The sequence below is a fragment of the Intestinimonas sp. UBA1698 genome, assembly GCF_002320075.1.
Classification (GTDB): domain Bacteria; phylum Bacillota; class Clostridia; order Oscillospirales; family Oscillospiraceae; genus Intestinimonas; species Intestinimonas massiliensis.
The window spans coordinates 11,795-56,391 of sequence record NZ_DCJO01000036.1; the positions used below are offsets into that span (position 1 = coordinate 11,795).

Annotated in this window: 43 protein-coding genes, 2 riboswitches and 1 other annotated feature; of the genes, 17 read left to right on the forward strand and 26 right to left on the reverse strand. The window is 63.8% G+C overall.

The window, feature by feature from the left end; all coding sequences use genetic code 11:
- Positions 1 to 59: 59 nt before the first annotated feature.
- Positions 60 to 1,394 (reverse strand): B12-binding domain-containing radical SAM protein, encoded by a 1,335-nt coding sequence (locus B3H64_RS09625; protein WP_050618749.1) that lies wholly within the window; start codon positions 1,392 to 1,394, stop codon positions 60 to 62.
- A 162-nt stretch (positions 1,395 to 1,556) separates the two neighbouring features.
- On the opposite strand from B3H64_RS09625, the gene B3H64_RS09630 reads away from it, so the two are divergent.
- From B3H64_RS09630 to B3H64_RS09645, 4 genes are all read left to right on the forward strand, one after another.
- Positions 1,557 to 1,850 (forward strand): hypothetical protein, encoded by a 294-nt coding sequence (locus tag B3H64_RS09630; RefSeq protein WP_050618750.1) that lies wholly within the window; start codon positions 1,557 to 1,559, stop codon positions 1,848 to 1,850.
- Between the two features lie 41 nt (positions 1,851 to 1,891).
- Positions 1,892 to 2,782 (forward strand): SH3 domain-containing C40 family peptidase, encoded by an 891-nt coding sequence (locus B3H64_RS09635; RefSeq protein ID WP_050618751.1) that lies wholly within the window; start codon positions 1,892 to 1,894, stop codon positions 2,780 to 2,782.
- Positions 2,783 to 2,873: 91 nt separating this feature from the next.
- Positions 2,874 to 3,263, forward strand: coding sequence for a metal-dependent transcriptional regulator (locus tag B3H64_RS09640; RefSeq protein ID WP_050618752.1), 390 nt, complete (start codon positions 2,874 to 2,876; stop codon positions 3,261 to 3,263).
- 19 nt (positions 3,264 to 3,282) lie between these two features.
- The gene (locus B3H64_RS09645; RefSeq protein ID WP_050618753.1) at positions 3,283 to 4,206 is read left to right on the forward strand and encodes a DMT family transporter; all 924 of its coding nucleotides are present in this window, start codon (positions 3,283 to 3,285) and stop codon (positions 4,204 to 4,206) included.
- A gap of 41 nt (positions 4,207 to 4,247) precedes the next feature.
- On the opposite strand, the gene B3H64_RS09650 is transcribed toward B3H64_RS09645, so the two are convergent.
- The 3 genes from B3H64_RS09650 to B3H64_RS09660 all read right to left on the reverse strand — a co-directional run bounded on the left by B3H64_RS09650 (position 4,248) and on the right by B3H64_RS09660 (position 7,463).
- Positions 4,248 to 4,640, reverse strand: coding sequence for a hypothetical protein (locus B3H64_RS09650; RefSeq protein ID WP_050618754.1), 393 nt, complete (start codon positions 4,638 to 4,640; stop codon positions 4,248 to 4,250).
- Between the two features lie 136 nt (positions 4,641 to 4,776).
- Positions 4,777 to 6,558 (reverse strand): ABC-F family ATP-binding cassette domain-containing protein, encoded by a 1,782-nt coding sequence (locus tag B3H64_RS09655; protein WP_286734727.1) that lies wholly within the window; start codon positions 6,556 to 6,558, stop codon positions 4,777 to 4,779.
- Positions 6,559 to 6,572: 14 nt separating this feature from the next.
- A complete protein-coding gene (locus tag B3H64_RS09660) occupies positions 6,573 to 7,463 on the reverse strand; it encodes an SPL family radical SAM protein (RefSeq protein ID WP_050618756.1) in 891 nt (296 codons plus the stop codon).
- Between the two features lie 113 nt (positions 7,464 to 7,576).
- On the opposite strand from B3H64_RS09660, the gene B3H64_RS09665 reads away from it, so the two are divergent.
- Complete coding sequence (locus B3H64_RS09665) at positions 7,577 to 8,794, forward strand: dicarboxylate/amino acid:cation symporter (RefSeq protein ID WP_050618757.1); 1,218 nt, start codon at positions 7,577 to 7,579, stop codon at positions 8,792 to 8,794.
- Positions 8,795 to 8,841: 47 nt separating this feature from the next.
- On the opposite strand, the gene B3H64_RS09670 is transcribed toward B3H64_RS09665, so the two are convergent.
- The 14 genes from B3H64_RS09670 to B3H64_RS09735 form a co-directional block, all read right to left on the reverse strand.
- Positions 8,842 to 9,246 carry a GtrA family protein gene (locus tag B3H64_RS09670; protein WP_050618758.1) on the reverse strand — a complete coding sequence of 135 codons (405 nt, stop codon included), beginning with the start codon at positions 9,244 to 9,246 and terminating at the stop codon, positions 8,842 to 8,844.
- Complete coding sequence (locus B3H64_RS09675; RefSeq protein WP_050618759.1) at positions 9,230 to 10,201, reverse strand: glycosyltransferase family 2 protein; 972 nt, start codon at positions 10,199 to 10,201, stop codon at positions 9,230 to 9,232. The genes B3H64_RS09670 and B3H64_RS09675 overlap by 17 nt, the downstream gene beginning before the upstream one ends.
- A gap of 81 nt (positions 10,202 to 10,282) precedes the next feature.
- The gene (locus B3H64_RS09680; RefSeq protein ID WP_050618760.1) at positions 10,283 to 10,996 is read right to left on the reverse strand and encodes a sigma-70 family RNA polymerase sigma factor; all 714 of its coding nucleotides are present in this window, start codon (positions 10,994 to 10,996) and stop codon (positions 10,283 to 10,285) included.
- A 4-nt stretch (positions 10,997 to 11,000) separates the two neighbouring features.
- On the reverse strand, positions 11,001 to 11,450 hold the full coding sequence (spoIIAB, locus tag B3H64_RS09685) for an anti-sigma F factor (protein ID WP_050618761.1): 450 nt from the start codon (positions 11,448 to 11,450) through the stop codon (positions 11,001 to 11,003).
- 48 nt (positions 11,451 to 11,498) lie between these two features.
- Positions 11,499 to 11,804 (reverse strand): STAS domain-containing protein, encoded by a 306-nt coding sequence (locus B3H64_RS09690; protein ID WP_050618762.1) that lies wholly within the window; start codon positions 11,802 to 11,804, stop codon positions 11,499 to 11,501.
- Positions 11,805 to 12,237: 433 nt separating this feature from the next.
- Positions 12,238 to 14,886 (reverse strand): valine--tRNA ligase, encoded by a 2,649-nt coding sequence (locus B3H64_RS09695; RefSeq protein WP_286734732.1) that lies wholly within the window; start codon positions 14,884 to 14,886, stop codon positions 12,238 to 12,240.
- A gap of 47 nt (positions 14,887 to 14,933) precedes the next feature.
- Positions 14,934 to 15,153, reverse strand: a binding site (T-box leader).
- A 93-nt stretch (positions 15,154 to 15,246) separates the two neighbouring features.
- Positions 15,247 to 16,893, reverse strand: a complete 1,647-nt coding sequence (locus B3H64_RS09700) for a Na+/H+ antiporter NhaC family protein (RefSeq protein WP_050619616.1) — start codon at positions 16,891 to 16,893, stop codon at positions 15,247 to 15,249.
- A gap of 181 nt (positions 16,894 to 17,074) precedes the next feature.
- On the reverse strand, positions 17,075 to 18,010 hold the full coding sequence (gluQRS, locus tag B3H64_RS09705) for a tRNA glutamyl-Q(34) synthetase GluQRS (RefSeq protein WP_050618765.1): 936 nt from the start codon (positions 18,008 to 18,010) through the stop codon (positions 17,075 to 17,077).
- A 119-nt stretch (positions 18,011 to 18,129) separates the two neighbouring features.
- Positions 18,130 to 19,518: a dihydrolipoyl dehydrogenase gene (gene lpdA / locus B3H64_RS09710; protein ID WP_349676175.1), complete on the reverse strand. Its 1,389-nt coding sequence runs from the start codon at positions 19,516 to 19,518 to the stop codon at positions 18,130 to 18,132.
- A 124-nt stretch (positions 19,519 to 19,642) separates the two neighbouring features.
- On the reverse strand, positions 19,643 to 21,085 hold the full coding sequence (gene gcvPB / locus B3H64_RS09715; protein ID WP_286734735.1) for an aminomethyl-transferring glycine dehydrogenase subunit GcvPB: 1,443 nt from the start codon (positions 21,083 to 21,085) through the stop codon (positions 19,643 to 19,645).
- 1 nt (position 21,086) lies between these two features.
- Complete coding sequence (gene gcvPA, locus B3H64_RS09720; RefSeq protein WP_050618768.1) at positions 21,087 to 22,397, reverse strand: aminomethyl-transferring glycine dehydrogenase subunit GcvPA; 1,311 nt, start codon at positions 22,395 to 22,397, stop codon at positions 21,087 to 21,089.
- A 5-nt stretch (positions 22,398 to 22,402) separates the two neighbouring features.
- On the reverse strand, positions 22,403 to 22,783 hold the full coding sequence (gene gcvH, locus B3H64_RS09725; protein WP_050618769.1) for a glycine cleavage system protein GcvH: 381 nt from the start codon (positions 22,781 to 22,783) through the stop codon (positions 22,403 to 22,405).
- Positions 22,784 to 22,823: 40 nt separating this feature from the next.
- Positions 22,824 to 23,906 (reverse strand): glycine cleavage system aminomethyltransferase GcvT, encoded by a 1,083-nt coding sequence (gene gcvT / locus B3H64_RS09730; protein ID WP_286734737.1) that lies wholly within the window; start codon positions 23,904 to 23,906, stop codon positions 22,824 to 22,826.
- 70 nt (positions 23,907 to 23,976) lie between these two features.
- Positions 23,977 to 24,058: riboswitch (glycine riboswitch) on the reverse strand.
- A gap of 3 nt (positions 24,059 to 24,061) precedes the next feature.
- Positions 24,062 to 24,151: riboswitch (glycine riboswitch) on the reverse strand.
- A 79-nt stretch (positions 24,152 to 24,230) separates the two neighbouring features.
- On the reverse strand, positions 24,231 to 25,187 hold the full coding sequence (locus B3H64_RS09735) for a tRNA dihydrouridine synthase (protein ID WP_286734740.1): 957 nt from the start codon (positions 25,185 to 25,187) through the stop codon (positions 24,231 to 24,233).
- Between the two features lie 140 nt (positions 25,188 to 25,327).
- Between B3H64_RS09735 and B3H64_RS09740 the strand changes: the two genes are divergently transcribed.
- From B3H64_RS09740 to B3H64_RS09785, 10 genes are all read left to right on the forward strand, one after another.
- Entirely contained in the window at positions 25,328 to 26,086 is a 759-nt protein-coding gene (locus tag B3H64_RS09740; protein WP_050618772.1) for an alpha/beta hydrolase family protein, read from the forward strand.
- 401 nt (positions 26,087 to 26,487) lie between these two features.
- The gene (locus B3H64_RS09745; protein WP_414653497.1) at positions 26,488 to 29,655 is read left to right on the forward strand and encodes a response regulator; all 3,168 of its coding nucleotides are present in this window, start codon (positions 26,488 to 26,490) and stop codon (positions 29,653 to 29,655) included.
- 3 nt (positions 29,656 to 29,658) lie between these two features.
- Entirely contained in the window at positions 29,659 to 30,030 is a 372-nt protein-coding gene (locus B3H64_RS09750) for an Hpt domain-containing protein (protein WP_278894338.1), read from the forward strand.
- 80 nt (positions 30,031 to 30,110) lie between these two features.
- Entirely contained in the window at positions 30,111 to 30,440 is a 330-nt protein-coding gene (locus B3H64_RS09755; RefSeq protein ID WP_050618775.1) for a cupin domain-containing protein, read from the forward strand.
- A gap of 16 nt (positions 30,441 to 30,456) precedes the next feature.
- Positions 30,457 to 30,795: a cupin domain-containing protein gene (locus tag B3H64_RS09760; RefSeq protein WP_286734750.1), complete on the forward strand. Its 339-nt coding sequence runs from the start codon at positions 30,457 to 30,459 to the stop codon at positions 30,793 to 30,795.
- A 379-nt stretch (positions 30,796 to 31,174) separates the two neighbouring features.
- The gene (gene safA / locus B3H64_RS09765; protein ID WP_050618777.1) at positions 31,175 to 31,783 is read left to right on the forward strand and encodes a SafA/ExsA family spore coat assembly protein; all 609 of its coding nucleotides are present in this window, start codon (positions 31,175 to 31,177) and stop codon (positions 31,781 to 31,783) included.
- Between the two features lie 61 nt (positions 31,784 to 31,844).
- Complete coding sequence (locus B3H64_RS09770; RefSeq protein ID WP_256304746.1) at positions 31,845 to 31,979, forward strand: hypothetical protein; 135 nt, start codon at positions 31,845 to 31,847, stop codon at positions 31,977 to 31,979.
- 9 nt (positions 31,980 to 31,988) lie between these two features.
- Positions 31,989 to 32,120: a hypothetical protein gene (locus B3H64_RS09775; protein WP_286734751.1), complete on the forward strand. Its 132-nt coding sequence runs from the start codon at positions 31,989 to 31,991 to the stop codon at positions 32,118 to 32,120.
- Between the two features lie 380 nt (positions 32,121 to 32,500).
- Positions 32,501 to 32,845, forward strand: a complete 345-nt coding sequence (locus B3H64_RS09780) for a hypothetical protein (protein ID WP_256319351.1) — start codon at positions 32,501 to 32,503, stop codon at positions 32,843 to 32,845.
- Positions 32,846 to 32,862: 17 nt separating this feature from the next.
- A complete protein-coding gene (locus B3H64_RS09785; protein ID WP_154666680.1) occupies positions 32,863 to 33,420 on the forward strand; it encodes a hypothetical protein in 558 nt (185 codons plus the stop codon).
- Positions 33,421 to 33,459: 39 nt separating this feature from the next.
- On the opposite strand, the gene B3H64_RS09790 is transcribed toward B3H64_RS09785, so the two are convergent.
- The 8 genes from B3H64_RS09790 to trpE form a co-directional block, all read right to left on the reverse strand.
- On the reverse strand, positions 33,460 to 34,386 hold the full coding sequence (locus B3H64_RS09790) for a tocopherol cyclase family protein (protein WP_050618780.1): 927 nt from the start codon (positions 34,384 to 34,386) through the stop codon (positions 33,460 to 33,462).
- A 118-nt stretch (positions 34,387 to 34,504) separates the two neighbouring features.
- Complete coding sequence (trpA, locus tag B3H64_RS09795; RefSeq protein WP_050618781.1) at positions 34,505 to 35,284, reverse strand: tryptophan synthase subunit alpha; 780 nt, start codon at positions 35,282 to 35,284, stop codon at positions 34,505 to 34,507.
- Complete coding sequence (trpB, locus tag B3H64_RS09800) at positions 35,281 to 36,465, reverse strand: tryptophan synthase subunit beta (RefSeq protein WP_050618782.1); 1,185 nt, start codon at positions 36,463 to 36,465, stop codon at positions 35,281 to 35,283. The genes trpA and trpB overlap by 4 nt, the downstream gene beginning before the upstream one ends.
- Before the next feature lie 5 nt (positions 36,466 to 36,470).
- Positions 36,471 to 37,076 carry a phosphoribosylanthranilate isomerase gene (locus tag B3H64_RS09805; protein WP_278894346.1) on the reverse strand — a complete coding sequence of 202 codons (606 nt, stop codon included), beginning with the start codon at positions 37,074 to 37,076 and terminating at the stop codon, positions 36,471 to 36,473.
- Positions 37,073 to 37,867, reverse strand: coding sequence for an indole-3-glycerol phosphate synthase TrpC (trpC, locus tag B3H64_RS09810; protein ID WP_286734758.1), 795 nt, complete (start codon positions 37,865 to 37,867; stop codon positions 37,073 to 37,075). The genes B3H64_RS09805 and trpC overlap by 4 nt, the downstream gene beginning before the upstream one ends.
- A gap of 5 nt (positions 37,868 to 37,872) precedes the next feature.
- Positions 37,873 to 38,883 carry an anthranilate phosphoribosyltransferase gene (trpD, locus tag B3H64_RS09815; RefSeq protein WP_286734760.1) on the reverse strand — a complete coding sequence of 337 codons (1,011 nt, stop codon included), beginning with the start codon at positions 38,881 to 38,883 and terminating at the stop codon, positions 37,873 to 37,875.
- Positions 38,884 to 38,886: 3 nt separating this feature from the next.
- Positions 38,887 to 39,453 carry an anthranilate synthase component II gene (locus B3H64_RS09820; RefSeq protein ID WP_286734763.1) on the reverse strand — a complete coding sequence of 189 codons (567 nt, stop codon included), beginning with the start codon at positions 39,451 to 39,453 and terminating at the stop codon, positions 38,887 to 38,889.
- Positions 39,450 to 40,925 carry an anthranilate synthase component I gene (gene trpE, locus B3H64_RS09825; protein ID WP_286734765.1) on the reverse strand — a complete coding sequence of 492 codons (1,476 nt, stop codon included), beginning with the start codon at positions 40,923 to 40,925 and terminating at the stop codon, positions 39,450 to 39,452. Before trpE ends, B3H64_RS09820 begins: the two co-directional genes overlap by 4 nt.
- Positions 40,926 to 41,638: 713 nt before the next feature.
- Between trpE and B3H64_RS09830 the strand changes: the two genes are divergently transcribed.
- A complete protein-coding gene (locus B3H64_RS09830; protein WP_050618788.1) occupies positions 41,639 to 42,922 on the forward strand; it encodes an O-acetylhomoserine aminocarboxypropyltransferase/cysteine synthase family protein in 1,284 nt (427 codons plus the stop codon).
- 224 nt (positions 42,923 to 43,146) lie between these two features.
- Positions 43,147 to 44,079, forward strand: a complete 933-nt coding sequence (cysK, locus tag B3H64_RS09835; RefSeq protein WP_278894353.1) for a cysteine synthase A — start codon at positions 43,147 to 43,149, stop codon at positions 44,077 to 44,079.
- Positions 44,080 to 44,597 lie beyond the last annotated feature (518 nt).

Sequence of the window (44,597 nt, forward strand, 5' to 3'; positions counted from 1 at the left end):
CTTTCCGAGGCCCTCTGGCTTGTCTGTTAACCTTTTTCAACCCCGCGGAGGGGTATGAGTTACCGCAGAGCGCCCCGTCTCCGCCACCAGCGGACCAGCACCCGACCCAAATACGCAGGGGTGACGAACCGGAACGCCCCCCGCCGCCAGGTACACAGAGTCAGACGCGCCAGCAGCAGCCGGTACCGGGCCAAAAAGGCCCTCCGGCTCATGTGTTCCGGAGGCAGCACCAGGTGGGTCAGGTCCCACTGCCGCAGGTCCCGGCTGGTGAGTTCCCCTTCCTTTCGCCGGTAAAAGGGGGTGGGCGGAATCGGGGTGAGGATCTGAACGGAGGCATACCGAACCGGATGCTCCGCCACCCAGCGGGCCAGGGCCTGAAAGTCCGCCTTCTCAAACGCAGGGTCGGCCAGCAGCAGAGCGGCGCAGTCGGCCCCGTTGGCGTGGAGGATGGTCACGCAGGCTTCGTTTACCGCCCGGCTGGTCCCCTTGTTCCAGCCCTCCAGCCGGTCGTCCCGCACCCCTTCGATGCCCACCAGGAAACATCGGAAGCCCGCCCGGCACAGCCGGGCCGTCAGCTCTGGGTGGGCGGCGATGAAGTCCGCCCGGGCGTAACAGATGAACTGTTTGCGGATGCCCCGCTCCTCCAGGCCCCGCAGGAAGGCCTCCGTCCGCACCTCCTCCAGCAGGAAGTCCGAATCCACGATAAAGACAGGCTCTCCCGGTATCGCCTCCAGTTCATCCAGCACCAGATCCAGCCGCCGGGCTTGATACCGTCCGCCGTGGAGGTTTCGGCCATAGCAGAAGTCGCAGGTATAGGGACAGGCTACGGCGGTCTTTAAGGTGGACACCCGCGGATAGTCCAGATAGCGGAACCACTTCGCCCCCGCCGCCCAGCCGCTCCGGTCGGGCAGGGGCAGCTCGTCAATGTCGCAGGGGATATAGGGCGTCTCGCTCCACCCCTCGCCCGTTCTCCAGCACAGGCCGGGTATCCCCGCCGGGTCGGCCCCGGACAGCAGCGCCTGAAAGGCCGCAGTGGACTCACCCCGCAGGATGAAATCCACCCCCTCCCAGCGCAGTCTGTCCCAGTTGAGCTGGGCATGCACTCCGCCCACCACCACCCGGCAGCCCGGGGCCGCCATCCTGGCCAGTCGGACATATTCCGCCATCTCCCGCTCCTGCGTCAGATAGCCAGTCAACCCCACCCAGTCCGGCCGCACCTCTCTTACCACCCGGGAGAACGGGCGGTGCTCCAGGATTCCGTCATAGAGAACCGGCTGCGCCCCCATGGCCTTGCAGGCCGCCGACAGATATTCCAGCTCCAGCGGCTCACAGTCCACCGCGCCAAATACCGTCATGGCGTTGAGCCTTCTGGGCCGCACCAGCAGCACCCGCATGAAACCGCCCCCTTCCCCTGTATTTTACCGATTTCCGCTCCGTTCTGCAAGCCTCCGGCCCCATCCCAGAAATATCCGGAAATCCGCCGAAAAGAATTTGACATGCCGGGAACAATGTGTTACAATTTGGTTACAGTTTTATCTTGGATATTGGAGGTCAATATGGCTGATCAGAAATTTCCCCTGGTTTACAAGGGACACCCCCTGCGCCGCAAGGACAACCTGATCTATTACGGCAGCATGGCGGATAAATATATCATCATGCTCCAAGTGATGGACAACAAAAAGGTGGACGACGACCTGTCCCTGGCCACCAAGGTCTCGGTCCAGCTCCAGCTCACCGACCCCGACCTGAAGAGCCGCGACCGGGTGGTCAAGAAGACCGAGAAGGACAACCTTTACGCCGCCATGGACGTGGCCGCCGTGTGGCTGGCCCGGGCTCTGGCCAACAAATAATTTTCTCCGCCTACAAACGATAAAATGGGAGGTCCTCACCGATGATAATGCCCGGCAAGCTGCTGCGCACCTGCCTGCTCACCGTCGCCCTTACCGCTCTATGTACCATCGGCGCGTCCGCCGCCTGTCTGGGCGCCGGCACCGTCACTGCCGACGCCCTCCGCCTGCGGGACACCCCCGCCACCGACGGCGCCATCCTGGCCACCGCCCCCAGCAACGCCAAGCTGGTAGTGCTGGAAGAGGCCGGCGATGGCTGGTACAAGGTCAGCTACAACGCCGTGGAGGGCTATATGGCCGGTGAATATCTGACCGTCTCCACCTCCATGGATGCCGCGCTGGGCTATGGCAAGGTCAACAGCGATGTATCCTCCCTCAACATCCGCTCCGGCGCCGGCACCGGCTGCAGCGTACTGAACAGCGTCTCCGGCGGCACGGTGCTGGAGCTCACCGGCGTACAGGACGGCTGGTATAAGGTAGTCCACGGCGGCACCAGCGGCTACGTCAGCAGCGATTACATAACCCTCACCTCCGAGACTCCCGCCGCCACCGTAGCCGCCTCCTCGGTGGGCGAGGAAATTGCCGCCTACGCCCAGAACTTCCTGGGAACTCCTTACGTGTACGGCGGCAGCAGCACCAGCGGCTTTGACTGTTCCGGCTTCACCAAGTATGTCTATGGCCAGTTCGGCTATACCCTTAACCGCACCGCCACCGACCAGCTCTCCAACGGCGTGTCCGTCAGCAAGGATGAGCTGCAGCCCGGCGATCTGGTGTTCTTCAAATACCGCACCAGCAAGCCGGTCTCCCATGTGGGCATCTACATCGGCAGCGGCCAGTTCGTCCATGCCTCTACCAACAGCTACGCCGTTCAGATCGACGACCTGTCCTCCGGCCACTACGCCAACGTCTACGTCTACGGCCGTCGGGTGGTCTGAGCCTCTTGCAAATCCGAGGCAGAGGAAATATAATAGCAAGTGCGCAGCGCCTCTGCCGCTGCGCACTTTTCTTATTGCAAGGAGGCCCGCCATGGAACATCTGACCATCGCCATGGAGCACTATCTGGAGACTGTTTATGATCTGTGCGGCGAGGGCGGCTGCCGGCTCAGCGATGTGGCCGCCCGGCTGGAGGTCTCCAAGGCCAGCGCCAACAACGCCATGAATGTGCTGGCCTCCCGGGGGCTGGTGGAAAGTGAAAAATACCGGGAAATCCGGCTGACGGAGCAGGGGCTCCGTCTGGCTGAGCTGCTCTCCCACAAGCACACCATTCTGCAGCGCCTACTGACCCAGGTGATGGGGGTGGACCCGGAGCAGGCCTATGAAGACGCCTGCGCCATCGAGCACGTCATCAGCGCCGACTCGGTCGCCCACATCCAGGACTTTCTGCGCCGCTACCCCCCGCGCTCCGACCAAACCTGAGGAAAGGACTTCGAACGCCATGCACAGCCGCTCCCGCCTCCTGGGACATACCTTCGCCCTGCTGGTCACCATCGTGTGGGGCACCACCTTTATCTCCACCAAGCTGCTTCTGCGGGCGTATGACCCGCTGGCCATCATGACCTACCGCTTCGTCATCGCCTGGGTGATCCTGTTCTTCCTTCACCCGAAACCGCTGCTGCCCAAAAGCCTGCGGGAGGAGCTCCCTTTTATGGCGGCCGGGCTCACCGGCCTCACCCTCTATTTCATTCTGGAGAACACCGCCCTGGCCTATACCCTGGCCTCCACTGTGGGCATCATTATCTCGGCGGCCCCCATGTTCTCGGCGCTGATGCTGTGGCTCTGCCGCCGGGCGCCCCGGCCCCGCTGGTCCTTCTTCGCCGGCTTTGTCCTGGCCCTCACCGGCATCACCCTGATCTCCCTGGCCCGGGGCGAGACCCTGGACTTCAACCCGCTGGGCAGCCTGCTCACCCTGGGCGCCGCCTTCTGCTGGGGCTGTTACGGCGTCTGTGTGGAGCTGACTCGCAGCTCCGGCTGCACCAACCTCCAGGTCACCCGCAAGGTCTTTTTTTGGGGCCTGGTCTTTACGGCCCCGCTGCTGGCCCTTCTCCGGCCCGACCTGTCCCCCGCCCATTTGGCCGCACCCGACCTGCTCTTCAACGTCCTCTACCTGGGCGTGGGGGCCTCTGCCATCTGCTTCGTCCTGTGGAATAAGGCTCTGTCCCTTTTGGGCTCGGTGTCCACCAACGTATACATCTATCTGACTCCGGTGGTCACGCTCTTCGCCTCCGCCCTTATCCTCCACGAGCCGGTCACCCTTCAGGCTCTGGCCGCCATCGCCCTGATCCTGGCCGGACTGTGGCTGTCCCAGAGAAAAACTGGTGCGCTGTCTGAAGAGGTTTCCGCCTCCCCCTCCTCTACCTGACCAAAACGCCCGGTCCGCTTAAGCGGACCGGGCGTTTTTTCTTACTGCCGGGGCTCTTCCGGCTTGGGGTCCTCCACGGGGGCCGCGGGTTCCTCGGGCGCCACCTCAGTCTCCGCAGAGCAGCAGCCGCAGCCGCACACATCGTCGGAGACATCGTTGGCCGCCTTGATCTCGCTGATCTTGGCGCGGTTCTCCTCGATCTTCTGCTTGGACGCGGTAATTCTCTCACACAGCGCCGCGTAAGCGCCCTCGGGCGCCATGCCCCGCTCGGCGTAGTAGAGCTTGCCCAGCTCAATATAGGCCTTGCGGATGTTATCCTCCTCGGTGGAGTTTGCAATGTTCAGCTTGGCCACGTCGGTGAGCTCCTTGGCCTTGGCCACGCCGCTCTGGGTCAGGTCCAGTGCCCGGCTCTTCAGTTCGTCAAAAGAAATCATATCAAAAACCTCCTGTTGCATTCTTCTAATGTTTTTGGAATCTGGCCCTATTGTATACGTATTTTCAGCGGGGCGCAAGTTGTCCCCGTGGAAATTCATGCTTTTTTAATCTTTTTTCAATCCGGATTTAGAAAAATCATGGATGGGCGATGCGCTCGGCCAAATCGGTGAGGTAGAGCCACCGCTCCATCTTCTCCTCCAGCCGGGCCTCCAGCTCCTCCTGCCTCGCCTGAAGGTCCTGCAGGGCCACGTAATCGCTGGCCTTCTCCTCCTGCTCCGCCCGAACGGCGGCCAGTTCTCCCTCCAGAGCGGCGATGTCGGCTTCGATGGTCCCATATTCCCGCTGCTCCTTGTAGCTGAACTTCAGCTTTTGGGGGCCGGTGGGCTTCTCCTGGGGCCGCTTCTCTCCGCTGGACCGGGGCGTCTTTTCCCGCTGCGCCTCTGCACGGGCGGCCAGATAGTCTGAATATCCCCCGGTATAGCCCTGCACCGCCCCGCCCTCTCCCACGGCAAAGATCCGCCGGGCCATTTTATCGAGGAAATAGCGGTCGTGAGACACGGCGATGACCGCCCCGGGGAAGGTCTCCAGATAGTCCTCCAGGATGGTGAGGGTCTGGATGTCCAGGTCGTTGGTAGGCTCATCCAGCAGCAGCACGTTGGGGGCGGCGCACAGGATGGACAGCAGGAACAGCCGCCGTTTCTCCCCGCCAGAAAGCCTGTCGATGGGGGCCCACTGGGCGTCCTTTGGAAAGAGGAACTTTTCCAGGAGCTGGGAGGCGGTGAGGGAACCCTCCGGGGTCTCAATGCGGTTGCCGATGTCCTTCACATAGTCAATGACCCGCCGGTCCGCCGCCATGGGAGGGGTCTCCTGGGCAAAATAGCCGATGCGCACCGTCTCTCCGGTTACCACCTCTCCCGCGTCGGGGGCCAGCCGCCCGGCGATGAGGTTCAGCAGGGTGCTCTTGCCGCTGCCGTTGGGGCCCACGACCCCGATGCGGTCGTCCCGCAGCAGCATCAGGTCGAAATCCCGCAGCACGGTCCTTCCCCCAAATTCCTTGGATACCCCGCGGAGCTCAATGGTCTTTTTCCCCAGGCGGCTGGACAGGGCGGACAGCTCCAGCTCGGCCCGCTTCTCCGGCCTCGTCTGGTCCCGCAGGGCCTCATACCGCTCCAACCGCTCCCGGCTCTTGGTCCCTCGGGCGGTGGGGCCCTGCATCACCCACTGGTACTCCCGCCGGAGGATGGACTGACGCTTGCGCTCGCTGGCCGCCTCCATCTCCTCCCGCTGGGCCTTGGCCTCCAGGTACCTGGCGTAGCTCCCCTCGTAAAAGGCGAGTTTGCCTCGCTCTACCTCCACAATACGCTCCACCACCCGCTCCAGGAAATAGCGGTCGTGGGTGACCATCACCAGCGCCCCCTTGAACTGGCGCAGCCGCTCCTCCAGCCAGGCCACCATCTCGGCATCCAGGTGGTTGGTGGGCTCGTCCAGAATGAGCACGTCGCAGTCGTGGACCAGCGCGGCGGCCAGGGCCGTCCGCTTGCGCTGCCCGCCGGAGAGTTCCCCCATCCGCTGTTCAAAATTGGTGACGCCCAGGCGGGTGAGGATACTTTTGGCCTCGTACTCCTGAAGCTCCCGGGCCTCGGGGGACAGGCGGTCAAAGACCTGCTCCAGCACGGTGCGCGCCGGGTCGAAGGCCGGGTTCTGGGGCAGATATTCCAGCCGCACATTGGGGTCCCGAGCCACCGTTCCCCCATCGGGTTCCTCCGCCCCCGCCAGAATGCGCAGCAGGGTGGACTTGCCGTTGCCGTTCACCCCGATGACCCCCAGCTTCTGTCCCCGCTCCAGATAGAGGGACGCCCCGTCCAGCACGGCCCGGGTCCCGTATATTTTTGTGATGTGTTCCGCGGAAAGCAGCATGGCTGCCGCTCCTTTCAATCCAAAAAACTGAGCTGCCGGTCCTCATAGCCCCGCTGGTAGTTGGCCGTGATGTGCCTCATCTCGTACAAAAGCCCCAGCTCGCCGCACCGCCGGGAGAACACCTCCCACAGCCGCCTGGCCCGGGGGCTGGTGCAGACATACCGGTCCCCATAGCGCTTTTCGTGCTTCTCACGCAGGCCCCGGCCGGGGAAAGCGGCCTCCAGCCGGTCCAGATACCAGCTCCGCTGGCCCTGCCGCTGGGTCATGCCGAAGGCGGGGTAGATGTACCGGGCCCCGGCCTCCGCCGCCGCCTCGGTCACCGCCAGGACGTTCTCCTCGGTGTCCTCGACGAAGGGGAGCACCGGCATCAGCAGGATACACACCGGGATGCCCGCCCTGGACAGCGCCCGCACGGCCTCCAGCCGCCGGGTCGGGCTGGGCGCCCGGGGCTCCAGCTTGGCGGCCAGAGCGTCGTCCGCCGTGGTGAGGGTCAGCTTGCACAGCACCGGAGCGCGGCTCTGGATAAACCGGAGCAGGTCGATGTCCCGGACCACCAGATCGCTCTTGGTGGCCAGGGTGACCCCGAAGCCATAGGCGTCCAGCAGGGACAGCGCGTTCCGGGTGAGCTCGAGCTCCCGCTCAAACGGGTTGTAGGGGTCGCTCATGGCCCCCATGCCTACAATACCGGGGCGGAGCTTGCGCCGGAGGTCGTCCCGCAGGACGGCCAGGGCGTTCTCCTTGACCCGCACGGTATCAAAGTCCTCCACCCGATAGCAGTCGCTCCTGCTGTCGCAGTAGATACAGCCGTGGCAACAGCCCCGGTACAGATTCATGGTGTAGTCCGTGCCGAACCAGGAGCCATCCCTGGTCCGGTGCAGCAGATGCTTGGCCGGGACAGATTCCAAACCGCTCGCCTCCGTTTCCTCCAGTGTATCACAATCCGGAGAAAATTCGTATCTTTTCTTTTGTTTTGAAGTATGATATCCTATTGGCTGTTGTTAATTCAGGAGGGATATCCATGAAACATAAGCCGCCCCTTTCCGTGCAGATTCTGATCGGCCTGCTCCTGGGCGTCCTGGCCGGGCTGGCCCTGCAGGCCGCGCCGGACGTCGCCCGAACCTATATCAAGCCCTTCGGCGTTCTGTTCCTCAACCTCATCAAAATGGTGGTGGTGCCTCTGGTGTTCGCCTCCATCACCGTGGGCACCTGCGGCCTGGGAGACGCCAAAAAGGTGGGCCGCATCGGCGGAAAAACCATTTTGTTCTACCTGTGCACCACCGCGCTGGCCGTCACGCTGGGTCTGCTGGCGGCCAACCTCTTTCCGGTGGGGCGGGGGCTGGGCCAGGTGGCGCAAGAATCCGCCGGAGCCGCCGGGACGACGGTCAGCGTCGCCGACACCCTGCTGAATATCGTCCCCACCAATCCTGTGGCCGCCCTGGCCGAGGGCAATATGCTCCAAATCATCTTTTTCGCCCTGTGCCTGGGCGGGGCCATCCTGCTCATCGGAGAGAAAGGCTTGCCCCTGCTGGCGGTGTGCGACAGTCTGGCCGAGGCCATGTACGCCCTCACCGGATTCATCATGAAGCTGGCCCCCGTCGCCGTCTTCGCCCTCATCGCCCCAGTGGTGGCCGAGCTGGGCCCCCGGGTGCTGCTTGCCTTTCTGGGGGTCATCCTGGTGGTATACGGGGCCTGCCTACTCCACATGCTGGTAGGCTACTCCATCGCCGTGGGGGGCATCGCCCGGGTCAACCCCCTGACCTTCTTCCGGACCGCCCTGCCCGCTCTGGTATTCGCCTTCTCCTCCGCCAGCTCGGCGGGCACCCTCCCCTTCTCCATGGAGGCCGCCCGCAGGCTGGGGGTGCCCGCTCCGGTGCGCTCCTTCGTCCTGCCCCTGGGGGCCACCATCAACATGGACGGCACCGCCATCTACCAGGGGGTGTGCGCCCTCTTTATCGCCAACGCCTATGGCATCCCTCTGGACCTGGGGCAGCAGGTCACCATCGTGCTCACCTGCACGCTGGCCTCCGTCGGCACCGCCGGGGTCCCCGGCGCGGGAGTGGTGATGCTCACCATGGTACTCCAGTCGGTGGGCCTGCCCGTGGAGGGGGTAGCCCTGGTGGCGGGCATCGACCGCGTCCTGGACATGGCCCGCACCACCGTCAACATCACCGGCGACATCGCCTGCTCGGCCGTGGTGGCCGCCACCGAGGGCGGGCTGAAACCGGAGCGCCCATAAAAAGCAAGGGGACTGACGAGCGCGCGCTCGCCGGTCCCTTTTTGCTCCTATGTTCCCTTCCGGAAAGCAAAAAACCGCTGTCCAAAGTAGTTGAGCACGGTATACAGCCCCATGCCCACCAGCTTGGAGAGCCGCTCGACCCAGATCACGGGTACGGCGTTGGGCTGTTGGGGGATAGGCACCAGCACCTTGGCCAGCCCATACCCCACCACATAGCACACCGCCACGTTGACGGCGAACTTTACCGCCGACCGGCCCAGCTTCTCCTGACTGTGGAAGGTGAAGTGCCGGTTGAGGAAGAAGCTCATCACCGCTCCGGCCACATAGGCGATGGCGGTGGAGGGCCAGTAGCCCAGCCCCTCCAGAAGGAACATGAGGAACATGGACAGCAGGGTGTTGCCCACCCCCACCAGCAGGAATTTGGGAATCGAGCTGTCAATTAGTCTGGCCATGTTCGTCCTCCAGCACCTCCCGGATCAGGAACCGGGGGCGACCCTTGGTCTCCAGGTAGATTTTTCCGATATACTCCCCAATGACCCCCAGGGACAGCAGGATCAATCCCCCGATGGCCCAGACGGAGCAGATGACGCTGGCCCAGCCCAGAACGGTTTCTCCGTGGGCCCAGCGGACGATGGAATAGATCAGCATCAGGATGCTGATGAAAAAGATGAGAAAGCCCAGGGCCGTGATATAGCGGATGGGCTTCACCGACAGGGAGGTGATGCCCTCCATGGCAAAGGAGAGCATCTTTTTGAGGGGATACTTGCTCTCGCCGGCGAACCGCTCGCCCCGCTCGTACTCCACGGCGGCGCTGGGATAGCCCACCAGGGGCACGATCCCCCGAAGGAACAGGTTGACTTCCTTGAACGCCGCCAGCCCCTCCAGGGCCCGGCGGGAGAGCAGGCGATAGTCAGCGTGGTTGAACACCGTCTCGGCCCCCAGGGCGTTCATCACCCGGTAAAAGCCCTCTGCGGTGAAGCGTTTGAAAAAGGAATCGCTCTTTCGGGAGGAACGGACGCCGTACACCACGTCGCACCCCTCGTAGTACTTGTCCACCATGGCGTCCACCGCGTCAATGTCGTCCTGGAGGTCGGCGTCCATGGAGATGACCATGTCGGCCCGGTCCTTGGCGGTCATCAGTCCGGCCAGCAGAGCGTTCTGGTGACCCCGGTTGCGGCTCAGATCCGCGCCGGAGAACAGCGGGCACTGCCGATGCAGGTCAGAGATCACCGCCCAGGTGTGGTCCCGGGAGCCGTCGTTGACAAAGAGGACCCGGCTCTGATCGGAGATCCGCCCGGCGGCCGTCAGAGCCTCCAGCTTGGCCCGGAGGCGGCGGGCGGTCTCGGGCAGGACCTCCTCCTCATTGTAGCAGGGGACCACGATATAGAGGGTATCCGGATGTTCCACGGAGTCTTCACTCCCTTGTGTTTTATGATCCTTTCGATTATACCCCCTTTGGACGAAAAAAGCCATCCTTGTGTTCCAAATTTACTCGCTCAGAATGGAGCGCAGGCGTTCCATCGCCTTGCGCTCGATGCGGGACACCTGTACCTGGCTCACCCCCAGCACCTTGGCCGCCTTGTCCTGGGTGAGATTTTTGTAGTACCGCAGGAAGATAACCTGCTTTTCCCGGTCAGGCAGGCTTTCGATGGCCCCCCGGAGGGCCAGCTTCTCCACCACCCCCTCCTCCATGCCCTCGGTGCCCAGAACGGACTCCAGAGTGAAGCCCCCGTCCCCCGTCTCCATCTGGAGGGAGGCCACCGGCAGATTGGCCTCCTCGGCGGCGGCAATCTCCTCGGGCTCCAGCCCCGTCTCCTCCGAGAGCTCGGAGAGGGTGGGCTCCCGGCCCAGCAGGTGAGTCAGCCGGTCCCGGGCGGTCCGGATGGCGGTGCCCCGCTCCTTTACCCCCCGGCTGACCTTCACCGCCCCGTCGTCCCGGAGAAAGCGTCGGATCTCCCCGGCGATCTTGGGCACGGCATAGGTGGAGAACTGACAGCCGTAGGCCGTGTCGAAGCCCCGGACCGCCTTGAGAAAGCCCAGGCAGCCCAACTGATACAGGTCCTCCGGGTCCACGCCGCGGCCGTAATAGCGCCGGACGATGGACCAGATGAGTCCGGCGTTCTCCTCCAGCATCCGCTCGCAGGCCTCGTTGTCCCCGTTGTGGGCGGCTTCCAGGAGGGAGGAAGCCTCCAGCGCGCTCATGGGCTCACCGCCCGCCCGCCGCCAGGCGGCGGGAGATGCGGCGGCGCAGGGTGACGGTGGTGCCTTTTCCGGGGGCGGACTTCACCTTGAGGGCGTCCATAAAGCTCTCCATGATGGTGAAGCCCATGCCGGAGCGCTCCTCGTTCCCGGTGGTGAACAGAGGGGTGCGGGCCTGAGCCACGTCGGCGATGCCCACCCCCCAATCCTGGACCACCACCTCCAGCGTGTTGTCCTCGAAAAGGCGCAGCTTCATCCGGATTTTTCCCAGTTCGTTGGGGTAGGCGTGGACGATGCAGTTCGTCACCGCCTCGCTGACGGCGGTCTTGATGTCGTTGACCTCATCCAGCGTGGGGTCCATCTGGGCGGCAAAGCAGGCCGCCGTCGTCCGGGCAAAGCCCTCATTGGCCGAACGGCTCAGGAATTCCACGGTGGCGCTGTTGACCGGATTTCTCATATGTATAGCCTCCTATTGGTCCGTGTGCGGCGGGGCAGCCCCGCCGCATCACTCAAATTTCATCAGCCGGTCCAGCCCGGCGGCCCGCAGGACCTTGCCCGCCTGATCCGGCACGTGCTGCACCGTCATGGTCCCACCCAGAAGCCCCACCCGCCGGTGGGCCCGCAGCAGCACCGCGATCCCCGAGCTGTCCATAAAGGTCACGTCTCCCAGATCCACCGTCAGGCGGCGGGGCAGCTCCATGTCGATCTCCCGGTCCAGCACGTCCATCATCTCCCGGGCCCGGTGGTGGTCCACCTCCCCGGTAATGGTCACCCGCAGCACCCGATCCTCCGCCGTACAACTTACCGGCATAGCTTGTCCCTCCCAGTTCTCTTTGGTATCTATAAAAAAATCGCAGTATACCAGAATTTGGTATACTGCGATTATAACGCGGGGACGCGGGGGCTTTTTGTCGAAGTGTCTGTATTTGGAAATTTATAGGTCCTGTGGTTTCCTCCTCGGCCTCCAGTACCGGCAGGTCTGCTCCACGCCGCGGCGCTTCATGCGGGGATAGCCACAATGTCCAAAGTCCAATGCGTGAAATGGCTCTCCCTCCATTTGACGATGGCAAAACGGCTGGGCCTATATAAAACGACTGATGCACGCTATGAAACGGGTAGGTACGAAATTCCCTTCTCCGTTGCGATACGGATTGCCAAGTGCCACAAAGTCACTCTGGACTATTTGGCTGCAATCGTGATGTAAAAGCCGGCGGACACACTGATATGTGTCCGCCGGCTTTTTGTTACATGCTCCGGAGCTGTTCCTCCAGCTTGGCGATCAGCGCCGTCAGCTTACCGGCGCGCTCCCGCTCGGCCTCCACCACGTTGGCAGGGGCCTTATTGACAAAGCCCGGGTTGTTCAGCTTGGCCTGCAGCTTCTCCAGCTCCGCCTTCTGCTTGCCCAGGTCCTTCTGAATCCGGGCCTTTTCCTTCTCCAGATCCACCAGCTCGGCCATGGGCATGGAGATACGGGCCGCATGGGTGATGACGGTGACCATGCCCCTGGCGCTCTCCTCGCCGTCGGCGCCCAGGCCGGCCACGCCGGTGATGGTCACGTCGCTGGCGTAGGCCAGGCGCTTCAGGAAGGGGATACCCGCCTGGAAGACCTCCTGCTCCAGAGTGGAGACGGTCAGGCTGGCCTTCTTGGAGGGGGGCACATTCATCTCCGCCCGCCGCGTGCGGACGGCGCCGATGGCGTCCATGATCATCTCCATGGCCTTTTCCTCTTCGGGGAAGTCCAGCTCCACATGGTGCTCGGGCCACTTCTGGAGCATGAGGAAATCGCCCTCATGCGGCAGCGCCTGCCAGATTTCCTCGGTAATAAAGGGCATGAAGGGATGCAGCAGCTTGAGAATATCGGTCAGAACACAGCACAGCACCTTCTGCGCGTTGACCTTGGCCGCCTCGTCGTCGCCCTGGAGGCGGGACTTGGTCAGCTCGATATACCAGTCGCAGTAGTCGTCCCAGATGAAGTCGTATACCTTCTGGGCGGCCACGCCCAGCTCGTATTTGTCCATGTTCTCGGTGATCTCGGGGATGACGGCGTTGAGCTTGGACAGAATCCACTTGTCCTCCAGCTCCAGCCGCTCGGGCAGCTCGCACGTGTCGATGGTCAGGTTCATCATCAGGAAGCGGCTGGCGTTCCAGATCTTGTTGGCAAAGTTGCGCATGGCCTCGCACCGCTCGGTGTAGAAGCGCATGTCGTTTCCGGGGCTGTTGCCGGTGACCAGATTGAACCGCAGGGCGTCGGCACCGTACTGCTCGGCAATCTCCAGAGGGTCGATGCCGTTGCCCAGGGACTTGGACATCTTGCGGCCCTTGTCGTCCCGGACCAGGCCGTGGATGAACACGGTGTGGAAGGGGGGCTTGCCGGTGTGCTCACAGCCGGAGAAGATCATCCGGGCCACCCAGAAGAAGATGATGTCGTAGCCGGTGACCAACACATCGGTGGGATAGAAGTATTTGTAATCCTCGCTGCTCTCGTCCGGCCAGCCCAGGGTGGAGAAGGGCCACAGAGCGGAGGAAAACCAGGTGTCCAGTACGTCCTCCTCCTGGTGGATGTGCCGGCTGTGGCAGTGCTGGCACTCGGTGGGGTCGGACTCGGAGACGGTCAGCTTGCCGCAGTCGTCGCAGTACCAGGCGGGGATGCGGTGGCCCCACCAGAGCTGACGGGAAATACACCAATCGTGGACGTTCTCCATCCAGTTGGTGTAGGTCTTGGCGAAGCGGTCAGGGACGAACTTGGTCTCCCCCTCGTTGACCACCCGCAGGGCCTCCTTGGCCAGGGGCTCCATCTTGACGAACCACTGGGCGGAGATGAGGGGCTCCACATCGCTGTGGCAGCGGTAGCAGGTGCCCACGTTGTGCTGGTGGGGCTCCACCTTCACCAGGTAGCCTCCCGCCTCCAGGTCCGCCACAATGGCCTTCCGGGCCTCGTAGCGGTCCATGCCGGAGTACTTGCCGTACCCCTCTACCACCCTGCCGTTGTCGTCCAGCACCCGGATGGTCTCCAGATTCTGGCGCAGGCCGACCTCGAAGTCGTTGGGGTCGTGGGCGGGGGTCATCTTCACGCAGCCGGTGCCGAAGGTCCTGTCCACGTATGCGTCGGCCACGATGGGCATCTCCCGGCCCACCAGGGGCAGGATGCACTTCTTGCCCACGATGCCCTTATACCGCTCGTCCTCGGGGTTGACGGCCACGCCGGTGTCGCCCAGCATGGTCTCGGGCCGGGTGGTGGCCACCACGACCCAGCGGTCGGTCTCCCCCTGGATGGGGTAACGGATGTGCCAGAGATTGCCGGGCTTGTCCTGGTACTCCACCTCCGCGTCGCTCAGGGCGGTGACGCAGTGAGGGCACCAGTTGATGATGCGGGAGCCCTTGTAGATCAGGCCCTTGTTGTAGAGGCGGACGAACACATGGCGCACAGCGGCGGACAGGCCGTCGTCCATGGTAAACCGGGCCCGGGACCAATCGCAGGAGGCGCCCAGCTTCTTCTGCTGCTCCACGATGCGGCCGCCGTACTTGGCCTTCCAGTCCCAGACGCGCTCCAGGAACTTCTCCCGGCCCAGGTCATAGCGGGTGAGGCCCTCCTTGGTGCGCAGCTCCTCCTCCACCTTGATCTGGGTAGCGATGCCGGCGTGATCGGTGCCGGGGACCCACAGCGCGGCGTAGCCCTGCATCCGTTTGAACCGGATGAGGATATCCTGAAGGGTGGAGTCCATGGCGTGGCCCATATGGAGCTGGCCGGTGACGTTGGGGGGCGGCATCACAATGGTGAAGGGCTTCTTGTCAGGGTCCCGGTGCCCCACGAAGCAGCCGTTCTTCTCCCACATCTCGTAGATGCGGCCTTCGACCTCTTGGGGCTCATAGACCTTGGGCAGTTCTTTCTTCATGTTTACATCTCCTTTTCGGGGCAACAAAAAGCGCCCCGAGCATGCTTGCTCAGGGCGAACGAATGTCCGCGGTACCACCTGAATTTGGGCGCGGCGCGCCCACACTCCTTGACCCTTAACGCGGGCGCACGTTGCGGCCTACGGCAGGATGCCGTTCAGCCCACAGCTCCGGGACCACCTTCCCCGCTTTTTTGGAGAGCCTCGCAGCAGGCCGGCTCCTCTCTGCACCAAACGAAGGCGGGTACTCCTTCCCATCACAGCCTTTTTTCGTCGAACAGCCTTAGTATACGCAAATGGCGGGAAAATGTCAAGGAAAAACCGGGGCGGACCAAGTCCGCCCCGGCTTTTCCTTGCAATCGCTTATTTCACCACAGCCGCCTCGTCCTTTTTGGACGAGATGCTCTTCAGGGCGAAGAGGACCACCTCCAGCAGGACCAGGCTGATAATCAGGGTAATCCAGGTGTTGCCGTTGGTCAGGCCGGCGATGATGTAACCCACGAAGCAGACCGCAGCGACGGTCAGCGCGTAGGGGAGCTGCGTGGCCACATGGTTGACGTGGTTGCAGCGGGCGCCGGCGGAGGCCATGATGGTGGTGTCGGAGATGGGAGAGCAGTGGTCGCCGCAGACGGCGCCGGCCAGGCAGGCGGCGATGGAGGTGACCATCATATCGCTGCCCATGGGGAACAGCGGCAGCACGATGGGGATCATGATGCCGAAGGTGCCCCAGGAGGTGCCGGTAGCGAAGGCCAAGCCCACACAGACCAGGAACACGATGGCGGGCAGCATGGCCTTCATGCCGGGGGCCGCATTGGCCACCAGGTTCTCCACGAAGGTGGCGCCGCCCAGCAGGCCGGTCATGCCGGACAGGGTCCACGCAAAGGTGAGGATCAGGATGGCGGGGACCATCTGCTTGAAGCCGTCGGGGATGCACTCGGTGAATTCCTGGAAGGTCATTACGCGGCGGATCATGTAGTAGATAAAGGTAAGAATCAGGGTGATGACGGAGCCCAGCACCAGGCCCATGGAGGCGTCGGACCCGGCAAAGGCGTCAATGAAGCTCTCGCCGTCAAAGAAGCCGCCGGTGTAGACCATGCCCATGATGCAGCAGAAAATCAGCACCACCACGGGGAGCACCAGGTCGATGACCTTGCCGTTGGCGTTGGGCTTCACGTCGCCCAGTCCCTCGCCATAGGGCCGGTCAGGCGTGGTGAACAGGTCGTTTTTGTCCCGGGCATTGTCCTCATGGATCTTCATGGGACCGTAGTCGAACTTGCCTATCGCCAGGGTGAGGCACATCACGATGGTCAGCAGGGCATAGAGGTTGTTGGGGATCGTCTGCAGGAACATGGCAAAGCCGTTGATGCCGGAATCCTCGGGGACGGAGCCGGTGACGGCGGCGGCCCAGGAGGAGATGGGTGCGATGATACAGATGGGCGCGGCCGTGGCGTCGATGAGGTAGGCCAGCTTGGCCCGGGACACCCGGTGGCCATCCGTAACGGGCAGCATAACGGAGCCCACGGTCAGGCAGTTGAAATAGTCGTCCACGAAGATGAGCACGCCCAGCAGCATAGTGGAGAGCTGGCCGCCCACCCGTGTCTTGATGTGGTCCTTGGCCCAGTTACCGAAGGCAGTGGAGCCGCCGGCCTTGTTCATCAGGGCCACCATGATGCCCAGGATAACCAGGAACACCAGGATGCCCGCGTTCCAGGAGTCGGAAATCTTATAGATCATGCCGCCGTCTTCATTGAAGAACATGGTCATGATGGTCAGCTCGGGGTTGAAGTTAGCGTACAGCAGGCCGCCCACCAGGATGCCTACGAACAGAGAGCTGTAGACCTCCTTGGTGATCAGGGCCAGGATGATGGCGATGACAGGGGGCAGCAGAGACAGGGGGCTGGCGTAGAAATTGCTGACGTATTCCGCCTCGCCTTCCGCGAAGGCTACGGTCATCATGATAGCGGTCAAGGCCACAAAAACAACCAAGAATGGAAGAAACCTCTTCCGCATGTTGGATCTGTGCATGTTTACCCTCCCTTTCGAATGATGCTTGTGTCGGATTTGCCGTTGCTGAGATAAAACCAAACCAATTCCCATTTACAGCATATCACATTTGCTCCCAAACCACAAGTAAAATCGAACAAATTACATCTGCATTTTATGTGTAAACTCGGCAAACTCACTATGCTATTCAGAGCTGTTCTATGCAGATCGGAGCCCGCTTCACTTTGGCCCAGGTAAATTCCTTCACCAACTCTCGGGGGCTTGCCGGGGCCGGCTCTTCCGTGAGCCCGGCCAAAAATGCCAGATACCCGGTCAACTCCGCCGGGGTAAACCGCTCCCGCAGGGCCCCCATGTCCAGGTCCTGGTCCCGTTTGGACAGGCGGCGGCCGTCGGCGGCCTCCAGCAGCGGGAGGTGGGCATAGGTGGGGCGGCGATAGCCCAGCTTGTCCATCAGCCAGAGCTGACGCGGGGTGGAGTCCAGCAGGTCCATGCCCCGCACCACCCGGGTCACCCCCATCCGGGCGTCATCCACCGTGACCGCGAGCTGATAGGCATACACCCCGTCGGAGCGCCGTACGATAAAATCTCCGCAGTCGTGGGCCAGGTGGAAGGATTGGGGTCCGCAGTTGGCGTCGCGGAAGGCCACCGTCTCGTGGGGGACCGCCGCCTTCCAGGCCGGGTCCCGTTCCCGCCAGCGGGCGGCCCGCTCCTCCGCCGTAAAGGCGCGGCAGGGACACGCCCCCATGTCCCGCACCTCCCCGGGGTGAGGGGCGGAGGCGGCCAGCCGCTGGTGGCGGCTGCACCAGCAGGGGTAGAGCAGCCCCTGCTCCTCCAGAGCCCGGAACGCCGCGTCATACAGTGCGGTGCGCTCCCGCTGGCAGTATGGGCCGTTGGGTCCGCCCGCCTGGAAGCCCTCCTCCCACCCCAGCCCCAGCCAGCGCAGATCGTCGGCGATCCGGGAGGCCCAGGGCTCCCCAGTCCGCAGGGGGTCCAGATCCTCCATCCGCAGCACCACCGTGCCCCCCGCCGCCCGGGCGTCCAGCCAGGCCAGCAGGAAGGACAGTACGTTTCCCAGGTGCATCCGGCCGCTGGGGCTGGGGGCAAAGCGTCCCTTTTCCGCCATATGGTTCTCTCCCCTTTGTTCGTTCTTCCGCCAGTGTACCACAGGTCCGGGCACTTTTACAGCCCAAACATACCAAGGACCGCACGCCGGATACCCGGCATGCGGTCCTCTCCGTCTTTTTATCGGTTGAGCTGGTGGATGGCCAGGCCGAAGCAGCTCTCTGCCGCCTCGGAAATCCCCTCCCCAAACGTGGGGTGAGGCCGGATAAGCTGGGCCATGCGCTCCACCGTCCGGCCCTCCGCCACGGCGAGGGTAAATTCCCCAATCAGGTCGGTGGCCCGCTCGCACATGAGCTGGGCGCCCAGCACCGCGCCGCTTTCGGCGTGGTACACCACCTTGATGAAGCCCCGTTCCCCCCGGGCGATGACCGTGCGGCCGTTGCCGCTCATCAGATACTTGCCCGTCTTGTACGGGATACCGTTTTCCTTGCACTCGGCCTCCGTGCTGCCCACACAGGCGATCTCCGGGTCGGTGTACACGCAGGCCGGGACGGCCTCCAGGCGCATGGGGGGCCGCAGGCCGGCCATACGGCTCACGGCGTTGATCCCCTGGGCGGAGGCTACATGGGCCAGTTGGATGTTGCCCTTGACCACGTCCCCGATGGCGCAGATACCGGCCACCCGGGTGGAGAAATGGAGGTTCACCGGAATGCCGCCCCGGTCCAGCCCCAGCGCGTCCTCCAATCTGGGGGAAAAGAGGCCGGCGGTGTTCGGCCGCCGCCCGGTGGCCACCAGCACGGCGTCGGACTGCGCCGTCTCCGCCTTGCCCTTGGCCGTAAAGGTGCACGTCAGCGCCTCGCCCTGCCGCTCCACCCGCTCTACGACGGCGCCGGCGTGGACCCGGACCCCCCGCTTTTTCAGCAGCATGGCCAGGTTCTGACCCAGCTCCCGGTCCAGCGTGGGCAGGATGCGGTCCATGGCCTCGATGACGGTGACCTCCGTGCCCAGGGCGCTGCACAGGCAGGCAAACTCCATGCCGATGACCCCGCCGCCGACGATGGTCAGCCTGGGATAGAGCCTCCCGTCGGCCAGCAGCTCGTCGCTGGTGACCACGCCGGGCAGGTCCAGCCCCGGCACCGGCGGCTTTGCGGGAACTGCGCCCGTGGCGATGAGGATGTGCCTGGTCTCCAGCACCTCTTCCCCCACCCGGACCTTTCCCGGCTCCTCCACCCGGGCGGAGCCCCGGAGAAGCTCCACCTTGTTGCCCTTCAGCAGGCCCTCCACACCGGAGCGGAGCTGGCCGGTGACCTCGTCCTTCCGGGCGGACATGGCCCCGTAGTCGAAGCGCACGCCCTCCGCCTGTAGGCCAAAGGACTGGCAGGTCAGCATCTCCCGGTAAAGGTGGGCGGAGTGGAGCAGGGTCTTGGTGGGGATGCAGCCCCGGTTCAGGCAGGTGCCGCCCACCGCGTCCCGCTCCACCAGGGCGGTCCTCAAACCGAGCTGGCTGGCCCGAATGGCGGCTGCATAGCCGCCCGGGCCGCCGCCGACGACGACAAGGTCATAACTCATGCGAATCCCTCCGGCAACGGTCAAATTTCCAGTACAATACTTTAGATTATAGAGGCTCCGCCGCCAAAAAGCAATCGCTCCGCCGGAAATTCATAAAAACAGAGCGACTTTCTGCAAGAAAGCGTCACTCCGCCGGAAATTCATAACGCAGCACCGGATGCCGGGCGGCGCTGACCTCGTCGGGCCGGCCGATGGGCGTGGTGTGCGGCGCGGCGTGGAGGCTGTCCGGGTCGCTGTCGGCCCGGGCCCGGATGGCCTTGAGCACCGCCACCGCCTGGTCGATGGTCTCCCGGGACTCCGTCTCGGTGGGCTCGGCCATGAGGGCCTCCTCCACGATGAGGGGGAAGTACATGGTGGGCGGATGGATGCCGTCGTCCAGCAGGGCCTTGGCCACGTCCATGGCGGAGACCCCCTTCTCCCTCTTGAGCCCGGCCAGGGTGAGGACGAACTCGTGCATGCAGGGCCCGTCGCCGTAAGCGACGTCGTAGCTGTCCCGCAGCATCTCCCGCATATAGTTGGCGTTGAGCACCGCGCCCTGGGCGGCCTCGGTGATTCCCTCGCTCCCCAGGGTCAGGAGATACGCCAGGGCCTTCACCACCACGGCGAAGTTGCCGTAGAAGCTCTTCACGCTGCCAATGGACTTGGCCGGGTGCTGGAACTCCAGCCCATCCTCCCCCTCCGCCGCGTGGTACAGCGGCAGGAAGGGGGCCAGGAAATCCTTGCAGCCCACGGGGCCGGAGCCGGGCCCGCCGCCGCCGTGGGGGGTGGAGAAGGTCTTGTGCAGATTCAGGTGGACCAAATCAAAGCCCATGTCGCCGGGCCGGGCCACCCCCATGACGGCGTTGAGGTTGGCTCCGTCGTAGTAGCACAGGCCCCCCGCGTCGTGGACGATCCGGGTGATCTCCAGAATGTTGGGATCGAACAGGCCCAGGGTGTTGGGGTTGGTGAGCATGAGCCCGGCGGTGTCCGGCCCGGCGGCTGCGCGCAGGGCCTCCAGGTCCACCCCGCCCTGGGAATTGGAGGGCACGTTGACCACAGTGAAGCCGCACATGGCGGCGGAGGCCGGGTTGGTGCCGTGGGCGGAATCGGGGACCAGGATCTTGGTCCGGGCTGGGTCCCCCCGGTCCAGGTGGTATTTTTTTACCATCAGCAGGGCGGTGAACTCCCCGTGGGCCCCGGCGGCGGGCTGGAAGGTCATCTGGTCCATGCCGGTGACCTCGCACAGGAGCTCCTCCGCCCAGCCCAGTACCTCCAGGCAGCCCTGGACCGTATCGGCGCTCTGGAGGGGGTGGACTCCGGCAAAGCCGGGCAGAGCGGCCAGCCCTTCGTTGATCTTGGGGTTATACTTCATGGTGCAGGAGCCCAGGGGATAAAACCCGTTGTTGACCCCGTGGGTCCGGCGGCACAGGGCGGAGTAGTGCCGGGACAGGTCCACCTCGGCCATCTCCGGCAGGCGGAGGGGCGTTTCCCGCTCCAGACCCTCCAGCAGATGGGCGGGCGGCACGTCCAGCGGCGGCAGCAGGTCGCAGCCGCGGCCGGGAACACTCTTTTCAAACAGCAATTCCATCTCAGCACACCTCCCGAATGGCCGCTTCCAGGGCGTCGATCTCATCCTTGGTGTTCATCTCGGTGGCGCACCAGAGGATGCCCTGCTCGATGGGCAGGCCGCCCAGAATACCCCGGGCCTCCAGCCCCGCCGTCAGCTTCTCCGGCTTCACGGGACAGGTGGTGACGAACTCATGGAAATAGGGGCCGGGGTAGACCATGTCGAAGCCGGGCACCGAGCAAATGCGCTCGGCGGCGTACCGGGCGTGGGCCATACAGCTCTCCGCAGCCCGGCGCAGGCCGTCCGGACCCATGGCCGCCAGATACACCGAGGCGGTCATGGCGCACAGGGCCTGGTTGGAGCACACGTTGGAAGAGGCTTTCTCCCGGCGGATGTGCTGCTCCCGGGCCTGGAGGGTGAGGACATAGGCCCGCCGTCCGTCGTGGTCGGCGGTCTGCCCCACGATGCGCCCGGGGAGCTTGCGGGTCAGTGCCTTGGTGCAGGCCATGAAGCCCAGGTACGGCCCGCCAAAGCTGAGGGGCAGGCCCAGACTCTGGCCCTCTCCCACGGCAATGTCGGCCCCGCATTCCCCGGGGGTCCGGAGCACCGCCATGGCGATGGGGTTGACCCCCATGATACACTTGGCCCCGGCGGCGTGGGCAGCACGGACCGCGGCCTCGGCGGACTCGATGCGGCCAAAGTAGTTGGGCTGCTGGAGGTAGACGCAGGCCACCGTGTCGTCCAGCAGCCCCTCCAGCGCCTCGATGTCGGTAAAGCCGTTCTTCATGGGGACAGTCCGGACCTCCATGCCGCTGCCGAAGCAGTAGGTGCCGATGGTCTGGAGTACCATGGGGTGGGCGGCGGCGGAGACCAGAACGGCATTCCGCTTCTTCTCCCGGCACATGGCCACGGCCTCGGCGGCGGCGGACGCCCCGTCGTACACCGAGGCGTTGGCCACATCCATGCCGGTGAGCTCACAGATCATGGTCTGATACTCGAAGATGGACTGGAGCACCCCCTGGGAAATCTCCGCCTGATAGGGGGTGTAGGCGGTGATGAACTCCTCCTTGGAGGTAACGGACTTGACGATGGCGGGGATATAGTGGCGGTAGGCCCCCGCCCCCCGGAACACCGAGGAGAACACCCGGTTCTTCCCCGCCATGCCCTCCAGCACCCGACGGACCTCCAACTCGGACTTGCCCGCAGGCAGGTCCAGCCGGTCCACCTTCATCTCCGGCGGCACCTGGACGAACAGATCGTCCATGCTGCGGCAGCCGATGGCCTCCAGCATAGCCTGGCGCTCCGCCGCCGTGGACGGAATATAGCTTCCCATGCCCCTCACCCCTCGGCCGCGCAGTGGGCCTCATAGGCGGCGGCGTCCAGCAGTTCCTCCTGCCCGGTGATGGCCTCCACCTCCACCAGCCAGGCCCCGTAGGGGTCGGCATTGATGGCCTCGGGGGTGTCCAGCAGGGCCTCGTTGGCCGCGCGCACGGTGCCGGTGACGGGGCAGAAGATGTCGGACACCGCCTTGACGGACTCCACGTCCCCCAGGGCCTCCCCGGCGGTGACGGCGTCCCCCGCCTCGGGCAGGTTGACAAAGACCAGATCGCCCAGGGCATCCTGGGCGTGATCGGTGAGCCCCACCCGGGCGGCGCCGTCGGGCAGGAACTCCACCCACTCGTGGGACCTGGTGTACTTCAGGTTTTCAGGAATATTCATGACGTTTTCCTCCTTATAAATTCAAACCGTGTGGTTTTGGTCAGCGCTTATAAAAGGGCAGCTCCACCACCTGGGCGGCCACGCGGCGGCCGCGCACGTCCACCTCCACCCGGGTGCCGGGGACGGCGTCGGCGCTCGACAGATAGGCCATGGCAACCGCCTTGCCCAGGAAGGGGCAGTGGGTGCCGGAGGTAGTCTGTCCCGCCAGCCGGTCTCCGATATAGATGTCCTGGTGCTCCCGGGCGATACCCCGACCGGTGATCTCCAGCCCCACCCGGGTCTGCCGGACGGGCAGCCTGGCGGCGATGGCATTCTTTCCGATAAAGTCCTCCTTGCCCATCTTCACCGCAAAATCCAGCCCCGCCTCCAGAGGGGTAATGACGTCGTTGAGCTCGTGGCCGTAGAGGGGCATGGCGGCCTCCAGGCGCAGGGTGTCCCTGGCCCCCAGGCCGCAGGGGATGAGCCCCAGGTCGGCCCCCGCCTCCAGCAGCAGATCCCACAGCCCCTCCGCGTCGGCACTGACACAGTAGAGCTCATAGCCGAATTCCCCGGTATAGCCGGTGCGGGAGATGAGGCAGCGGATCCCCCTCAGGTCCACATCCTGGACAAAGCTGTAGTACTTTGGGGGCAGGACGGACTCGTCCAGCAGCCGGAGCAGGATCTGCTTGGACTTCGGCCCCTGGAGGGCCACCTGGGCCACCCGTCCGGAGATGTCCTCCATTTCGCACGCGCCGAACAGATGCTCCCGCATCCAGCCGGCGTCCTTATCCTTGTTTGCGGCGTTGACCACCACCAGATAGGCGGTGTCGTGCACCTTATAGACGATCAGATCGTCCACACACCCCCCCTGGTCGTTGCACATGGGGGAATAGCGCACCTGTCCGTCGTACATGCCGCTAAAATCATTGGTAAGCAGGTGGTTGAGGTTGCGGAGCGCGTCCGGCCCGGTGAATACGAGCTCCCCCATGTGGCTGACGTCGAAGAGCCCGGCAGCCGTGCGCACCGCCATATGCTCGGCGATCACGCCCGTAGGGTACTGGACGGGCAGCAGGTAGCCGGCAAAGGGGACGATCTTGCCGCCCGCCGCGGCGTGCTTTGCGTAGAGCGGGGTTTTTTGTTCCATCTCTATCATCATCCTTTCTGAATCATCGGTGCAACAAAAAAAGACGGAGGCATGCCAAAAAAAAGCATGCCTCCGTCTCGTTACCTGAAAGATTCTCCGCCCCCGGGGGACGGGTTGCTTCTTCGGTCCGGCCGCAGGGCCGGTTTTCGGAGTTCCGTCCGGCGTCGGTACTTTTGCCTGAGAGTTTGCTGCCCGCTTCCCCTTCGGCGCCCCTCTTGCAGAGGAGTCTCTCCCGACGCCATCATCCGCCTGTTTGATTGTCACCCTCAGTATAGCCGACGGCGATGGATTTGGCAAGTCTTTTCTGTCGCCGCCCGGCCGGTTTTACCAGCCCTGCTCCGCCTCCTCCCGCAGCTCCAGATCCCGGAAGATGGACGCCACCTGGGCCTCATACACTCTGGGATCTGCCGCCTTGCGGAGCTGTCTGGCGTGGCGTTCCCCGCCCCGGAAGCGGTGGATGAGGTAGAACCAGACCTCCTTCATGCGCAGCATAGCGTTGCGCTCGCTGCCGAAGGCGGCGCAGTAGCCGTGGTAGAGCTGGTCATGAAAGGTCCGCAGAGACTCCTTGTCCAAAGCCGGCCCCCCCTTCTGCCGGGCGATGAGGTCCGGAGAGGCCACCAGCCCCCGGCCCAGCATAACCGCCTCCAGACCGGGGGCCCGGGACTCCAGGGCCCGGCAGTCCGCCGCCGTCAGCAGGTCGCCGTTGTAGCACAGGGGATTTTTGCTCGCCCCCAGGGCCAGCTCAAACCACTCCCACCGGGCGGCGCCGCGGTAAAAGTCCTTCTGCACCCTCGGGTGGACCGTGAGCTCCAGGATGGGGTACCGGTTGTAGATCTCCAGAATGCGGAGGAACTCCTCCGGCTCCCGGACGCCCAGCCGGGTCTTGACGGAGACCGCCACAGGGGCACGGGAGAAGATCTCCTCCAGGAACCGGTCCAGCTCCTCTGGAAAGGCCAGGAAGCCGGAGCCCTTCCCCTTGGCCGTCACCGTGCCTGAGGGACACCCCAGGTTCAGATTGACCTCCCGGTAGCCCATGGCGGCCAGCTCCCCCGCCGCCCAAAGGAAGTCTTCCGCCCGCCGGGTCAGGAGCTGAGGCACCGCCGGGACCCCCTCGTTGTGGGCGGGCAGGATGTCCTGGAGCTCCCGCCGGGGAAAGACGTGGTCCTGGCTCACCGAGAGGAAGGGCATGAAATACTTGTCGGCGCCGGGAAAGCAGCGGTGGTGGACGCCGCGGTAGAGCCAGCCGGTGACGCCCTCCATGGGGGCAGAATAAAAGCGCATGTCGATCCATCCTTGCCGTCGGCGGAGTCCGCCGGATATCCAGAGGATTTTACCATCTTTTCGCCCCGCTGGCAAACCCTCGTTGCGGGGGCGGGTCTTGTTGGTGTATAATGGAAGGCGACCGGAAAGGAGAACGCGGTATGAAACATGAGTGGATTCCCACCGAAACGGGCTGGAGCGTGCCCTGTCTGCACCGGATCGGCGGCGGCGAGGCGCTGGTCTGCGTATCGGCCCACGGCTTCGGCAGCAGCAAGTCCAGCCCCACCAACCAGCTCCTGCTCCAGGGGCTCCCCGCCCGGGGCGTTGGCGTACTGGCATTCGACTTTCCCCTCCATGGGGAGAGCCCCGACGGTGCCCCTCCCCTGCGGCTGGAGACCTGCTTCGACGCACTGGCGGCCGCGGAGGCCCGGGCCCGCTCCCTGGCCCCCCGGGCCCAGGTCGTCTATTTCGGCTCCAGCTTCGGGGCCTATGTCACCCTGCTCTATCTCGCCCAGCGGCCCCATGCCGGACGGCGGGCTTTCCTCCGCTCGGCGGCGGTGTGCATGCCGGAGCTCTTCCACCACAAGACCCCCGAGGAGGAGGCCCGGCTCCAGGCCGACGGCTCTGTGGTCCTGGGGGAGGAATACGGCTATGTTCGCCCGCTGAAGTTGACCTGCGGCTTTTTCGAGGATCTGGATCGGCACGATCTGTTTACCCTGTGGCGGCCGGAGGAGGCCGAGGTACGCATGGTCCATGGCGAGCTGGACGAGACCATCCCCGTGGAGGAGGCCCGCCGCTTTGCCGTGCGCTTCCAGATCCCTCTGACGGTGATCCCCGGAGGAGACCACCGTCTGTCCATTCCCGGCGCGCCGGAGCTGGTGCTGGAGCGGGCCGCCGCCTTCTTCCTGGGCCGGAGCTGACCCGGTCAGGGCCTCCTCCCCGCGCCTGTGCAGAGCAGGCCTTGGACACAGAATATGACGGTATGGCCCTCCATGGCCCGGCAGACCCATGTTTGCCCATCAAACCGTGGCGGGCGTGTACCCGCCGACGACTCTCGTTGCATGGCAGCAATTTTCATCCTTTTTTCCCGTTGCAAAAGCGGCCGAGGACATCCCCCTGCCGGGTCCCTCCGTCCTTCGGACCTACCTAAAGATTGCGCATCCTTCTCTCCCATGTTAAAATGGAATATCCACTGGTAAAAACAGATGTCCTCCCGCCACACCCTACCGCCCGGGCGGGCTCGGCCTGATACAGTGCAGGCGCAGCCTGCGGAAAGGGGAATGCCATGCCATTGCAGCGGACTGCGGAGGAGACTCTCCGCTTGTTTTGTCAGAGCTGGTTCGAGCAGCGGGATGCAGAGGGCACGCTGGCACTGCTCTCGCCCGACCTCACCTTTGTCGGCGCCATAGGGACGGACCCGGCCCTCAATCTGGCCCAGACAGCCGACTACATCCGGAAGAGCATCCAGGAGGCCCCCGAGCCCTGTGCCTGTACACTCTCTATTGTAGACGAGCAGCCGATCACCCCCTGCGTGTGCAACCTCTTTACCGAGCTGACCCTGCAAAGTCCCTATACCGTCCGACGGCTACAGGGCTGCGCGACTCTGGAGCGGCAGCCGGACAGGCCCTGGCTGATCCGCTCTCTCCACGTGGCGGACAGACGGGCCACCCTTCTCTCCACCTGCATCGACATCACGGCCCGGAAGCGGGCCCAGGACGAGGTGCAGCTCCTCTACAACAACATCCCCGGCGCGGTCTTCCGCTGCCGGTTCGACGATGATTTCACCGTCATCGACGCCAATGACGGCCTGTTTGACTTTCTGGGCTACACCCGTGCAGAATTCGCCGCACTGGGCAGCCGCATGTCCGCCGTGATCCACCCGGAGGACCTGTCCAACCTGCGGGAAAAGCTGCTGGCACAGTTGGAGTACGGGCACACCATCCGCCATGAAAACCGCCTGGTCTGTAAGGACGGCAGCGTCAAATGGATCTCCATCAAGGCCCAATTGCTTCAGGGCTCCGAACCATACTTTTACTGCATTTTTGTGGATATCACCGACGAAAAACGGCTCCGGGTGCGTATCCGGGAGCTGTATGAGCAGGAGCTGGCCTATTTCTCCGAGCTGACCTCTGAGGACGGCAGCATCCAGGGCCGCTTCAATGTCACCCGCAACCGGCTGGAAAGCTCTCTTACCACCTCCGATATCGCACTGGCCAAAGACGGCGACTCCTACGATCAGGCCATCGCCGCGTTTGCCTCCTCGGCCGCGGACCCGCAGTGCCGGGACGCGATCCTCCGCGGCCTCGCCCGGGAGAATGTCCTGACCGACTACGCTGCTGGGAAAGTTAACTACCGCTTCGATTTTTTGCGCCGGCGCAGCGACGGCCGCGAATTCTGGGGGAGCACCAGCTTCCGCTCCTGCCGCAATCCCGAGACCGGCGACGTGATGCTGTTTTTCCGCACCACCGACATCACGGAAAAGAAGCTGCAGGAGGAACTGCTCAACCAGTTGGCCGTATTGAATTACGACGTCATTATGGAGATCAGCATCCCTCTGGATACCCATCGGATCATCTCCTTTGACCGGCGCCAGCGGGAGACCATCCCCCGCCAGGGGAAGTTTCAGGAGGGGATTCGGGACATCGCCGACCGCTTTATGGACGCGGCGGCCAAAAAGGAGTATCTGAGCAAGCTGGACTACGCCTACATGGAGCGGCAGCTCGCCCAGCGCCCGGCCTACTCCTTTGTCCTGGAGGTGCAGGACCGGTGGGGCGACCGGCGGGTCAAGCGGTTCCAGGTCTTTTCCATCAGCAAGGAGCTGGGCCGCGTGTGTCTGGCGCGCTCCGACGTGACCGACGTGGTCCGGCAGGAGCAGCGGCAAAAGGAGGAGCTGGCCTCCGCCCTGGTGGCTGCGGAGCAGGCCAACGCCGCCAAGTCCGACTTCCTCTCCCGCATGAGCCATGAGATCCGCACCCCCATGAACGCCATCATCGGCATGAGCGCCATCGCGGCCCAGTCGGTGGGGCGCGACGAGCTGGTGGCCGACTGCATCGCCAAGATCGGCATTTCCTCCCGCTTCCTGCTCTCTCTCATCAACGACATTCTGGACATGAGCCGGATCGAAAGCGGCAAGATGCTGCTGAAGAGCGAACCCATCCCCACCGAGGAGTTTCTCAACGGGATCAACTCCATCTGCTATTCCCAGGCGGTGGCCAAGGGTGTGGACTATGAGTGCATCCTCGACCCGGTGCTGAACGATTGCTACATTGGCGACGCCATGAAGCTCCAGCAGGTGCTCATCAATATCCTGAGCAACGCCGTCAAATTCACCCAGGAGGGCGGTAAGGTCACCTTTTCCGTCTCCCAACACCGGAGGACCAAGAACGGCGCCCTGCTGCGCTTTATCGTCAACGACACCGGCCGGGGCATCAGCGACGACTTCCTGCCCCATATCTTCGAGCCCTTCTCCCAGGAGTCCACAGGCACCACCGCCCTGTACGGCGGCACCGGGCTGGGCCTGGCCATCTCCAAAAGCATTGTGGATATGATGGGCGGAAAGATCACCGTGCGCTCCATCAAGGGCATCGGCACGGAGTTTACCGTAGATGTCAAGCTGGGCGTCACAGAGGAGGACCGGCTCCGCCACCGCCCCAAAAAGCAGGACTACAACTTCTCCCATCTGAAAACCCTGGTGGTGGATGACGACGTGGCCGTGTGTGAAAGCGCCATACTTACCCTGCGGGAGATGGGCATCCAGGCCGAGTGGGTGGACAGCGGGCACAAGGCCGTGGAGCAGGTCCGCGTCCTCTGGGATCGGGGCCGATATTACGATCTGATCCTGATCGACTGGAAGATGCCGGAGATGGACGGGCTGGAGACGGCCCGGCGCATCCGTGCCATCGTGGGACCGGAGGTCACCATCATCATCATGACCGCCTATGACTGGACCGCCATCGAGCACGAAGCCAAGCTGGCCGGGGTCAATCTGCTGATGAGCAAGCCCATGTTCAAATCCTCCCTGATCTCTGCCTTCTCCAAGGCGCTGGGGGAAAAGGAGGAGCGCACGCAGCCGGTGCAGGAGCCCGACTACGACTTCACGGGCAGGCGGGTGCTGCTGGCGGAGGACAATGCAATCAACACCGAGGTGGCGGTGCTGCTGCTGGAGAGCAAGGGCTTTCAGGTGGATACGGCGGAAAACGGCCTGCGCGCTCTGGAGATGTTCAGCAAGACGGAGCAGGGCTACTACAGCGCCATTCTGATGGACATCCGCATGCCCCTGATGGACGGCCTGACCGCCGCCGCCAACATCCGCCACCTCAGCAACGCCGACGCCCGCACCATCCCCATCATCGCCATGACCGCCAACGCCTTCGACGACGACATAGAAAAGAGCCGTGCCTCCGGCATGAATGCCCATCTGGCCAAGCCTGTCGATCCGGCGCTGCTGTACCAGACGCTTTACGACTTCATTTTCCGGGAGGGGGAGTGATCCATGCCGGGTTTTCCGGAGTGCTTTGCCGCCTACGGCGCAGACCACCGCGACACCATGGCCCGCTTTCTGGGCAGCGAGAGTCTGTATCTGCGCTTTCTGGACATGCTGCCTCAGGACGATAATCTGCGCAAGCTGGGGGCCGCGCTGGCCGACGGCGACCTGGAGCGCGCCTTCCTGGCCGCCCACACGCTGAAGGGCGTGGCGGGCAATCTGGGCCTGCTGCCCCTTTCCCGGGCAGTCTGCGCCATCGTGGAGCCCCTCCGGGCCAGGGAAGCCCGGGACTACGGGGCACTCTACCAGGCCGTCCTGGAGGAGTTTCGGCGCGCGGACGCTTTTCGGGAATGCCTGCGGCGGAACTACCAGGGAGAATGAATCCCACGGGGCCGGCATTTTCTCCAGTTTTGCGGCATACTACTGGGGGAACCACCATCCTTGTGAAAGGAGAGGAACCGATGGAGCATCTGAAAAACCTGCCGTCCGACCAGGTCGCGGCCTTGGCTCAGATGGTCACGATCCAGCCTGGTCGGGTGGTCAGCATGGCCCTTTCCCGAAATGAGCACTGCCAGATGACCCTGCTGGCCTTTGCGGACGGCGAGAGCGTCAGTGAGGAGTGCTATTTCGGCGACACCCTCTACTACGTTCTGGAGGGGGAAATGCCCCTTCAAATGGGGGACCGGGTGTACCCTCTGCGGGCGGGAGACTGCATGGCAGTGCCCGCCCACACCCTGCATGCGGTGGGCGGCAGCCTGCCGTTTAAACTGCTGCAGATCACACTGCAATGATCGGGAGGACCACATCATGGAAAAGCTGATTAAAAATCTGGAACATGCCAAGCCGCTGCCGCTGAAAGAGCAGGTGGCCTACGAGCCCGGCCGGGTGGTCAGCCTGACCCTGGCCCAGCAGCCTGGCGTGGGTATGACGCTCCTTGCCTTTGACGCCGGCGAAGGCGTCAGCACCCACGCCGCCCCGGGCGACGCCATGGTCTATGTCCTGGAGGGCGAAGCCCAGATCACCATCGACGGCGCGCCCCACTCCGTCACCGGCGGAAGCGCCATTATTCTGCCCGCCGGCATCCCCCACGCGGTGGCGGCCGTCACCCCCTTCAAAATGCTCCTTACGGTAGTCAAAGAGAGCTAAATTCAGCCCCCGCCGGCAAAAACCGGCGGGGGCTCAGGCTGTCGAAAACCCCTCCTGGAGAAGAGCCTCGCAGAGTTCCGTCGTCCGCAGACGACGGAAGGAAAGGAAGCTCCGTCATTTCCGGCGACATGCGCGTCGGAAATGACACCACTCATGACAGATAGGGCGACTTTTCTACAAGAATCGAGCCCTGTCCGTCATGCATCTCTCTGTCGAAAAAGGCCAAAGGCCTTTTTCGACAAGCTGAGCCCCCGCCGGCAAAAACCGGCGGGGGCTTTTGATCTCCAGACTCATGGCAGATATTGCATTTGCAAAAAGGTTACAAAACGGTTACAATTGCAGTAGCCTTGCAAGGAAACCCACAAAGGAGCTGATTCCAATGAAACCATTCCGCACCCTGCTTCTCACTGCCGCCCTGGCCGGGACCGTCCTGGCATCCTCCGCCGGCGCGGCCTCCCTCTCCCACACGGTGGCGGCCGGAGACACCATGTGGAAGCTGGCCGTGAAATATCAGGTAGGCACCAGCGAAATCATCCGGGCAAACGCCCACATCAGCAACCCGGACCTGATCTATCCCGGCCAGGTGCTGACCATCCCTCAGCTCGACAGCACCGTATCCAGCTTTGAGGCCGAGGTGGTGCGCCTGGTCAACGAGATCCGCCGGCAGAACGGGCTGTCCTCCCTCACCGCCAACTGGGAGCTCTCCCGCGTGGCCCGCTATAAATCGCAGGACATGCTGGACAACCGCTACTTTTCCCACAACAGCCCTACTTACGGCACACCCTTCCAGATGATTAAGGCCTTCGGGCTGTCCTACCGCACGGCGGGGGAAAACATCGCCAAAGGCTACCCCTCTCCCCAGGCCGTGGTGAATGGCTGGATGAATTCCAGCGGCCACCGGGCCAATATCCTCAACGCCTCCTACACCCAGATCGGCGTGGGCTACGTCGCCCAGGGCAATTACTGGACGCAGATGTTCCTCGGCTGAGCTGTTGGGGCATGACTACGATCCCTCCGGTCCGGGCACACTATCGGGCGAGGTGATTACGATGCCGAAGGACAGCCAGCCGGACAACAAGCGCGCCCGCATGAAAAAGTGCCGGGGGCAGACGCCCATCACCCGGGAGAACCAAAATCAGAACCGGACCGCCAAAAAGCAGTCCATCCCCAACAACGACGTCTGAGGTGAAGCCATGGAAAAAAAAGGCATGAAGCGCCCCGAGCGCACCCACACCCGGCCGCGCAACGAAGTCCCTCCGGTGCCGGAGCTCCAGGGCCGGGCCAAGACCGCCAAGGAAAAGGCCAAGCCCATCACCGAGCCCTGACCGGCGCCCACAAAAAATGCACCTGCTGCCCGCAGGTGCATTTTTTTGCTCCGGTTCCCCGGCCGGACAGAATGGACCGGACGCCTGCTCCTGACGTCCGGTCCACTCCAAAGGAAAGAGGATACCATGAAAAAAGCTATCTCTTGCAAGGATTAGGATACAAAAAAGATGTTAAGAAGAAAACCAAAAAGTATTACAAATGGATGAAATCCGGCAGGAATTTTGTAAGGGCAGAGTAAAGCGGGCCTACCTTCCCGCCTTTTGCGTCCGTTCTCCTCCCATTGTAACAAATTTCGCCCTTGGGAATAGAATGGCACAGTGGAAGTGCAGCGCGTCTGAAGGCGCTCTGCGGCCATACCTATCACAAGGAGCGATGGTTTATGGATAGCAATCCGATCATGGATTATGCGATTTTACCTCCGTCCAGGGCGCCCCTGCCGTCACCCTCCGGCTCGGTAGACAAGCGGAGCTATCAGGAGCTTCTCTGCGCCTCCAAGGGGCGTTTTGTGGTGTGCCGCTTCCTCGTCGGCACCCAGTCGATCACCACTCTCTCCGGCTTTTTGACCAACGTTGGCCCCAGCTATTTCGTCCTGCACGACCCATGCACCAACGTGGATACGACCTGTGACCTCTACTCTCTCAAGTTTGTCGCCGTCTATCCTGCGGGAGAGCCCGACCCGGAGTCGTACTGCATCACCCGTCTCCACCAGAACAGCCTCAGGTAAGGGCGGGGCCTGCGCCGATGGACAGTCAACCGTTAATGTTCTCCGAAACTCAATACGATCTTGTTCAGAGCTGTATCGACGCCTGGCGTCTGGGCTCCTTCTGGAGCATCCTGTACATGCAGAGTCGTATGTTCGACGGAGACAACGCCAAAAGCATGGAGGAAGAGCTTGGCACCATACCGAAGCAATACGGCGCGATCCTCCAGCCGTATTACGGGCCGGCGGTGGGCACGCTGATAAGCGCACGCATCCAGCCGATTTACGGTTTCTATATCGAATATCTGGACCTGGTGATCTCCCGCCGGCGCACCAGGGCGGCAGAAGTGAAGCAGGCGTGGCTCCTGGCTGCGGACGACGCCGGTCAAACGATCAGCGAACAGAACCCCTATTGGGATGCGCATATGTGGAGCACCATGCTGCGGCACATGGTGACCCTGCTGGTGGGCTCCATCGACATGCTGATCCTGGGGACGTACCGCAAGGTGGGGCTGAATTATCTGATGCTGGAGCGGCTGGCTGCCGATCTGGGCTCTTATATGGGGCTTGGCATCATCCGCCAGTTCCAGATCCCCTAGTCTCCCTGCTCCAAGCCCCTCCGGAAGACGGCGGCCGCCTCACGGCGTGAGGCGGCCGCCGTCTGTCTGCGCGTTTTCCTCCCCCGCATACTCAAAGCTGGCGCAGCGGTCGGTGTGCTCAAACAAAAGAGTCCTGCCCGCCCAGAAGCGGTAGCGCAGGCAGGCGGTCAGGCTCTCACCGACGGTACGGCCCATGCCGCCCTCCACCGGCGCCCGCAGGAGCCGGGCCTCCCCTTCCAGGCGCTCCGCCTCCAGGCGGTATATTCCCTGGCGGATCCGGGCGCCGTCGGCGGACCAACGCTCCACCCGGGCCCCCCGGTAGGTGGCCAGGCGGTACTCGCGCCCATTGTAGAGCACCGCGCAGATGCAGCCGGTAAAGCTCACGCCCGCCAGGGGGATGTCCGCAATGGACAGCATCAGACTGCTGCACCTGGCCTCCCGCCAGGCGCACTGCGTCCAGAGATAGGCGCTGGGGAAGGACCGTCCCCGGTCGGTCTCCACATACCCCGTCCCCCCAGCGAAGTCCAGGACCGCGCCGTTCAGGGTCAGCGTCCCCTCCAGCGCATGGCCCATGCTGATCACGCCATGGCTGCACTCCATGCCGGGCAGGAACCGGAAGGGGCCCATGATGTCCGATTTAAGGGGCGTGAAGGGGCCGCATTGCAGCGCGCCGTGGAGAGAGAGTCCCCTCCCCTCTACATTCAGCCAGATCCCCTTTCGATTGAACAGACTGCCGTCCAGCCAGATCTGGAACAGCTCCCCGGAGGCCTGGAGCGCAGATTCCGGGTATTCCAGCCACCAGGCGCCGTCCTCTGCGAGGACCTGGAGGGAGGCGCTGCGCCGCCCCGTCCGGTCCTGATGGACCGCCGGGATCAGCGCCAGCGCCCTGCCGTCCCTCGTCTGGCACTTCAAATACCAGCCCTCAAAATAGGGGCCTCGCCGGCCCGCGCCATGATAATACTTCACGCCATACACCCTCCTGTCAGGCCCGCCGCCTGCCCTTCCGTGCTAGTATTGCGAGTTTGGGCCCCCATTATGCCCACAGCGTGGAAGCGGTCTGCAGGCCGGCGCATGCTGCCTCCGCTCACCTCCGGCTGACCGCCCGCTTCATCGCCGCGGTGAAATCCCGCACAGCGGGCACGGCCTCCCGGCCATGCCGGGCCACCAGCTTGACGATGGCCGACCCCACAATGACCCCGTCGGAGAGGGCGGCCATCTCTGCGGCCTGCTCCGGAGCGGAGATGCCAAACCCCACGGCGCAGGGGATGTGCGGATTGGACGCCCGGACCTGGCCTACCATGGCGCCCACGTCCGTGGTAATCCGGCTGCGCATCCCCGTGACGCCCAGGGAGGACACGCAATAGACAAACCCCTCCGCCGCCTTTGCGATCTCTGAGATACGGCCTTCGGAGGTGGGAGCGATGAGGGAGATGAGATCCAGTCCGCAGGCTCGGCAGGCGGGGGCAAACTCCTCTTTCTCCTCAAAGGGGACGTCGGGCAGGATCAGGCCGTCTATGCCCGCTTCGGCAGCCGCAGCAAGAAACCGCTCGGTTCCATAGGAGAACACCACGTTGGCGTAGGTCATGAATACCATGGGGATAGCCACATCCCGGCGCAGCGCCCGGGCCATCCCGAAAATCTGGTCGGTGGTGACGCCGCCGGCCAGAGCTCGGGCGTTGGCCGCCTGGATGACCGGGCCCTCGGCCGTGGGGTCGGAGAACGGGATCCCCAGCTCGATGAGGTCGGCCCCTGCCTCCGCCATAGTCCGCACCAGAGCCGCGGTGGTCCCCAGGTCCGGGTCCCCGCAAGTAAGAAAGGGAATAAACGCCTTGCCGTTGGCAAAAGCCTGTTGGATTCGGCTCATTCGGAGATCTCCTCCCCTCTGTACCGGGCGACAGACACACAGTCCTTGTCCCCCCGGCCGGAAATAGTCACCACAAGGATCTGTTCCTTTCCCATGGTGGGCGCCAGCTTTCGGGCATAGGCCACCGCGTGGGCCGACTCGATGGCGGGGATGATACCTTCCAGACGGCTGAGATATTCAAAGGCGTCCACCGCCTCGCTGTCCGTGACGGGCACGTACTCCGCCCGTCCGGTGTCGTGGAGCCAGGCGTGCTCCGGCCCGATGCCGGGGTAGTCCAGCCCGGCGGAAATGGAGTACACCGGGGCGATCTGGCCGTACTGGTCCTGACAGAAGTAGGATTTCATGCCGTGAAAGATGCCCAGCCGCCCGGTGGCGATGGTGGCCGCCGTCTCGGGCGTGTCCACGCCCCGCCCCGCGGCCTCGCAGCCGATGAGTCGGACGGAGGGCTCGCCGATAAAGTGGTAGAAGGCCCCGATGGCGTTGGAGCCGCCGCCCACGCAGGCCACCACCGCGTCGGGCAGCTTGCCCTCCTTCTCCCGGAGCTGCTCCCGGATCTCCCGGGAGATGACGGCCTGGAAGTCCCGGACGATGGTGGGGAACGGATGGGGACCCATGACAGAGCCCAGGCAGTAGTGGGTGTCGCGGATGCGGCCCGTCCACTCCCGCATAGCCTCGGAGACAGCGTCCTTCAGGGTGGCTGTGCCGGTGGTGACGGGCACTACCCGCGCCCCCAGCAGCCGCATTTTATAGACATTGAGGGCCTGGCGCCGGGTATCCTCCTCCCCCATGAACACCACGCACTCCATACCCATGAGGGCGGCGGCGGTGGCGGTGGCCACGCCGTGCTGCCCCGCTCCGGTCTCCGCGATGAGCCGAGTCTTGCCCATCCTTTGGGCCAGGAGCGCCTGACCCAGCACGTTGTTGATCTTATGGGCTCCTGTGTGGTTCAGGTCCTCCCGCTTGAGATAGACCTTGGCTCCCCCCAGATCCTCCGTCATACGCCTGGCGAAGTACAGCCGGGAGGGCCGTCCGGCGTACTCGTTAAACAGCTCCGTCAGCTCCCGGTTGAAGGCCGGGTCGTCCTTGCAGCGGTCATAGGCCTCCTCCAGCTCCATGACCGCGTTCATCAGCGTTTCGGGTATATATTGCCCGCCGTGGATGCCAAATCGTCCCCTGGACATGACGCTCACTCCTTCCGCGCAGCGGCCACTGCCGCCTCTATTTTGTGCCGATCCTTTTTCTTCTCTGTCTCCACCCCGCTGGACAGGTCCAGCCCATAGGGGTGGAGGGCGGCGACAGCCGCCGGTATGTTTTCCGGGGTCAGCCCCCCCGCCAGCAGGAAGGGCCGGGTTACCCCACCCGCAAGGGACCAGTCGAAGGTCTCTCCCGTGCCGCAGCCGTTGTCCAGCAGCACCAGATCCGCAGCGGAGGCATGGACCGCCCTCAGATCGGCGGCGGAGCGCACTTGGAACGTCTTCCAGATCACGCATCCTGGCGCCAGCTCCCGCAGGGCGGCCAGATAAGCGTCGTCCTCGTGGCCGTGGAGCTGGGCGACGGAAATGGTCCCGTCCCTGAGCAGGGCGGCCGGGACCTCTGCCGGCTGGTCCACAAACACCCCCACCGGCACGATGCCCGAGGCCAGCTCCGCCCGCAATGCCCTGGCCTGGTCCGGAGTGACGTTCCGGTGGCTCTTGGGAAAATGCAGGATAAAGCCGCACCAGTCGGGCCTGGCCTCGTTCACATACCGGATATCCTCGGGCCGGTACAGTCCACAGATTTTGATCCGGGTCATTTCGCCGCCTCCCGCAGGGCAGCCAACAGGGCGGCCCGGTCCTTCGCCCGCATGAGAACTTCCCCCATAAGCACCGCGTCGGCCCCGATGCGCTTCAGCTCCGCCACATCCGCCGGCCCGGTCACGCCGCTCTCCGCCACATAGAGCACTTCCGGCGGGATTCGCTCCCGCAGCCGGGCGGCGGTGGCGAAGTCCACGGAGAAGTCCTTCAGGTTCCGGTTGTTGACCCCGATGATCGACGCCCCGGCGGACACGGCGGAGGTGAGCTCCGTCTCATCATGCGCCTCCACCACAGCGGACAGGCCCAGCTCCCCGCACAGCTCCAGATACCGGGCAATGGTGCGGGTATCCAGCAAGGCGCAGATCAGCAGCACCGCCTCGGCGCCCAGCAGCCTGGCCTGATAAATTTGATACTCGTCCACCGTGAAGTCCTTGCGGAGCATGGGAATGGATACGGCCGCCCGGATATCCCCGAACACCTGGTCCGAGCCCAAAAACCACTTGGGCTCCGTCAGGCAGGAGATGCAGTCCGCTCCCGCCGCCTGATAGTCCCGGGCGACGTCCAGATAGGGAAAGTCCTCCGAGAGAATCCCCTTGGAGGGGGACGCCTTCTTGACCTCGCAAATGAGGCCCAGGCCGCGCCCTTGCAGGGCGTTCAGAAACCGCCGTCCCCCAGCCTGGCCCTCCTGGCCGCATTGGTCCCGGAGCAGCTCCAGAGGGAGCCGCCGCCGGTCCTCCTCCACCCGCCGCCGGGTGTGGGCGGCGATGGTCTCCAAAATCGTCTCCGCCATGGCGCTCACCTCCGGGTGAGCCGGACGATCTCCTCCAGCTTTGCCCCGGCTGCGCCGGAGTCGATGAGCTCCTCCGCCCGCTTTACGCCGGCCGCCACGGTGTCCGCCTTCCCGCCGATGTAGAGGGCCGCTCCGGCATTGAGGCACACCGCCTGCCGCTTGGGGCCCCGGTCCGTCCCGTCCAGGATGGCCCGGGTGATGACGGCATTCTCCGACGGAGTACCGCCTGTTAGCTCCGCCTTATCGCACCGGGCATAGCCGAACTGCTCCGGGGTCAGCTCATAGGACTGGAACCAGCCGTCCCGGATTTCGCAGACCGAGGTGGGGGCGGACATGGAGATCTCGTCCAGCCTGTCCCGGCCGAACACCACCATGCCCCGGGTGACGCCCAGCTTGCTCATCACCTGAGCCAGAGGCTCCACCAGCGCCTCGTCGTAGACGCCCATCAGTTCCCGGTTGGCCCCGGCGGGGTTGGACAGGGGGCCCAGAATATTGAACACCGTGCGGATGCCCAGCTCTTTGCGCACCGGAGCCACATATTTCATGGAAATGTGGTAGTTCTGGGCAAACAGAAAGCAAAAATTCTGCCGTCTCAGCAGTTCGGCGCTCTGTTCCGGTGACAGGGCTATGTTGACCCCCAGGGCCTCCAATACGTCGGCCGCGCCGCTTTTGGAGGAGGCCGCCCGGTTGCCGTGCTTGGCCACGGGGACGCCTCCGGCGGCGATGACGAAGGCGGAGGTCGTGGAGATGTTAAAGGAATTGGCCCCGTCTCCGCCGGTGCCCACGATCTCCAGGGCGTCCACGTCGTGGAGCAAGCGCACGCAGTGGGCGCGCATCCCGGCGGCGCAGGCGGTGATCTCGTCGATGGTCTCCCCCTTGATGGCCAGGGCGGTCAGGAAGGAGGCCATCTGAATCTGGCTGGCCTGGCCGCTCATAATCTCATCCATAACGGCGGCGGCGGTCTCGTAGGAAAGGTCCTGTTTGGCGGCGAGCTGGATGATGGCTTCTTTAATCATGGGTTATCCCTCCAAAAAATGTTTTAAAATGACGGCGCCCTGGGGCGTCAGAATGGATTCCGGGTGGAACTGCAGGCCGTAGACGGGAAACTTCCGGTGCCGGACCGCCATGACCTCCCCGTCCTCGGTACGGGCGGTGACCTGGAGGCAGGCCGGCAAGGTCTCCTCCACCGCGGCCAGGGAGTGGTAGCGGGCGGCGGGGATGGTCTCTGGCAGGTCCGTGAAGAGAGGACAGGTCCGGTCCAGTAGGATTCGGGACTGCTTGCCGTGCATAAGCTGCGCGGCGTAGGATACCGTGCCGCCAAAGGCCTCGCAGATGACCTGATGGCCCAGGCAGACCCCCAGGATAGGCATCTCCCCCGCCAGCGCCGTGACCGCCCGCTCACAGATCCCCGCGTCCGCCGGGCGGCCGGGGCCGGGCGACAGGATCAAATGGTCGGGAGCAAGCGTGCGGATCTCCTCCACCGTCCGCTCGTCGTTGCGGATCACCTGGATGTCCGGCCGGATGCCGCCGATGAGCTGACAGAGGTTGTAGGAAAAACTGTCGTAATTGTCGATGAGCAGGATCATAGGTCTCTCTCCTCCCGGGCCAGCTCCAGGGCCTTCACCACGGCCCTGGCCTTGTTGATGCACTCCTGGTACTCCTTCTCCGGCACCGAGTCGGCCACGATGCCCGCCCCGGACCGGATGAACACCTTGCCGTTCTTGCGGAAGGCTAACCGGATGGCGATGCAGGTATCCAGATTACCGGTGAAATCCAGATATCCGACGGCTCCGCCATAGACTCCCCGCTTATTGTTCTCCAGCCCATTGATGATCTCCATGGCTCGCAGCTTGGGGGCGCCGGAGAGCGTTCCGGCGGGCAGGATGGCATCCACCGCGTCCACGGCGTCCCGGTCCGCCCGGAGCTGCCCCCGTACGGTGGAGCCGATGTGCATCACATGGGAGAAGCGCTGGATGGACAGGTACTTCTCCACCGCTACCGAGCCGAAGGCGCTGATTTTACCGATGTCGTTACGGCCCAAGTCCACCAGCATGTTGTGCTCCGCCAGCTCCTTTTCATCGCAGAGCAGCTCCGCCTCCAGAGCTTTGTCCTCCTCCGGTGTTTTTCCCCGCGGCCGGGTGCCCGCCAGGGGGAACGTGTGGAGCACCCCGTCCTCCAGCTTCACCAGGGTCTCGGGAGAGGCCCCGGCCAGCTCAATGTCGTCGCTGGTAAAGTAGAACATGTAGGGGGAGGGATTGGTGGTGCGCAGAATGCGGTAGGTATCCAGCAGGGAGCCCTCGAAGCCCGCCTCCAGGCGGTTGGAAAGGACCACCTGAAAGATATCCCCCTCCCGGATATGCCGCTTGGCCGTCTCCACCATGGCGCAATAAGCATCCTGGTCGAAGAGCGGCCGGATGGGGGTCGTCATGCGCCCGGGCTGGCGGGGGATCGGCCTGCCCCGGCGGAGAAGCTGGACCATCTGCTCCAGTTGGGCGCAGGCAGCCGGATAGGAGCGGGCCAGGTCCTCCGCGTCGGCATTGGCGATGAGCACCAGCTCCTGTCGGAAGTGGTCAAAGACCACCAGCTTTTCAAAGAGCATCAGATCCATGTCGTGGAAGCCCTCCTGGTCGTCGGCGTCCAGCTTCAGGGTGGGCTCGGCGTACTTGATGTAGTCGTAGGAAAAATAGCCCACCGGACCGCCGGTGAAGGGCGGCAGTCCCGGGACTCTTGGGCTCCTGTGCTCTGCCAGGAGCCGGCGCAGGACCCGGCCGGGATGGGCGGTCCTCTCCTCCCCGTTCCGGCTGCCCCTCAGCCGCAGCACCCCGTCGGTACACGTGACCTCCAGCGTGGGTTCGTACCCCAGAAAGGAGTAGCGCCCCCAGCCCTCGCGGTCCGCGGCGGACTCCAGCAGAAAGCAGTGCCCGCTCTGTGCCCGCAGGACGCGCAGGGCCTGGATCGGGGTGATAAAATCGGACAAGAGCACCCGGCTGACGGGGATTTTCCGGTAGGCTCCGGAGGCAGCGATGGCTCCGGCCTCCTTTAGGGACGGGTAATACATAAGCATGACCTCCTGCCGGGACGGGCCATAGGCAGAAAAAAACGCCCGTCCCTGACAAATTCTGTCAAGGACGAGCGTATGAATACACTCGCGGTGCCACCTTGATTCACGGCAAAAATGCCGTGCGCTTTGCGGGATACCAACATATCCCCGGCAACTGACGTATGCCCCCACGTCGCGAAATACTGGGTCGTTCGACCGTTCCTCGCGCCCTCCGTGATCCATTTGCCTGCCTGCGTTCTGCCCGGCTCTCAGCCGCCCGGACTCTCTGTGAGGGCACAACAGACGTTATCTCCACATCATCGGTTTCGTCTATGAAATTGCAAATATGATACCCCCGCGCCGCCCGGCTGTCAAGTCTTTTTTCCGCGCAAAACCACCCGCGCCCGGGGGAAAAGAAAAATTTGTAAGCCGCCCTTGACAACGCCATACTTGAGTGTTATTATACCCATAAACCAATCGAACATATAGGAATTAAAATGAGGGGAGTGTGAGGGGATGCGCCTCCAGTTTCAAACGCTGCTGAGGAGCAATTTCCGCTGTGGGCGAATGTTGTACTCCCGGGCTGACTCTATGGCCGGGCGCGGCAGCGCGCCCAGCGCCTGACTCCTTCCACGGGGCAGGTCGTGCCATATCCGGTCCGGGAGCGTTTACCGCGACCCGGATTTTTCTTTTCCGGGCCCAAAAATAAAACAGAAAAAGAGGGATTTGCCATGAGCCGCTATCATTTTGAGACCCTTCAGCTCCATGTGGGACAGGAGCAGCCCGACCCCGCCACCGACGCCCGGGCGGTGCCCATCTATCAGACCACCTCCTACGTATTCCGCAACTCCGCCCACGCCGCCGCCCGCTTCGGCCTGGCCGACGCCGGTAACATCTACGGCCGCCTCACCAACTCCACCCAGGAGGTACTGGAAAAGCGCCTGGCCGCCCTGGAGGGCGGCGTGGCGGCCCTGGCCACCGCCTCCGGAGCGGCGGCCATCACCTACACCATTCAGGCCCTGGCTCAGGCCGGAGACCACATCGTGGCCCAAAAGACCATCTACGGCGGCAGTTACAATCTGCTGGCCCACACCCTGCCCCAGTTCGGCGTAACGACTACCTTTGTGGACGCCCACGATCTGGCGGCGTTGGAGGCCGCCATCCGTCCCAATACCAAGGCCGTCTATCTGGAGACCCTGGGCAACCCCAACAGCGATGTCCCCGACATCGACGCCATCGCAGCGCTCGCCCACCGGCACGGCCTGCCTCTGGTCATCGACAACACCTTCGGCACCCCCTATCTCATCCGGCCCATTGAGCACGGCGCCGACGTGGTAGTCCACTCCGCCACCAAGTTCATCGGCGGTCACGGCACCACCCTGGGCGGCGTTATCGTGGATTCCGGCCGGTTCGACTGGAAGGCATCCGACAAATACGCCCCCATCGCCGCGCCCAATCCCAGCTATCACGGCGTCAGCTTTGTGGATGCCGCCGGACCCGCCGCCTTTGTGACCTACATCCGGGCCATCCTCCTGCGGGACACCGGCGCCTCCATCTCCCCCTTCAACGCCTTTCTGCTGCTTCAAGGCGTGGAGACCCTCTCCCTGCGCCTGGAGCGCCACGCCGAGAACACGAGGAAGGTGGTGGCCTATCTGGCCCAGCACCCCCAGGTGGAGCGTGTGAACCATCCCTCTCTGCCGGACCACCCTGACCACGCACTGTACGAGCGGTATTTTCCCAACGGGGGCGCGTCCATCTTCACCTTTGAGATCCGGGGCGGCCAGGCTGAGGCTCACCGGTTCATCGACAGCCTGAAGATTTTCTCCCTGCTGGCCAATGTGGCCGACGTGAAGAGTCTGGTCATCCACCCCGCCACCACCACCCACTCCCAGCTCAGTCCCGAAGAGCTGGCGGATCAGGGCATCCGCCCCAACACCATCCGTCTGTCCATAGGCACCGAACACATCGACGACATCCTCGCCGACTTGGATCAGGCCTTCGCCGCGGTGCGATAAGGGCGAGAGCGTACCGCGGCCTTTTGAGGTGCTGTCCTCCGCGGAAAAAACCCAGATCCCCTCTTGACAATGGTTTGTGGGGGGCCTACGTTTCCTATAAACACACTTGAAAGGTTGGTATTTATGAACCACTATCGTCCGGGGTCCCGATGTTGCCTGTGCCGCCGCACCCGCATAGCGGAAAGGGGAAACACAATGAAAACATGGATTTGGAGGAATCGACTATGAGTCATATCTATACATCGGCCGACCAGTTGATCGGCAGGACCCCCCTGCTGGAGCTGGCCCATCTGGAGCAGAACGAAGCCCTGGAGGCCCGCATCCTGGGCAAGCTGGAATACTTCAACCCCGCCGGTTCGGTCAAGGACCGGATCGCCAAGGCCATGATCGACGAGGCGGAAGCCAAGGGGCAGCTTAAGCCCGGCTCCGTCATCATCGAGCCCACTTCCGGCAACACCGGCATCGGCTTGGCCTCTGTGGCGGCGGCCCGGGGCTACCGCATCCTCATCGTCATGCCGGAGACCATGAGCGTGGAGCGCCGCCAGTTGATGAAGGCCTACGGCGCGGAGCTGGTGCTCACCGACGGGGCCAAGGGCATGAAGGGCGCTATCGCCAAGGCCGAAGAGCTGGCTGGGGAGATCCCCGGCAGTTTTATTCCGGGCCAGTTCCGCAATCCGGCCAACCCCGCCATCCACACCGCCACTACCGGCCCGGAGATCTGGGAGGACACCGACGGCAAGGTGGATATCTTCGTGGCGGGCGTGGGCACCGGCGGCACCGTCACTGGGGTAGGCTGGTACCTAAAATCCCGGAACCCGGCGATCCGGGTCGTGGCGGTGGAGCCCGCCTCCTCCCCGGTCTTGAGTAAGGGCACGGCAGGCGCCCACAAGATTCAGGGCATCGGCGCGGGCTTCGTGCCGGACGTGCTGGACACGACGGTCTATGACGAGATCATCCCCGTGGAAAACGAGGACGCCTTTGCCACCGGGCGAAAAATCGGCCGGTCCGAGGGCGTGCTGGTGGGCATCTCCTCCGGTGCCGCCGTGTGGGCGGCCATTCAACTGGCCAAGCGGCCGGAAAACAAGGGAAAAACCATCGTCGCCCTCCTCCCGGACACTGGGGACCGTTATCTGTCCACCCCCCTTTTCGCGGACTGAAGGTTCCAGCGAGCCTCCGGCTCCGCAGCCGTGTAAGCAGGCCCGAAGCGCACCGGCATGGATAAAAAGAAGAGGCCCGGCTTTCGATCCAATTCTTCGAAAGCCGGGCCTTTTTTCCTTTCGCATCCTTTGTCAGAAGCAGGGCGGGATGCGGCGAAGCCTGGGCGAACACGGACGGAGCCAGCCTGCATAGAATGGACTGTGGCACAGCCACGCCTCTATTTTATCATGCATGCGATGCAAAAGGAGCGCTTATGAAACGATATTACGCTTCCGATTGGGAGCAGCGTCGTGAAAACGACGCAGCCGCATATCTGAGCAGCAGCGGGTGCTGTCCGCGGGGCCCCTTCTGCTGCTGCCCGCCCCCTTGTCCGCCTCTGATCGGTCCGACCGGGCCCACCGGACCGCAGGGCATCCCGGGGCCTGATGGCGCCACCGGCCCCACCGGTCCACAGGGCATTCCGGGGCCTGTCGGTGCGACAGGCGCCACGGGTGCCACCGGTCCTACCGGCCCCACC

What these genes read in the sequence shown, in the direction of transcription:
- B3H64_RS09625 (WP_050618749.1), bottom strand. Translation starts at nt 1,394, where the DNA reads ATGCGGGTGCTGCTGGTGCGGCCCAGAAGGCTCAACGCCATGACGGTA.
- B3H64_RS09630 (WP_050618750.1), top strand. Translation starts at nt 1,557, where the DNA reads ATGGCTGATCAGAAATTTCCCCTGGTTTACAAGGGACACCCCCTGCGC.
- B3H64_RS09635 (WP_050618751.1), top strand. Translation starts at nt 1,892, where the DNA reads ATGATAATGCCCGGCAAGCTGCTGCGCACCTGCCTGCTCACCGTCGCC.
- B3H64_RS09640 (WP_050618752.1), top strand. Translation starts at nt 2,874, where the DNA reads ATGGAACATCTGACCATCGCCATGGAGCACTATCTGGAGACTGTTTAT.
- B3H64_RS09645 (WP_050618753.1), top strand. Translation starts at nt 3,283, where the DNA reads ATGCACAGCCGCTCCCGCCTCCTGGGACATACCTTCGCCCTGCTGGTC.
- B3H64_RS09650 (WP_050618754.1), bottom strand. Translation starts at nt 4,640, where the DNA reads ATGATTTCTTTTGACGAACTGAAGAGCCGGGCACTGGACCTGACCCAG.
- B3H64_RS09655 (WP_286734727.1), bottom strand. Translation starts at nt 6,558, where the DNA reads ATGCTGCTTTCCGCGGAACACATCACAAAAATATACGGGACCCGGGCC.
- B3H64_RS09665 (WP_050618757.1), top strand. Translation starts at nt 7,577, where the DNA reads ATGAAACATAAGCCGCCCCTTTCCGTGCAGATTCTGATCGGCCTGCTC.
- B3H64_RS09670 (WP_050618758.1), bottom strand. Translation starts at nt 9,246, where the DNA reads ATGGCCAGACTAATTGACAGCTCGATTCCCAAATTCCTGCTGGTGGGG.
- B3H64_RS09680 (WP_050618760.1), bottom strand. Translation starts at nt 10,996, where the DNA reads ATGAGCGCGCTGGAGGCTTCCTCCCTCCTGGAAGCCGCCCACAACGGG.
- spoIIAB (WP_050618761.1), bottom strand. Translation starts at nt 11,450, where the DNA reads ATGAGAAATCCGGTCAACAGCGCCACCGTGGAATTCCTGAGCCGTTCG.
- B3H64_RS09690 (WP_050618762.1), bottom strand. Translation starts at nt 11,804, where the DNA reads ATGCCGGTAAGTTGTACGGCGGAGGATCGGGTGCTGCGGGTGACCATT.
- B3H64_RS09695 (WP_286734732.1), bottom strand. Translation starts at nt 14,886, where the DNA reads ATGAAGAAAGAACTGCCCAAGGTCTATGAGCCCCAAGAGGTCGAAGGC.
- B3H64_RS09700 (WP_050619616.1), bottom strand. Translation starts at nt 16,893, where the DNA reads ATGCGGAAGAGGTTTCTTCCATTCTTGGTTGTTTTTGTGGCCTTGACC.
- gluQRS (WP_050618765.1), bottom strand. Translation starts at nt 18,010, where the DNA reads ATGGCGGAAAAGGGACGCTTTGCCCCCAGCCCCAGCGGCCGGATGCAC.
- lpdA (WP_349676175.1), bottom strand. Translation starts at nt 19,518, where the DNA reads ATGAGTTATGACCTTGTCGTCGTCGGCGGCGGCCCGGGCGGCTATGCA.
- gcvPB (WP_286734735.1), bottom strand. Translation starts at nt 21,085, where the DNA reads ATGGAATTGCTGTTTGAAAAGAGTGTTCCCGGCCGCGGCTGCGACCTG.
- gcvPA (WP_050618768.1), bottom strand. Translation starts at nt 22,397, where the DNA reads ATGGGAAGCTATATTCCGTCCACGGCGGCGGAGCGCCAGGCTATGCTG.
- gcvH (WP_050618769.1), bottom strand. Translation starts at nt 22,783, where the DNA reads ATGAATATTCCTGAAAACCTGAAGTACACCAGGTCCCACGAGTGGGTG.
- gcvT (WP_286734737.1), bottom strand. Translation starts at nt 23,906, where the DNA reads ATGGAACAAAAAACCCCGCTCTACGCAAAGCACGCCGCGGCGGGCGGC.
- B3H64_RS09735 (WP_286734740.1), bottom strand. Translation starts at nt 25,187, where the DNA reads ATGCGCTTTTATTCTGCCCCCATGGAGGGCGTCACCGGCTGGCTCTAC.
- B3H64_RS09740 (WP_050618772.1), top strand. Translation starts at nt 25,328, where the DNA reads ATGAAACATGAGTGGATTCCCACCGAAACGGGCTGGAGCGTGCCCTGT.
- B3H64_RS09750 (WP_278894338.1), top strand. Translation starts at nt 29,659, where the DNA reads ATGCCGGGTTTTCCGGAGTGCTTTGCCGCCTACGGCGCAGACCACCGC.
- B3H64_RS09755 (WP_050618775.1), top strand. Translation starts at nt 30,111, where the DNA reads ATGGAGCATCTGAAAAACCTGCCGTCCGACCAGGTCGCGGCCTTGGCT.
- B3H64_RS09760 (WP_286734750.1), top strand. Translation starts at nt 30,457, where the DNA reads ATGGAAAAGCTGATTAAAAATCTGGAACATGCCAAGCCGCTGCCGCTG.
- safA (WP_050618777.1), top strand. Translation starts at nt 31,175, where the DNA reads ATGAAACCATTCCGCACCCTGCTTCTCACTGCCGCCCTGGCCGGGACC.
- B3H64_RS09770 (WP_256304746.1), top strand. Translation starts at nt 31,845, where the DNA reads ATGCCGAAGGACAGCCAGCCGGACAACAAGCGCGCCCGCATGAAAAAG.
- B3H64_RS09775 (WP_286734751.1), top strand. Translation starts at nt 31,989, where the DNA reads ATGGAAAAAAAAGGCATGAAGCGCCCCGAGCGCACCCACACCCGGCCG.
- B3H64_RS09780 (WP_256319351.1), top strand. Translation starts at nt 32,501, where the DNA reads ATGGATAGCAATCCGATCATGGATTATGCGATTTTACCTCCGTCCAGG.
- B3H64_RS09785 (WP_154666680.1), top strand. Translation starts at nt 32,863, where the DNA reads ATGGACAGTCAACCGTTAATGTTCTCCGAAACTCAATACGATCTTGTT.
- trpA (WP_050618781.1), bottom strand. Translation starts at nt 35,284, where the DNA reads ATGAGCCGAATCCAACAGGCTTTTGCCAACGGCAAGGCGTTTATTCCC.
- trpB (WP_050618782.1), bottom strand. Translation starts at nt 36,465, where the DNA reads ATGTCCAGGGGACGATTTGGCATCCACGGCGGGCAATATATACCCGAA.
- B3H64_RS09805 (WP_278894346.1), bottom strand. Translation starts at nt 37,076, where the DNA reads ATGACCCGGATCAAAATCTGTGGACTGTACCGGCCCGAGGATATCCGG.
- trpC (WP_286734758.1), bottom strand. Translation starts at nt 37,867, where the DNA reads ATGGCGGAGACGATTTTGGAGACCATCGCCGCCCACACCCGGCGGCGG.
- trpD (WP_286734760.1), bottom strand. Translation starts at nt 38,883, where the DNA reads ATGATTAAAGAAGCCATCATCCAGCTCGCCGCCAAACAGGACCTTTCC.
- B3H64_RS09820 (WP_286734763.1), bottom strand. Translation starts at nt 39,453, where the DNA reads ATGATCCTGCTCATCGACAATTACGACAGTTTTTCCTACAACCTCTGT.
- trpE (WP_286734765.1), bottom strand. Translation starts at nt 40,925, where the DNA reads ATGTATTACCCGTCCCTAAAGGAGGCCGGAGCCATCGCTGCCTCCGGA.
- B3H64_RS09830 (WP_050618788.1), top strand. Translation starts at nt 41,639, where the DNA reads ATGAGCCGCTATCATTTTGAGACCCTTCAGCTCCATGTGGGACAGGAG.
- cysK (WP_278894353.1), top strand. Translation starts at nt 43,147, where the DNA reads ATGAGTCATATCTATACATCGGCCGACCAGTTGATCGGCAGGACCCCC.